The organism is Sporocytophaga sp. (assembly GCF_017745095.1).
In the GTDB taxonomy this organism is placed as follows: domain Bacteria; phylum Bacteroidota; class Bacteroidia; order Cytophagales; family Cytophagaceae; genus Sporocytophaga.
On record NZ_JAGHZZ010000060.1, the window covers coordinates 57,672 to 115,342 of the forward strand.

Annotated in this window: 53 protein-coding genes (2 of these 53 cut by a window edge); 23 read left to right on the top strand and 30 right to left on the bottom strand. The window is 35.4% G+C overall.

Features of this window, described 5'->3' with window-relative positions; translation table 11 throughout:
- Nucleotides 1-556, bottom strand: partial view of a sugar transferase gene (locus J7604_RS26370; protein WP_293903436.1) — the 5' end (the start) only. 668 nt of this gene lie to the left of the window's left edge; only the first 556 of its 1,224 coding nucleotides appear in the window; its start codon is at nt 554-556; the stop codon falls past the left edge of the window.
- A 9-nt stretch (nt 557-565) separates the two neighbouring features.
- Entirely contained in the window at nt 566-994 is a 429-nt protein-coding gene (locus J7604_RS26375; protein WP_293903438.1) for a response regulator, read from the bottom strand.
- Between the two features lie 283 nt (nt 995-1,277).
- On the opposite strand from J7604_RS26375, the gene J7604_RS26380 reads away from it, so the two are divergent.
- Entirely contained in the window at nt 1,278-2,567 is a 1,290-nt protein-coding gene (locus tag J7604_RS26380; RefSeq protein ID WP_293903441.1) for a hypothetical protein, read from the top strand.
- Between the two features lie 48 nt (nt 2,568-2,615).
- Here J7604_RS26380 and J7604_RS26385 read toward each other — a convergent pair whose 3' ends face one another.
- A complete protein-coding gene (locus J7604_RS26385) occupies nt 2,616-4,112 on the bottom strand; it encodes a T9SS type A sorting domain-containing protein (protein WP_293903444.1) in 1,497 nt (498 codons plus the stop codon).
- A 298-nt stretch (nt 4,113-4,410) separates the two neighbouring features.
- Nucleotides 4,411-5,922 (bottom strand): T9SS type A sorting domain-containing protein, encoded by a 1,512-nt coding sequence (locus J7604_RS26390; RefSeq protein WP_293903447.1) that lies wholly within the window; start codon nt 5,920-5,922, stop codon nt 4,411-4,413.
- Between the two features lie 285 nt (nt 5,923-6,207).
- Between J7604_RS26390 and J7604_RS26395 the strand changes: the two genes are divergently transcribed.
- Together J7604_RS26395 and J7604_RS26400 are read left to right on the top strand one after the other, a co-directional pair.
- A complete protein-coding gene (locus J7604_RS26395; protein WP_293903450.1) occupies nt 6,208-6,354 on the top strand; it encodes a 30S ribosomal protein THX in 147 nt (48 codons plus the stop codon).
- 175 nt (nt 6,355-6,529) lie between these two features.
- A complete protein-coding gene (locus J7604_RS26400; protein ID WP_293903452.1) occupies nt 6,530-8,071 on the top strand; it encodes a hypothetical protein in 1,542 nt (513 codons plus the stop codon).
- A gap of 161 nt (nt 8,072-8,232) precedes the next feature.
- On the opposite strand, the gene J7604_RS26405 is transcribed toward J7604_RS26400, so the two are convergent.
- A complete protein-coding gene (locus J7604_RS26405; RefSeq protein WP_293903454.1) occupies nt 8,233-8,769 on the bottom strand; it encodes a hypothetical protein in 537 nt (178 codons plus the stop codon).
- Nucleotides 8,770-9,172: 403 nt separating this feature from the next.
- Between J7604_RS26405 and J7604_RS26410 the strand changes: the two genes are divergently transcribed.
- On the top strand, nt 9,173-10,321 hold the full coding sequence (locus J7604_RS26410; protein ID WP_293903457.1) for a hypothetical protein: 1,149 nt from the start codon (nt 9,173-9,175) through the stop codon (nt 10,319-10,321).
- Between the two features lie 44 nt (nt 10,322-10,365).
- Here J7604_RS26410 and J7604_RS26415 read toward each other — a convergent pair whose 3' ends face one another.
- Complete coding sequence (locus tag J7604_RS26415; protein WP_293903460.1) at nt 10,366-10,776, bottom strand: hypothetical protein; 411 nt, start codon at nt 10,774-10,776, stop codon at nt 10,366-10,368.
- Nucleotides 10,777-10,872: 96 nt separating this feature from the next.
- Between J7604_RS26415 and J7604_RS26420 the strand changes: the two genes are divergently transcribed.
- Together J7604_RS26420 and J7604_RS26425 are read left to right on the top strand one after the other, a co-directional pair.
- Nucleotides 10,873-11,346: a DUF4112 domain-containing protein gene (locus tag J7604_RS26420; RefSeq protein WP_293903463.1), complete on the top strand. Its 474-nt coding sequence runs from the start codon at nt 10,873-10,875 to the stop codon at nt 11,344-11,346.
- Nucleotides 11,347-11,396: 50 nt separating this feature from the next.
- A complete protein-coding gene (locus J7604_RS26425; RefSeq protein ID WP_293903466.1) occupies nt 11,397-12,029 on the top strand; it encodes a hypothetical protein in 633 nt (210 codons plus the stop codon).
- 15 nt (nt 12,030-12,044) lie between these two features.
- On the opposite strand, the gene J7604_RS26430 is transcribed toward J7604_RS26425, so the two are convergent.
- The 3 genes from J7604_RS26430 to J7604_RS26440 form a co-directional block, all read right to left on the bottom strand.
- Nucleotides 12,045-12,764 (bottom strand): DsbA family protein, encoded by a 720-nt coding sequence (locus J7604_RS26430; protein ID WP_293903469.1) that lies wholly within the window; start codon nt 12,762-12,764, stop codon nt 12,045-12,047.
- 68 nt (nt 12,765-12,832) lie between these two features.
- Complete coding sequence (locus J7604_RS26435) at nt 12,833-13,057, bottom strand: hypothetical protein (protein WP_293903471.1); 225 nt, start codon at nt 13,055-13,057, stop codon at nt 12,833-12,835.
- A 124-nt stretch (nt 13,058-13,181) separates the two neighbouring features.
- Nucleotides 13,182-13,391 (bottom strand): hypothetical protein, encoded by a 210-nt coding sequence (locus tag J7604_RS26440; RefSeq protein WP_028979219.1) that lies wholly within the window; start codon nt 13,389-13,391, stop codon nt 13,182-13,184.
- An 11-nt stretch (nt 13,392-13,402) separates the two neighbouring features.
- Between J7604_RS26440 and J7604_RS26445 the strand changes: the two genes are divergently transcribed.
- Both J7604_RS26445 and J7604_RS26450 read left to right on the top strand, forming a co-directional pair.
- Nucleotides 13,403-13,900 (top strand): hypothetical protein, encoded by a 498-nt coding sequence (locus J7604_RS26445; protein ID WP_293903476.1) that lies wholly within the window; start codon nt 13,403-13,405, stop codon nt 13,898-13,900.
- A 201-nt stretch (nt 13,901-14,101) separates the two neighbouring features.
- Entirely contained in the window at nt 14,102-14,593 is a 492-nt protein-coding gene (locus J7604_RS26450; protein ID WP_293903479.1) for a hypothetical protein, read from the top strand.
- An 11-nt stretch (nt 14,594-14,604) separates the two neighbouring features.
- Here the strand turns inward: J7604_RS26450 and J7604_RS26455 are convergent, their stop codons facing one another.
- A complete protein-coding gene (locus J7604_RS26455; RefSeq protein WP_293903482.1) occupies nt 14,605-14,829 on the bottom strand; it encodes a DUF2892 domain-containing protein in 225 nt (74 codons plus the stop codon).
- 363 nt (nt 14,830-15,192) lie between these two features.
- Here J7604_RS26455 and J7604_RS26460 point away from each other — a divergent pair, with 363 nt between their 5' ends.
- Nucleotides 15,193-15,408: a hypothetical protein gene (locus J7604_RS26460; RefSeq protein WP_293903484.1), complete on the top strand. Its 216-nt coding sequence runs from the start codon at nt 15,193-15,195 to the stop codon at nt 15,406-15,408.
- Between the two features lie 64 nt (nt 15,409-15,472).
- Here the strand turns inward: J7604_RS26460 and J7604_RS26465 are convergent, their stop codons facing one another.
- Entirely contained in the window at nt 15,473-15,682 is a 210-nt protein-coding gene (locus J7604_RS26465) for a hypothetical protein (protein ID WP_293903487.1), read from the bottom strand.
- Nucleotides 15,683-16,005: 323 nt separating this feature from the next.
- Here J7604_RS26465 and egtB point away from each other — a divergent pair, with 323 nt between their 5' ends.
- The 5 genes from egtB (at nt 16,006) to J7604_RS26490 (ending at nt 20,889) form a co-directional block, all read left to right on the top strand.
- Nucleotides 16,006-17,319 (top strand): ergothioneine biosynthesis protein EgtB, encoded by a 1,314-nt coding sequence (gene egtB, locus J7604_RS26470; RefSeq protein WP_293903490.1) that lies wholly within the window; start codon nt 16,006-16,008, stop codon nt 17,317-17,319.
- A 6-nt stretch (nt 17,320-17,325) separates the two neighbouring features.
- The gene (locus J7604_RS26475; RefSeq protein ID WP_293903492.1) at nt 17,326-18,303 is read left to right on the top strand and encodes an L-histidine N(alpha)-methyltransferase; all 978 of its coding nucleotides are present in this window, start codon (nt 17,326-17,328) and stop codon (nt 18,301-18,303) included.
- A 147-nt stretch (nt 18,304-18,450) separates the two neighbouring features.
- Entirely contained in the window at nt 18,451-19,278 is an 828-nt protein-coding gene (locus J7604_RS26480) for a serine acetyltransferase (protein WP_293903495.1), read from the top strand.
- A gap of 42 nt (nt 19,279-19,320) precedes the next feature.
- Entirely contained in the window at nt 19,321-20,205 is an 885-nt protein-coding gene (cysM, locus tag J7604_RS26485) for a cysteine synthase CysM (protein WP_293903498.1), read from the top strand.
- Between the two features lie 60 nt (nt 20,206-20,265).
- The gene (locus J7604_RS26490) at nt 20,266-20,889 is read left to right on the top strand and encodes a hypothetical protein (RefSeq protein ID WP_293903501.1); all 624 of its coding nucleotides are present in this window, start codon (nt 20,266-20,268) and stop codon (nt 20,887-20,889) included.
- A 59-nt stretch (nt 20,890-20,948) separates the two neighbouring features.
- Here the strand turns inward: J7604_RS26490 and J7604_RS26495 are convergent, their stop codons facing one another.
- The 5 genes from J7604_RS26495 to lon form a co-directional block, all read right to left on the bottom strand.
- Nucleotides 20,949-21,674, bottom strand: coding sequence for an SDR family NAD(P)-dependent oxidoreductase (locus J7604_RS26495; protein ID WP_293903504.1), 726 nt, complete (start codon nt 21,672-21,674; stop codon nt 20,949-20,951).
- Nucleotides 21,671-23,323 (bottom strand): PAS domain-containing sensor histidine kinase, encoded by a 1,653-nt coding sequence (locus J7604_RS26500; protein ID WP_293903507.1) that lies wholly within the window; start codon nt 23,321-23,323, stop codon nt 21,671-21,673. The genes J7604_RS26495 and J7604_RS26500 overlap by 4 nt, the downstream gene beginning before the upstream one ends.
- Before the next feature lie 136 nt (nt 23,324-23,459).
- Nucleotides 23,460-24,860: an ATP-dependent protease ATPase subunit HslU gene (gene hslU, locus J7604_RS26505; RefSeq protein ID WP_293903509.1), complete on the bottom strand. Its 1,401-nt coding sequence runs from the start codon at nt 24,858-24,860 to the stop codon at nt 23,460-23,462.
- On the bottom strand, nt 24,860-25,906 hold the full coding sequence (porQ, locus tag J7604_RS26510; protein WP_293903512.1) for a type IX secretion system protein PorQ: 1,047 nt from the start codon (nt 25,904-25,906) through the stop codon (nt 24,860-24,862). Before porQ ends, hslU begins: the two co-directional genes overlap by 1 nt.
- 40 nt (nt 25,907-25,946) lie before the next feature.
- Entirely contained in the window at nt 25,947-28,457 is a 2,511-nt protein-coding gene (gene lon / locus J7604_RS26515; protein WP_293903515.1) for an endopeptidase La, read from the bottom strand.
- 192 nt (nt 28,458-28,649) lie between these two features.
- Between lon and J7604_RS26520 the strand changes: the two genes are divergently transcribed.
- Together J7604_RS26520 and J7604_RS26525 are read left to right on the top strand one after the other, a co-directional pair.
- Nucleotides 28,650-30,689, top strand: coding sequence for an OmpA family protein (locus J7604_RS26520; RefSeq protein ID WP_293903518.1), 2,040 nt, complete (start codon nt 28,650-28,652; stop codon nt 30,687-30,689).
- A 15-nt stretch (nt 30,690-30,704) separates the two neighbouring features.
- Nucleotides 30,705-31,013: a hypothetical protein gene (locus tag J7604_RS26525; RefSeq protein ID WP_293903521.1), complete on the top strand. Its 309-nt coding sequence runs from the start codon at nt 30,705-30,707 to the stop codon at nt 31,011-31,013.
- A gap of 43 nt (nt 31,014-31,056) precedes the next feature.
- Here the strand turns inward: J7604_RS26525 and J7604_RS26530 are convergent, their stop codons facing one another.
- Nucleotides 31,057-33,441 carry a tetratricopeptide repeat protein gene (locus J7604_RS26530; RefSeq protein WP_293903524.1) on the bottom strand — a complete coding sequence of 795 codons (2,385 nt, stop codon included), beginning with the start codon at nt 33,439-33,441 and terminating at the stop codon, nt 31,057-31,059.
- Nucleotides 33,442-33,507: 66 nt separating this feature from the next.
- On the opposite strand from J7604_RS26530, the gene J7604_RS26535 reads away from it, so the two are divergent.
- Nucleotides 33,508-33,753, top strand: a complete 246-nt coding sequence (locus J7604_RS26535) for a hypothetical protein (RefSeq protein WP_293903527.1) — start codon at nt 33,508-33,510, stop codon at nt 33,751-33,753.
- A gap of 64 nt (nt 33,754-33,817) precedes the next feature.
- Here J7604_RS26535 and J7604_RS26540 read toward each other — a convergent pair whose 3' ends face one another.
- The 4 genes from J7604_RS26540 to J7604_RS26555 form a co-directional block, all read right to left on the bottom strand.
- Nucleotides 33,818-34,444, bottom strand: coding sequence for a DUF4142 domain-containing protein (locus J7604_RS26540; RefSeq protein WP_293903530.1), 627 nt, complete (start codon nt 34,442-34,444; stop codon nt 33,818-33,820).
- A 208-nt stretch (nt 34,445-34,652) separates the two neighbouring features.
- Nucleotides 34,653-35,780 (bottom strand): glycosyltransferase, encoded by a 1,128-nt coding sequence (locus J7604_RS26545; protein WP_293903533.1) that lies wholly within the window; start codon nt 35,778-35,780, stop codon nt 34,653-34,655.
- Nucleotides 35,781-35,984: 204 nt separating this feature from the next.
- Nucleotides 35,985-36,530 carry an NUDIX hydrolase gene (locus J7604_RS26550; RefSeq protein ID WP_293903536.1) on the bottom strand — a complete coding sequence of 182 codons (546 nt, stop codon included), beginning with the start codon at nt 36,528-36,530 and terminating at the stop codon, nt 35,985-35,987.
- Nucleotides 36,531-36,684: 154 nt separating this feature from the next.
- Entirely contained in the window at nt 36,685-37,239 is a 555-nt protein-coding gene (locus J7604_RS26555) for a YceI family protein (protein WP_293903539.1), read from the bottom strand.
- 163 nt (nt 37,240-37,402) lie between these two features.
- On the opposite strand from J7604_RS26555, the gene J7604_RS26560 reads away from it, so the two are divergent.
- On the top strand, nt 37,403-39,652 hold the full coding sequence (locus J7604_RS26560) for a PAS domain-containing sensor histidine kinase (RefSeq protein ID WP_293903541.1): 2,250 nt from the start codon (nt 37,403-37,405) through the stop codon (nt 39,650-39,652).
- 17 nt (nt 39,653-39,669) lie between these two features.
- Here the strand turns inward: J7604_RS26560 and J7604_RS26565 are convergent, their stop codons facing one another.
- From J7604_RS26565 to J7604_RS26580, 4 genes are all read right to left on the bottom strand, one after another.
- A complete protein-coding gene (locus J7604_RS26565; RefSeq protein WP_293903544.1) occupies nt 39,670-40,155 on the bottom strand; it encodes a hypothetical protein in 486 nt (161 codons plus the stop codon).
- 29 nt (nt 40,156-40,184) lie between these two features.
- Nucleotides 40,185-41,249, bottom strand: a complete 1,065-nt coding sequence (locus J7604_RS26570) for a S41 family peptidase (RefSeq protein ID WP_293903547.1) — start codon at nt 41,247-41,249, stop codon at nt 40,185-40,187.
- A gap of 32 nt (nt 41,250-41,281) precedes the next feature.
- The gene (locus tag J7604_RS26575) at nt 41,282-42,088 is read right to left on the bottom strand and encodes a hypothetical protein (protein ID WP_293903550.1); all 807 of its coding nucleotides are present in this window, start codon (nt 42,086-42,088) and stop codon (nt 41,282-41,284) included.
- A 69-nt stretch (nt 42,089-42,157) separates the two neighbouring features.
- Nucleotides 42,158-42,619 carry an SRPBCC family protein gene (locus tag J7604_RS26580; protein ID WP_293903553.1) on the bottom strand — a complete coding sequence of 154 codons (462 nt, stop codon included), beginning with the start codon at nt 42,617-42,619 and terminating at the stop codon, nt 42,158-42,160.
- A 268-nt stretch (nt 42,620-42,887) separates the two neighbouring features.
- Between J7604_RS26580 and J7604_RS26585 the strand changes: the two genes are divergently transcribed.
- The 3 genes from J7604_RS26585 to J7604_RS26595 all read left to right on the top strand — a co-directional run bounded on the left by J7604_RS26585 (nt 42,888) and on the right by J7604_RS26595 (nt 49,162).
- Entirely contained in the window at nt 42,888-44,099 is a 1,212-nt protein-coding gene (locus tag J7604_RS26585) for a PLP-dependent transferase (protein ID WP_293903556.1), read from the top strand.
- Between the two features lie 881 nt (nt 44,100-44,980).
- Nucleotides 44,981-47,164: a T9SS type A sorting domain-containing protein gene (locus J7604_RS26590; RefSeq protein ID WP_293903559.1), complete on the top strand. Its 2,184-nt coding sequence runs from the start codon at nt 44,981-44,983 to the stop codon at nt 47,162-47,164.
- Nucleotides 47,165-47,296: 132 nt separating this feature from the next.
- On the top strand, nt 47,297-49,162 hold the full coding sequence (locus J7604_RS26595; RefSeq protein WP_293903562.1) for a gliding motility-associated C-terminal domain-containing protein: 1,866 nt from the start codon (nt 47,297-47,299) through the stop codon (nt 49,160-49,162).
- A 127-nt stretch (nt 49,163-49,289) separates the two neighbouring features.
- Here the strand turns inward: J7604_RS26595 and J7604_RS26600 are convergent, their stop codons facing one another.
- The 5 genes from J7604_RS26600 to J7604_RS26620 all read right to left on the bottom strand — a co-directional run bounded on the left by J7604_RS26600 (nt 49,290) and on the right by J7604_RS26620 (nt 56,363).
- Nucleotides 49,290-49,907 carry a helix-turn-helix domain-containing protein gene (locus J7604_RS26600; protein WP_293903565.1) on the bottom strand — a complete coding sequence of 206 codons (618 nt, stop codon included), beginning with the start codon at nt 49,905-49,907 and terminating at the stop codon, nt 49,290-49,292.
- A 230-nt stretch (nt 49,908-50,137) separates the two neighbouring features.
- Nucleotides 50,138-52,516 (bottom strand): TonB-dependent receptor, encoded by a 2,379-nt coding sequence (locus tag J7604_RS26605; protein ID WP_293903568.1) that lies wholly within the window; start codon nt 52,514-52,516, stop codon nt 50,138-50,140.
- A 53-nt stretch (nt 52,517-52,569) separates the two neighbouring features.
- Entirely contained in the window at nt 52,570-54,615 is a 2,046-nt protein-coding gene (locus J7604_RS26610; protein WP_293903570.1) for an STN domain-containing protein, read from the bottom strand.
- 81 nt (nt 54,616-54,696) lie between these two features.
- Nucleotides 54,697-55,707, bottom strand: coding sequence for a FecR family protein (locus tag J7604_RS26615; protein WP_293903572.1), 1,011 nt, complete (start codon nt 55,705-55,707; stop codon nt 54,697-54,699).
- A gap of 74 nt (nt 55,708-55,781) precedes the next feature.
- Nucleotides 55,782-56,363 (bottom strand): RNA polymerase sigma-70 factor, encoded by a 582-nt coding sequence (locus tag J7604_RS26620; RefSeq protein WP_293903574.1) that lies wholly within the window; start codon nt 56,361-56,363, stop codon nt 55,782-55,784.
- A gap of 361 nt (nt 56,364-56,724) precedes the next feature.
- Here J7604_RS26620 and J7604_RS26625 point away from each other — a divergent pair, with 361 nt between their 5' ends.
- Together J7604_RS26625 and fabF are read left to right on the top strand one after the other, a co-directional pair.
- The gene (locus J7604_RS26625) at nt 56,725-57,282 is read left to right on the top strand and encodes a TetR/AcrR family transcriptional regulator (protein ID WP_293903577.1); all 558 of its coding nucleotides are present in this window, start codon (nt 56,725-56,727) and stop codon (nt 57,280-57,282) included.
- Nucleotides 57,283-57,354: 72 nt separating this feature from the next.
- A protein-coding gene (gene fabF, locus J7604_RS26630) for a beta-ketoacyl-ACP synthase II (RefSeq protein WP_293903580.1) crosses the window boundary here: on the top strand, nt 57,355-57,671 show its start. 925 nt of this gene lie beyond the right edge of the window; the window shows 317 of its 1,242 coding nt (coding positions 1-317); the start codon lies at nt 57,355-57,357; its stop codon lies off the right edge, out of view.

Below are 57,671 nucleotides of genomic sequence, written 5' to 3' on the forward strand. Positions count from 1 at the left end.
CATAAAAAACAGGGCCTCTTGATTCCAGCCTTATTAATATAGCAAGCAAAAGAAAGAATGGACTTAGAAATATAAGTGCTAGTGTTGCAAATACAATATCAAATATCCTCTTAACTAAAGGAATCTTATACTCTGGATGCTTTACAAAGCCCTCTTTATACGCTCGTTTGTAATGAATTTTATTTTCTATTAGGTAATTTAACCTTAATGCAAATGGATCTTTCGAGACATTCTGTTCGAAAATTTCGGATACACTATGTTTAAGCATTTCGGAGCGGACCTGCCCTGTAATGCTGTCAACAAGAAAAACAAAAGGAACCGGCTCTACATCCGATTGTTTTAAATGCTGCAACAATAACAGCCCATTCGGGCTGTGTAATTGTCCAGCAGAAATTATTGCATCGATTTTATTACCCTTAGAATGCCATTCGAAAAACTTAAACCCGTTTTCAAAATGTATAACATCAAACCCATCTGCCATTCGAGTTGAAAATGATTCTAGCCGATCCGTCTGATTGTCTATATAAGCCAGCTTCTTCTGTGTAATAAGCTCCATACTGATTTTTTACTTATAAATTCTTTTGAAAATATTTTCTACTCTTATTTCAAGTTCTTCAGGATTGAATGGTTTCATCATAAAATCATCAGCGCCACACTTAAGACACTGAATCCTCACGCTGCTTGATTCATAACTTGATAGAATTAGGAGTGGTACCTCTCTGAAAAATCCACTGGACCGGATATGTTTAATAAATTCAAATCCATCCATCTCGGGCATACGCAAATCACATATAATCAAATCCGGTATATTCCCCTCATGCATCCACTCAAATGCTTCCTTACCATTTGCTTTTTTTACTACATTATATTTTTTGCACAATGTGCAATTAATTATATCTAAAGTTGACTCAACGTCATCAATTGCAAGAATAGTTTTCCCCTTCTCTGCCACAAGTTTTTCAACTGTTGGCAATGCCTTTTCCATTATTTCCATACTAAATTAAATTATCGCCTTCTGCCTCGTATCTAATTATAAATTCTCATTGGATTATTCAGCAACTTTGTGTGCTGCTTACATAATTTCAACTCAAGAGCATATTATTTGTTCAGTGCAAACAGAGGGTTTGGAAGCCTCTCTAGCATTTCACACTTCGCCCTATACTTGCCTCCTCAGGATCAATCGATTAAAAACAAGTGTTCAAATTTCTAAACTTACATTCAAATTTATCTTTCACTTTAAAGAACATTTCTATAGATTTATTGACAAATAAAATATTATGGTACAGGAGAGATTAGCTGAATTGCTTAAGAAAAAAGGTATAGGGCCTGAAGGCAGCAAAAGTCTTACAACAGAAGAGCTCAATGAGCTTGAACATTTACTTAAATCTCCTGATGTAAGCCTTACCACTGTCGCCACAATGGTAACAGCTTTGCTTACACTTGAACCCAATAATCAGGAAAAAGAATGGATAGAAAAGATTAAAGCTGCTCCTTCAAAATTTCTTCCGAATGAAATTGTACCATTTTTCACCGGTGATACAAGGGACAATTTCTATAAGCTAATCCTTAAAGTCATAAAACACGAAAACTTATCCAAAGAAGAAGCTGAAAGCGGAATAGAACAATTATTCCATATTCAAACACCAGAATACCTTAAAGGTGCTTTCCTAGAATCACAAAGGTTAAAGAGAGAGACATTCATTGAAAACAAAGCTTTCTTTTCAGGTTTGTGGAATAAAGTAGAGAGAGTAAAAACTGATCTTCCTGTAGTAGTTGATATTGCGGATAGCTATGATGGTTTTAACCGAACTTCTAATTTTTCACTATTTACTGCAGCATTGCTGGCATCACTAGACATTCCCTGTATTATTCACTCTATCGATAAAGTTGCACCTAAAGAGGGCTATACCTCCCACCAACTTTTGAAACTGGCAGGCAAAGATCCACTCAAGTCTGTTTTGCATGCTAAACAAGCATTGGAAAACAAGTCGATAGGATTAGCCTATCTGGATCAGCAGATATTTTTTAATAATCTATTTCTGCTTAAGAAGATGAGAAAGGAAATGGTTAAACGTCCTTTCCTTGCAACTTTTGAAAAACTTTTACAACCAATCCAAAGCACTCAGGGAAACTACCTTGTTTCCGGATATACACATCCACACTATAAGGAAGAAGTTGTAAAACAGCTGAAGGAACAGGGAGAATGTAAAATGGCCCTTATCTTTAAGGGACTAGAAGGGTCAACACAGTTAACACTAAGCAGAGGTTCTACCGCTATATTTTATGATGGCAATGAAATAAATGAGTCATTGGTTTCCCCTGAGGATTTTGAGCTTCCTCTTGTGGAAAGTAAACAAGATAAAAGCATCAAACCTGAAGATGTATTATCGGAAGGATTAGCGGCACTTGAGGGAAAGAAAAATTATGCGAGGGAAGCTATCATATATCAAGCCGCAGTTATAATCACTAAGTTTAACCTAATACAACAAAAAGATCTAATTTCTTTATTGCAGCAAAAGCTTGATTCGGGGGAAGCATTGAATCGATGGAACATGCTGAATATTTAAGTAAAAAATTAGCCTTCAAGGAATTTTTTGAAGGCTAATTTACAATAATCAATTCTTCACAAATCTTGAAATATAAAGTACCCCACCTTCTTTTAAGATCATCACCGAATAAATTCCCTCTCTTAAACTAGTGATATCTATCGACTCTTCATTTGTAGGGAAGCTACCATTGAGAACTTCTCTTCCTTCGTTGTTATAAATTTTATAATAAGTATTCAGAACACCTTCGATTGAAATTTTAATTCTGTCTTTTGCCGGATTCGGCGACAGGCTTACAGCCCTCCCTAACATATTTGGATAAAGGCCTAATACTAAGTCGAGAGGTTTACCCTTTTCGATTGTTCCTTTTTTATAATAAACTAATTGACGGCTATCTTTAGATAATATATCTCCAGATAAATTATAGTATGGTCCACCCAACCCCTGTGCGTACTCTCTATAGTAATCCATAGATGGAATTATATACATTTCTTGGTAGCAGGAATCACCTACTACCTTCCTAGAATAGCTACCGTCATTAACGCGTTTTATCATAACAGAAGGATCTCCCAAACGTAAAAACTGGGAATTATAAGATGCTTCAAAATCATCCTCATTTTTCTTTAAGGGTATTTGATTGATGCCATTTAGATCCGGGGTTAATGCAACTTTAATTAAAATTGTATCTAAATGTACAGTAAAGATTTCTTCCCCTCCATAAATACTTCCTTTAGTTTTATTCTCCAAAACCTCCATTTGATAAACTATTGAATCATTGCTGAAAGATTTCTCCAGGATAATCTGACGAATTTTATTCTCTACTATTTCCCCTGCATATATGGAATATTCTTCAATGTGAAACTCATCATCAACTTCAAAATCATAGATCTCTTTTTCAGTTATATTTTTAACACCTATGTTAAATTGATCCACTCCTGCAAGCAGCAAGGAATTGGTATCTTCAGGGAAATGGAGTATATCATATGTTTTAACGAATCCATATTTTTTACTGATCTTCCATTCCCTACCATTGAAGGGATGGCTTAATGGGCTGTTGTCTTCATTTTTATTCAAAGAAACAGTTATAGTCAAAACAGAGTCTGTTACCTGATCTTCATATATATTAAAAGTTTCCAATCCTTTACCGATCACGGTAGCTAAAAAATGATTCTGTTCGGTTTGGAAAAAGATCCAGGAGTCATTTACGTTTGCATATTTTTTGAATATAAGGGAATCATCATTGGAGTTAATAAAGATCTCTTGCTGATCTTTAGTCATAATTATGTTTTTCCCTGTCCATGCATAACCTCTGTTTGATATTATACATTCAGGTTCTCCTAAATCTGTACGCTTAAAAATCCTGAAATTATCATAAAGAGTATCTTCATTAACTAACCTAGTACTTTCTATACTAACAGGGATAAAGCTACCTGTAATCCCCCAGTCCATTTTCTGAAAGTTCTCCGGGGACTTAAAATACGTTGTGCCATCAGAGTGAATAGTCTTAAACTGAGCATATGAGTTTAAAGACAAAATTAAAAAAAACAATGGTAAAAATTTTCTCATAAAGTATTTATTAAAAATGAATGTGTAACTATTCAACTTGGGCGCCAAAAACATTAAAGATCCATAAACACTGCTCCTTCATGATATTAAATACATTTTGAGCCCACATAAATTAGACGTCATATTTACTAAATGTTCCCACTCTTAATACTTACTATTATAGTATATTACTTAAGCATTAAAAATTTTTACAAATTTTGCCCCCTCTATAGGGAAATAAAAGAATAGATAAAAAGTTTAAAACAAAATGGCCCTGAATAAAATCTACTCAGAGCCATTTAAAAAAGTTAATTAAAAACTAATTCTTCACAAATCTTGATGTATATATAACTCCTTCTTCTTTCATTATCATTAATGAATAGATCCCAGCTTTGAGGTTGTTCACATCAATGCTTTCTTCTGTACTCAAAAAGTTGCCGTTCAGCATTTCTCTTCCTTCAATGTTATAAATCTTATAACTTGTATTCAGAATCCCTTCGCTCGAAACTTTAATCCTGTCTGTAGTTGGGTTTGGAGAGAGGCTAATGGCCACGTTAAGCTTATTGGCATAAATTCCTAATACAAGGTTGTATGGAGTGCCCCATTCTTTAGATCCTTTTTTATAATATACCAATTGTAGTCCCTCTGTGGTAGGAAATAGGTAATTATCAATATAAGCTGAATAATAAGGGCCTCCTAAGCCTTCTATAAACAGAACATCCCTAGGGCTTCCATCAATCACTGCTTCATAACAAGTATCACTTGCTGGAGAATAAAAACTCAGATCATCCAATGACTTTGCCATAAGGGTGGTACTTTTATGTATATACTGATAGGTATACGCCGCAGCATTTCCCGGTAAAGGCTTACAAGGCAATTCATTTAAGTGTTCATAACTTGATTGAAAATAAAATTTCCACATAACAGTATCTACACTTGCAGAAAATGTTTCTCCTTGCTGAGTTCTTTGAGATACGTTATCGCTGATTTCAACATTATAAATAACGTTATCACTATTTAAACTTTTAGACAGAATCCGCTGAACCACCTTTCGTTCCTTATAATAATAGCCCTCTATATAATCACGGACATGCATTATATCTCCCTCTTCAAAATTAAAAACATCTGCTACGGTTAAATTCTTAACTCCTACATTTTCAAACCCAGCAAGTGTTAGAGTATTTGTATCAAGCGGAAAATTCAACAAATCATATGCTTTGATAAAGCCATAACTTTTACTGACTTTCCATTCCTTCCCATTAAAAGGATGCTCCAGCGAACTGTTATCAGAATTCTTTTTAAATGAAATTGAAATAGACATTACAGAATCGGTTACAGACGTCCCATAAATACTGAAGGTTTCTGGCTCCTTTTTGGTAACAGTAGCGACAAAATGGTTCTCATCTGAATTATAAAATATCCACGTATCATTCACATTTGCATATTTTCTAAATACTAAAGAATCATCATGTATATTGATATAAACTTCTTTCTGACCTTCGGTCATTAGAATTTTTTTTCCTGTCCATGCCCATCCTTTATTGGTCAGATAACAAGGATCGCCATATTCTGAATTGTTCTTGTTTCGCCTGAAGACATTGTAGTTATAATAAATTGTATCTGTTGCAACAACTTCTTTTCGTTCTATTGAGACAGGAATAAAATCTCCTGAAGGTCCGTACATTCCAAGCTTGCTTTGAGCTATGTCCTGGGACTTGTACTCATAAAAGCTTCTCTTATAAGGATAAAGGGTTTTAAACTGTGCCACTGAGCTTAAAGAACTGAATCCTAGAACAATGAGAAACAAAAATTTTGTAGTTATTTTATTCATATAAAAAGTTATGATTAAGATTAATAATTGAGGATTTCCTTTTTATCCAATCCTATAATTAGACTTTAAAAATTAATATTCGTTCCCTTAAATTCAATACAACAATAAAGAATCTTTTTCTCCGAAAAGCTACCAAAAGTACATACCATTGAAAATCAAAAATTTATATAAAACAAAATAATCCCATTATTTCCGGCAGAAAAAAAACTTTATTATTTCTTAAACAATTTTACTCCTATTTAACTTAAGGTTCTCAGTTTTCATAAACCATCTAAACTTATAACTATGGGAAAAGGAGATAAAAAATCTAAAAAAGGAAAGCTCTTTAAAGGAAGCTTTGGAAACTCAAGAAGACGCAAAACGGAGAACGTTATTACTTCACCACCCGCAGCTGCGCCAGCTAGTAGTTCGAAAAAAAAGTCAACTAAATAATTCCATTTTGAAAAAAGCATACTGCCTGTGTGCTTTTTCACCTTTTTTATTCCATTTTTTGATTTTAAAACTATAAATATTAATAATTAACTCATCTAACTACTTATTTTCCCCGTTAAAGCTTGGACCTGACATAGGTTTTTCCTTTATTTCCACAAACAAGTATTAAAATTCTATGAAAAGACTTTCATTCTTACTTTTTTTCATTATTTGTTTCAATACAACAAAACATGCTTATTGTCAAGGCACAAGCCTTAGTCAGCCGATCAATTCACCACTGGGAGAAGAATTAAACCCCAGCGTTAGCGCAGACGGCAAGACATTACTATTCCTATCTAACTATGGTGAGGAAAAATCATATCCAGTTGTAAGCTATCTTAAATCAGGGGTCTGGACAAGACCAGATGAGGTAACTGCTCTTAATACCCCTTCTACTAAGCTTAATAACAACCTTGGATATAATTTAAGCCCTATGGGGAATGAAATATTCTTTTCCAGCAACAGATATGGTGGCATAGGAAGCAATGATCTCTGGATGGTTGAAAAAACGCCAACTGGATGGTCTACTCCCAAGAACCCAGGAAAGCCTTTAAATTCAGCGCAAGGAGAAGCTGATCCCAGTTTATCTCCCGATGGGAAACAACTGTATTTTGTAAAATGGACAGACAAGAAATCATCTGCTGGACTGCCCTGTGGTAAGATAACTGTTTCTCAACGTACTAGCAAAGAAGGCTTCAGAGAACCTGTAGACCTTCCTGCTCCCGTTAACTCAGGCTGTGAATGCTCTCCAAGAATACTTTCAGATGGAAAAACATTAATCTTTTCTTCCGAAAGAGCAGGAGGAAAAGGAGGATTTGACTTTTACAGGACTCAACGTAAAGACGACGGGAGCTGGACAACACCCATTCCACTCACCTATATTAACACTAAAGCAGATGAGGTTTATGCAGCCATCCCTGCTAATGCCGAAATGATCTATTATACTGCTGTCAACGGCAAATCAAAAGATATCTATAGAAGCAAGCTTTCCCCAGAGTTTCAACCAGACAGAGTATTTCTTCTTGCAGGAAAGATAAAAGAAGAAACAGGAAAAACTGTTGCCGGCAAAATTATAGTAACAGAACTTCCTTCCAAAAAACTTATTTCAGTTATAAATCTGAAACAAGACGAGCCTTATCTGATCATACTGCCAAAAGGAAAAACATTTGATGTCACTGCTTATGGCAGCACCAAAGGCTGGTTCTACAATGGCAACCAAATTCCGCTTGATACGCTTACAAAATCTGTATACAAAGAACAGGATTTCAAACTACCGGCAGTAAAACTTAATACGGCTATTGATCTTTCCCATATCCAGTTTGAAGGAAGTTCTTTATCTCCATCCTCTTCTATGGATCTTGACAAACTTGTAAAATGGCTTCAGGAAAATCCAACTGCAGCAATTGAAATAGGGACTTCTATTCCAGAAGTAAAATCAGATACTATTCAAACTCCTGAACTCACAGAAGTCAAGGAAGAAACTGTAACTCTAGACACAACACAATATATTCGCAAAATTTATCACAATGATGTTACACAGAAACACGCTGATGCTATAGCATCTTATCTCACTCAAAAAGGCGCTGCAAGTACAAGGATAAAACCAGTAGGTTATGGAGACAAGAAAAAATCTAATGACAGTGGCAACAAGGTAGAAATTACGATATTGAAAGAATAAAAAATCAAGGATAATAATACCAATTAAAAAAACTCATTGATATCTACTTTATCAATGAGTTTTTCAATTATTTACATTACTGAATTAAGATAAGTATATTGGAGTACGCTAAGGAGTTTCAACTATATATATTTCATTACTGAATATTCATTCTTTTGGATTCAGTTATTTCTTAATGAAAATACGAATGAAGTACGCTTATCCGGCGCGACACCTAATTCAATAATATTTTTTTTGTTAAATGATCTTTCTTCCAGAATAGATTCTCCTAACATTTCGTAATAAAATTTCTCCTCAAAAACGTGAGGTAAGAAGCCAGCCATTCCTAAAAGAATCATCTTGTTTACCTCATTTCGCCCAACTACCAGCTTTTTTTCTTCAAGCAAACTAAACACCTCTATGATTACACGAGGATTTAAAGTAAGACAGACCTCGGTAAAATCAAGAAAAATTGTATGATCAAAATTTTTCATATAAGCTTTAAGGAAAGCATTATGTACCTTTTCAGGAAATGTATCTCCGAACTGCACATAGCTCCCGGAGCACAGACACTGAGCAGCAAGGCGTCCTTCCTCTGTTTTTGAAAATACAAATATTTCCGAAGCAACTGGCTTTAACAACCTGATAATTGATTCAAGCTGTTCAAAAGAGAGTTTTAGGTCATTCCAGAAAACCATTACTAATTCTTTTCTTTCCATAGAGCTTGAAATTTGAAAGTCTATAAACAAATTTTATTAAGGTTGAATAAATAAGCTGACCGAATGACCACTTAGTTTTCACTATGCTCATACCGATCTATCATCCAATCAACAGACATAGACATTTTATGTACATGTACATAGTTATAGCCCAGGTCTAGCCAATAAGGATTCCTCTAGCTTAAATGCAATTTATTCTTTGATGAAAATAATCTTAAACTTGGGCGGTAAATGTTTGATTTTAACATCATAAAAATAAAATTGTTTCTGAGCTAACCTAGGGATTTTATCCACAAAAATTCAACAATTACTGAACTATTTTCACCCTATCAATAAGCAAACTAATTGGAATGCACATGTTGTTTTGATGATGTAACATAGGGGAATGATGATGGATATGGATATGGATAGATTAACAAGGGAAGATTTCGAAAGACTTGCAGGTATTAAAAGCCAAAACTGTATTTCTATATTTATACCAACCCACAATAAAGGGATGGAAGTAAATGAAGGCCTTGACTGGCTGCAGTTTAAGAACCAATTGACAGAGGTTAGAGATAAGCTTCTGAAAAAGAATTATCAGGAAAAGTATGTTACAGAATTATTGGCTCCGGCTTTTAATCTTTTGAATGATACCGGTTTTTGGCATCTTCAAGATAAGGGGCTGGCAGTATTTATGAATGATGAAAATCTTAGCTACTACCGTTTGCCAGTTTCTTTTGAAGCTGAAAACTATGTGGGCAATGCATTTGTACTTGATCCTTTATTTATCTTTTTCAGAGAAGAAGGAAAATTTTACACATTGGCTTTAAGTCAGAAAAAAGTAAAATTATTCAGGAATAGCAGGTATCACTTCGAGGAAATCTCCCTCCCTTCTTCAGTTCCACAAAACACAGACGAAATATTATCCCAGTATGAATTCACCAAAAGAACCATACAGGGCAAAAACATGGGAGGCGGAACTATTTACCATTCTCATACAGATAGCTTTTACAACGATCAATATACTCTTGAATTTTTTAGACAGGTTAACACTGGTGTCAACGAAGCTTTAAGGGATGAAGAGAAATTACCATTAGTCCTATTTGCTGTTGATAATATGCATTCAGTTTATCAGAAGGCAAATTCTTATCCTAACCTTTTCAAAGAAGGTGTGAATGGGAACCCAGATCATCTTCTTGATGAAGAGATATTTGAAAAATCTTTGCAGGTGATGAGATCTGAAATGCTCAAACCACTTAAAAAGAAAATTGATACCTATAATGCTTTTGCAGGCACTGGCAAAACATCTTATGCAATTGATGAAATTGTTAGAGAAGCTCAGGCCGGAAGAATAGATACCTTGTTTATTGAAAAAAATAACCATTTATGGGGAACCTTTAATGAACAATCAAAGGAAACCAAAATGGGAAAAGCTTCTGACAAAGACAGTACTTCATTAACCACTAAAGCTGCCGCATTTACTATTGAGAATGGTGGCTTTGTATATGAAGTAAGTCCGGAAGAAATGCCGGAAGCCGGTCAACCTATGGTGGCTGTATTCAGATTTTGATTCTTTCCAAATGATAGCTGGTCTTTCCTACATGAAAGGACCAGCTATTTTTTTAATGCGTATGCAAGATATGTACCAGCCATCAACAGAGAATATTCTATAGACGAAAAATGCTCTTGCACGAATGAAAAATAAAAATCAGTGGTCTTGAATAAATTTGAAGGTAGTACAACTGAGCAATAGGTATACATGGCTACTAAATAGCTAACAATTGCCAATAAACAGGATAAAAAAGCAATAAAAATGATAGAACCACTTCCTTTGAAATGATAAACCATTACGAACGAAATAACTCCAAGCATCATTGTGCAGGGTTTAAGTGTATAAAAGATTAGCATTTCCCAGCAAAAAATAAAAGTAAGGAATAACACTACCCAGGAAAAAATGAACTTAATCCGGATATTTTTTTTTATGCTTCCTGAATGAGCATCTGATAAAGAAAGAGGAAGAGACATAGCGCGGATAGTTTAACCAATTGTTATTAATCCAAAACTAGTACCTCAAAATAATTCAGTGGTTATTTGCCTGTTAAAAAATTATTAATTCAATAAATGATTCAGAATCAAAATTTAACGGAAGCTCCCAATCTCGCCTGGGTAGAAAAAATATCCAATTTTCTTGATAGTAAATTCAGAATACCCGGAACTAAATTAAAATTTGGCTGGGATCCTTTGATTGGCCTCATTCCCGGAATTGGTGACTTTACAGGCTTTATCATATCTGCAATACTAATGTTGTACATGACAAGATATGGAGCCAGCAGAAAAGTAGTTATTGTCATGAGCCTTAATATACTTCTGGATGCCATGATTGGCACTGTCCCAATAGTAGGCTCTTTATTTGATTTCGGATTTAAGGCAAACAAAAGAAATATTGAATTGCTGAAAGAGCATTATTACGAAGGTAAACACCAGGGAAATGGAAATGGGATCATCCTGACAATTATGTTTGCTTTAATTTCTCTCTTTGCGTTGCTGATATTTTCGATATTTAAATTAATAACTTTCATCATTCATATTTTCTAAAACATAAAAAAATTCCGAACGATTTCATCTTAGATGTTTGTTTAAGAATCATGATAAATAAAATCCGTCTCTCCCTTTTAACACTGTCATTTTGCGTTGCAACAATCCTTTGTAGTTATGCTAAAACACCTGGAAATACTGATGAAAACACCAGTATAGAATCTATTTTTAAATCTGGTATAAAATCAGATAAAGACACCAGACTGGTCATTAAAGCTATACTTGGTGTAATAGGATTAAAAGCCAACTTTGAAATAAAACCTGCCAATGTACCTAATGCTACTGCTATTATTCAGAAAGACAAAAGGTACATATTATACAACCCTAGTTTTATTTCATCAATAAACAACTCGGTGCATACCAATTGGGCTGCTATCAGCATACTTGCTCATGAGATAGGACATCATCTTAACGGGCATACCCTAATAAAAGGAGGTAGTAATCATAGAGTCGAACTGGAGTGTGATGAGTTTTCAGGATTTATATTAAGAAAAATGGGTGCATCTCTGAAAGAAGCCCAGGCAGCTGTAAACGGACTTTGTAGAGACAAAGAATTCCCCACTCATCCGGGGAGAAAGTCAAGACTGAATGCTATTGAAAGAGGCTGGAATAAAGCCGACTGGCAGCAGAAAGGACTGAATGCAATTATCAAGGAAACAACAGCAGATGACGATACACTTTAAGGGAGCTTAACTCCCTTATTTTTTTTCCAAAGCTTTTTCAATGGCCCTTATCACTTCTCCTCTTTTAGAATAACCATTAGCGATCATGATATACTGACCATCTTTATTTAACAATACTGCGGGAAATCCACTCACACCAAGTGCTTCAGCATGTTTAAATTCTTCAGCAACTGCTTGCTTCATTTGTTCAGAGTTAAAAATTTCTTTAAAAGATTCCTTATTAATGTTAAACTGTGGCAGCAATTCCAAGTAAGTGTTAATATCTGAAGTATTTCTATTTTCTACATAAAAAGAATTTTGAACTTTTTTAAAGAATTCAAATTCCGAGCCTGGTTTTAACTTACGAACCGTTGCCACCGCCCTGGCCGCTGGCTCAGTATCATAAACAAACCTGCTGGAATCCGCTAAAATGTTATAACTAAAAGGCTGTCCGCTTGCTTTTTTAACCTCTTTCCAATGCTGCCTCAGAAACTTTTTCATTTCAGCATCCATGGGTTCCTTTGTATAAGGCCTTAAACCTCCGTTTAAAAGCTTAAAATCAACTTCATCTTTAAAACGTTCTTTTACAGCTGTAATCTCAGGGGAGAAGCCATAGCACCAGGAACACATGACATCCCCAACGTAAATCAATTGGGGCTTCAGAGCATTATTTTCCTGCCTTACCTTAAACGCCAAAGAAAAAACAACAGTAACAGCGATTACAATAGCTAATGTAATAAAAGATCTAAAGGACATATTTTTTTATAATGAATAAATAAAATTAAAAATTAAAAAGTGCTAGTAAAAGGCTATCTCTATAAATTTTATATGCCCCGCTGCTGCAATGAGTCCGCTCTATCTTCAGCATTGACGTTTTCAAAATTTTCTCTATTAATTTCTTCATAGAGGTCCACACCTGGCTGAGGATTAACCGCTGTACCAGGTTCATTTATAGTTCCTGTTCCAAAATGATCTGCACTTTCTGCAATAGTAAAATCTTTACAGGACATCAATCCTGTCAAGGACAAAATGATCACCAAATTTCTCATAACTCATCCTCCTTCCTTCCTTTCTTTATAAAACCCAGTAGGAGATTCGATTGTTTATCGAAGAGATTGATGTTTAAGTCTGCTTGAAAATACTTATAACAAGTATTTAATAAGCTGCTATATTCTAATATTTTTCAAGTTCATAAAAATCATAATCGTTACCTTTCCCATATCTAATAAGATCTGAAATCATATAATTCTCCAGGGTTTGAAGGTCTTTTACCCGAAAATCATTATCAGCAGTTTTCTCTAAAACCTGGAATAATGCCTTTTCACCATAATTTTTCAAAATATACTTCTTCCCTACTCTGATATTTTCAAATGACAATGCCATAATTGTTCCCTATGCGATTACATATACAAAACTATAATTTTTTTTATTCTGTTAAGGAAGTAATAGAACAGGAGGGCTATATTATGAGAGGTAAAGTGCTAAACCAGGGAAATTTTGAGTTGCTTAAAAGCGTAGAGGGAAGGCTTTTATTACTGATTAATTCAGACATTAAAAATGAAAAATACTTCTGGGATGTATCCGGAGATTATGAGTATCTAATACAGACAGAAGGAGTTAATGAAAAATCAGGCGATACTACTTTTGAAGTAATCAGAACAGGACATTTCTACTTAATAGACATTATTGACGACCCTGAATATCCGGATTTACCTCATCTCTATCTTCAGGATGAAAGAAATAATTATGAAGATTTTATTTTGCCAGACGGCCTCCCTGATCTTTTAGATACTGAACAAGAGATCATTACAACAGGCAATTTCGTTGATCAGGAAGAATTAGACACGTTCGTCTATAATTATGAAATAATAGAAAAGAACAAGTATCTTTAAAACATACTTCTTCTGAAACCCACAGCCGGACTGAGTGCCGGCTTTTTTATTAACAAGACATCAAAACCAGCTGTTACAATTGTATCAGAAGTGCAATATTCAATTGTTGGTATGAAAAGTTTGAGAAAGATTTTACTATTATTATGTTTAATTAGTGTGTGTTTATCTTGTGTTAGTAATCAGGGGTCTTCAGAAAACAGAATGATTGGTACTGTAGATGTTTATTATTTGGAAGATTCAAGATGGTTTCAGAAAGTTTATAATAGATATATTCCTCTTGAAAATGAAATTGCTTCACTTCAACAGTTACCTGCCGGAATAAAAGTAGTTTTTTTCGGAGGCATATGGCAGGACAAGACTCAGGAGGCTTTGGCAAAATTATATAAAACAGCAGATATGGCAGGGTTTACAGAAGACCAAATTCAAATTTATCTTGTAGATGGAAATTTAAAAAGCCCTGAAGAGTTGGAAAAAAATTATCAGATTGCCCAGATTCCTACTTATATTATAGAACAAGACGGAAAAGAAATAAGTAGAATTGAAGGCCTTCCTCAAAAACCTATAGAGCAGGTTTTACTTACCACTCTGGAATTTGAGATTCCTATAGCTCGCGCAACTTCAGCACCTCCACCGCGGGATGCAAAACTCGTTAAAAATACTTCAAGAGTAACTAAAAAAAGAAGTGGCGAATAACCACTTCTTTTTCATATATCAATATCCCTGTTTCCAGGAGTTCGGACCATGCAAGTATTTCTATGAAACATAGCATTTACAGGACAGTATGAGAACATTGCTGTTAATATCAATGCTACTCCTGCTATCCCCATGATCCATCCTGCTGTACCCGCAACAACGATTCCTGCAACAAATAATATAATTCCAACAATCCATCGTACCGACTTTTCTCTACCACATACATTTGCAGCCATAACTTTTTTATAATTTTCCTTTGTTACATTTTATTATTATTATTATTATTCATTTATACACATCCTAAGGCTTTCTAAGCATTACCGATTTTTGGGGAATTAAATGATTCCTTCAACCTCGCACCCTCATCAAGCCTAGGAACATAGCAGCTTTATCTTTTTTCTATAAAAACTTATATAAGTGGCATTAGCTCCCCTTATTAATTAAAGAAAAAGACAAGTTCTCAAACCAATCATATTTGCCGTAATTATCTGTTCTGTAGTGAACATTCTTTTAAAAGAACATTCCCTGACAAATATTAATTTCTCCACTTCTTAAGTATTCTAATTTGTATTAACAAAGAAGATTTTAAGCTGATTATTATGCGAGGGAAAAAAAATCCATTTGGGAAAAAATATCAAATCTCTCAGATTCATACTTACATACTTATATACTTATATCAAAATATACCAAGGGAAGCTTTAGATAGAATTGAAGGTCCTCCTCAAAAAACTATTGAGCAGGTTTTACTCCCTACTCTGGAATTTGAGATTACTATTGATCGTTCAACTTCCGCACCTCAGGATGCTAACTTATAAAGAGAATACTTCAAACATACTAAGAAAGAAAGAAGTGGAGAATAACCCACTTCTTTTCCATATGTTAATCTCCCTGTTTCCGAGGGCTCGAACTATACAACTGTTTCTGTGAAATAAGGCTTTTGCGAGACAGTACTAAAACATTATTCTTAACATCAATCCTACTCCCCATTATCCATCCTGCTGTTCCTGCAACAATGATTCCTGAAATAAATAAAATAATTTCAACAATCCCTCGCGCAGACTTTTCTCTACTACAAACATCTGCAGCCATAAATATAATTTAAATTTTAAACATCAATCTAAACCTTTTTATGATATCGATTATAGGAGAATTAGATAACTTCTTTTAATCTCCTCTCAAATTCTATAAGCTTAGTATTTTATGCCATATTAATTTCTACCTGCTAAACCAATTTTATCATTAAAAGGAGAAGCCAAGTTATTTACCAATACTATTAGCATTTTACCGGCAGTGATCTTCATTTATTCGTAGTCCCTATTAAAATGACACTTCCCTACTCAAAATTAAATTTCTCACCTTTACCCCTCTACCCCTCTTTAACAAAGAGGATTCCAAGCTGGTTTACTTAAAATATGAAGGGGAAAAATTCCATTTTGGAAAAAAAGATTGTATCACCGACTAAGGAGATACTTAAAGTGAAATATCTGGAAACCAGAAACTCAACTGTAGCACTTTGTAAATACCTTAAAACGGAAGATTATGTCGCACAACCAGCCATGGATATTAGTCCGCCCAAATGGCACCTTGGCCATACAACATGGTTCTTTGAATACTTTATCCTGATGGTTTATGCGGATAGATACAAAGAATATAATCCATCATTTGCATATTTTTTCAACAGCTATTATGAAAGCTTAGGGAACAGAGTATTTAGAGGTGACAGAGGCAACATGACAAGACCTTCGGTAGAAGAAATATATCAATATAGGATCGTGGTGGACGAAGCCATTATGACACTCTTAAATTCCATTCCTTTTCCTTCTGATGAGCTATCCAAACTGATAACTCTTGGAATCAATCACGAACAACAACATCAGGAGCTTCTAATTACAGATATAAAATACATATTAGGTCATAACCCTTTATATCCTTCTTTATTTCCCAGAATAGAAACATCCGTTAACGTCTCCAATCATGAACCAGTTGAGCAATACCTCGAAGTAGAAGAAGGGTTATACGAAATAGGAACTTCTGATATTGACAATTTCTCTTATGATAATGAAAGAGAGAAACATAAAGTCTACCTTCATCCCTTTCAGTTTCTAAACCGACTTGTAACCAATGGCGAATACATTGATTTCATTGAAGACAAGGGATATCAGAATTTTACGTTCTGGCTTTCTGCAGGATGGGAATGGGTAAATCAGAACCATATAGATGCCCCCCTATATTGGCATAAGTTAGAGAATGAATGGCATTACTATACACTGACGGAGGGTCTTACAAAAGTTGATAGAGACAAACCTGTTACACATGTCAGCTTTTATGAAGCTGATGCTTATGCTAAATGGAAGAATAAAAGATTGCTAACCGAACAGGAATGGGAAAGTGCGTGTCTGCTTTATACACCCAACCCTAGTGATAAAAATAACTTCATGGAAAGTATGGCTTTTGAGCCAAAGGTAAGAGAAAGCGAAAATAGCCTTCAGTTATTCGGAGACTGTTGGGAATGGACAAACAGTGCATATCTCCCCTATCCATATTATCAAAAAGAACCCGGAGCTCTTGGGGAATACAATGGTAAATTTATGATCAATCAAATGGTGCTTAGAGGAGGTTCCTGCGCAACACCATTATCGCATATCCGACCAACCTACAGAAATTTTTTTCAAACGGAAAAAAGATGGCAGTATACAGGAATAAGATTGGCAGACTATATATTTTAAAAAGTAATGGACATATCAGATATTGTGAAAACTATCAGTCAGGAGAACTTTGCAGAAGACCTTATCAAAGGGTTAAGTAGCATTCCTAAATATCTTCCATCAAGATATTTATATGATGATAAAGGCGATGTTTTATTCCAGAAGATAATGAACCTCGAAGAATATTATCTTACAAGAGCTGAATTTCAAATTCTGCAAAATAATAAGGAAGATCTTCTTGATTATTTTATTCATTATAACAAACCCTTTGATCTCATTGAGCTAGGCGCCGGCGATGGACTCAAGACCAGAATACTCCTAAAATTTTTAACCGATAAAAATGCCGCCTTCCAATATATACCGGTAGACATTTCAGGAAATATTCTCAAATTATTATCATCCGAACTACGCAAAGAATTTCCAGACCTGGTATTAAAACCCCATTGCAATGATTATTTCAGCGCCATGTCTGAACTTCGAAAATTTGAAGGAAAAAGGAAAGTAGTGCTGTTCATGGGAGGCAACATCGGTAATTTCAGCCTGCAAGAAAGCATTAACTTTTATAATGAGCTTAACAAGAGCCTTTTGGCTGGAGATCTAGTACTCACAGGTTTTGATCTAAAAAAAGATCCAAGATTGATTTTAAAAGCTTATGATGACTCAGAAGGCATCACTGCCAAGTTCAATCTCAACTTACTTGAAAGAATAAACAAGGAGTTTTCAGGTGATTTTAAAACCGAAAATTTCAGCCATTTTCCATATTACGATCCGACTACCGGAGAATGTAAAAGTTTTTTATTAAGCACAGTAAACCAGAGTGTGAGACTTAAAGCTCTTGATCTTAATATTAGTTTCAGAGCTTGGGAAAGTATTCAGACAGAAGTATCAAAAAAATATTCCGAAAATGAAATAGAAGCACTAGCAGATCTTACAGGTTTTGCCAAAATTCACAACTTTTACGATGATAACAAATATTTCACAGACTCTCTTTGGGTGAAAAAATAAAAGTTAACACATTTTGCTTATTTTGCACCGCGAACCACATTGAAGGATAAAATTGTTTTAATTTCATATACTATATGATTCTTTATATAAAGAATTAAGGGATAGAGTCCTGAGTAGGTAAGCAATTTGAAAAATTTGTTAAGCAAAATGAAAAGCGAATTTATTAACAAGGTATTTCTTTCTTACAAACTGGCGAAACCTAATCCCCAGCCTGAAAGCATATATGATATTTTGAATGAGTATTTAAAGCTAATGTTTCCGGAATTATCTGAAAAACAATACGGAAATATTGAAGAGGTTGAAGCGAGATATAAAGAGCTGCATCAACAACTTTTAACTTCTTTTCAGTCGATGCAAAGGTTCCTTCCTAAAAAGGCTGAAGTTATTACCAACGGTTTTCTGGATTACCTACCTGGCATATTTGATAAGTTAAAATCAGATGTTGAGGCAATTGTTATCGGCGACCCTGCAGCTACCAGTGCATATGAGGTAATAAGAGCTTATCCGGGTTTTTATGCCATCGCCATGTACAGAATGGCCAATGTACTTTTTAAGATGTCGATTCCTGTTCTAGCCAGAATTGTTACTGAGTTTGCTCATTCAAAGACAGGCATTGATATTCACCCTGGAGCTGAAATTGGTTCGCACTTTTGCATAGACCATGGCACAGGCATTGTTATCGGTGAAACTTCCATAATCGGCAGCCATGTTAAAATATATCAAGGCGTAACGCTTGGAGCACTAAGCGTAAACAAAAGTATGGCAAGCAAAAAAAGACATCCTACAATAGAAGATCATGTGGTTATCTATGCCGGAGCAACAATTCTTGGCGCCGATACTATCATTGGGCATCACAGTATTGTTGGAGGAAATGTCTGGCTGACCAAAACTGTCCCTCCTTTTTCAACGGTATATCATAAAGCTCAGATTGAAATTGGTAAATTGGAAGACATCAAAGGACTTCCAGGATATTGATAAATCAAATATTAATATTAAAAGATTATAAAATTTTACTCAATGGCATCACTTCTTGACTTTGTTGGAAATACTCCACTGGTCGAAATAAAAAATATTAACCCTAACAAAGCTGTAAAAATTTTTGCTAAGCTTGAGGGACACAATCCTGGTGGAAGTGTAAAAGACAGAGCAGCCTATGGAATGATCAAAGGCGCCCTCTCACGCGGGGAATTAAAACCAGGTATGAAGCTAGTGGAAGCAACAAGTGGAAATACCGGAATAGCCCTCGCCATGATAGCACGCTTATTCGGACTGGAAATTGAAATAATCATGCCTTCCAATGCAACCAGGGAAAGGGTACTCACCATGGAAGCCTTTGGAGCAAAGGTGATTCTTACCCCTTCAGAAAAGTCAATGGAAGGTGCTATCGACCTCGCACATGAGAAAGTTGCTGGAGGAGGTTATTTTATGCTTAACCAGTTTGCAAATCCGGACAATTATATGGCTCACTACCACGGCACAGGTCCGGAAATCTGGAAAGACACTGAACATAAGATAACTCATTTTGTCTCTTCGATGGGTACAACTGGTACAATAATGGGGACATCTAAATTTTTAAAGGAAAAAAACGAATCCATACAAATTGTAGGTGTTCAGCCTATGGACGGTTCACAGATACCGGGCATTAGAAGATGGCCAAAGGAATATCTTCCTAAAATATTTGATCCTTCAAGAATAGATAGAATTATTGATGTATCACAGGAAGATGCCATTAATACAGCCAGAAGACTTAGTAAAGAAGAAGCTATCTTTGGGGGAATGAGCAGTGGAGGAGCTATGGCGGCATCCATAAAACTTGCTACTGAATTGCAAAAAGGAGTTATCGTTTGCATCATTTGCGACCGTGGAGACAGGTATTTATCTACGGATCTTTTTGGCCAATAAACTCTAAAAACCTTTTAGATTGATATCAGTTTTCTATCTGAAATCAATTTAAAAGGTCAAATGTCTTTTTCAACTTATATTCGTCAAAGGACAGCGTTGCTGGTAGGAGTTTTTTACCTTTTCTCTTGTGAAAGTTCAAAAAAAACTAGTACTGGGTCAGAGTCAACAACAGGTTATAATGATAAGGGCACTATTGAAGTTCCGGATGAATACGTCATTTCTAAAGAGCGTGCAGGAAATTTAACCATAGACATGCCAATTAAAAATATTTACAATTATTATGATAAATCCCAAATTAGCAAATCTTCTTTTACATCTGAAGGACAAAAATTTGAAGCATATTTTATAAAAACAAGCAGAGATACATCAAGGTACCTTAGAGTAGACCCTATATGCACAGACTCCTGCAAAATCTGGAGAATTAAGGTATATGACAAAAGATATAAAACAAGATCAGGCATAGGCATAGGCTCTAAAGTAGGAGATATAAAAAGTTATCATTTTATTGATTGGGCGGGAAATACTGAAGATGGCCCTGCCTTTGGTCTTGAACGCCTCGGAATTACCTTTTTAATCGACACTACCTCTTTACCAGTAACCACCAGGCAAAACATAGATATTGAAACACTATCTGATTCTGCCAAAGTATCGGGTATATTGATTACTAAAGGTCACAGTCGTTGATCTAGCCACAAATTGTTTACAAGTCAGTATAAAAAATGAGGGTCCTGACTAGGGCTTACTTAAACTTCATTTACTGACATTACAACTCCTTTGTAATTATTTTCATTTTCAAGTAGTCGCCATATCTTCTCTGCAACCTTTTCAGGAGATACAAGCATATGCTCCTTTTTATAATTAATAAATTCCTCTACACGACTAAAATCTTCCGGAGAAACTTTTCTAATCTCAGTCTGCATAGGTGTGTCTAATATTCCAGGAGCAAGGGAGAAAAATCTGAAATTGCTATGCGAAAACTTGGCTTCGTTGGCAGCCACAGCGGTCTGCATATCAAGAGCTGCTTTCGAACTACAATAAACAGACCACCCGTCGACAGGTTTTTTACCTGCACCGGAGCTGATATTTAAAATCAATTTCGATGCATCATTATTTCTATATCTGCTAACAAATTCATTCATGAGTAAAGCAGGGGCTATAACATTACAATTATAACCATCAATGATCTTGCTATCATGTTGTTTTCCCAGGTAGGTAATTTCACCAATATTTCCTGCATTATTAATCAAGCAAATTTTTGAAGGATTTTTGAAGTTGGGAAAAATACTATCGTAAAATTTATGAAGTGAATCAACCTCTGAAAGGTTTATAAAGAGGTGCTCATAATTATCGTGATGAATAGAGACAGTGCGGGAAATTCCTATAACAAAATTGCCAGGGTCAGACAAAATTCGTTCTGCAATCGCTTTTCCCAATCCTTTGCTGGTTCCTGTTATTATATAATATTTCATAGTTCCTGGTCGGCTTCCTTTTTCATAGAATAACCAGGAATCTCAATTATAGTTGTAGTACCTTCAGAAATTTTGGAATGTAGCTGTATTCGGCCCTTTAATTTTTCTATTACACTCTTAACAATATAAAGTCCCAACCCCGAACCATCAGACAGCTCTGTTCCCCTGTAAAACATATCAAATATCCTGTCTTTGGCATCTTCGTGGATCCCAATACCATTATCAGTAAATACAGCTCTAATCAATTGAGAGCTACCACTGATATTTATGGAAAGAAATGAATTAGCGATATTGATACGCTGATATTTTATAGCATTCGAAATGATATTTTTAAAAATAATTTTTAACCTTATCAGGTCCGAGCAGAATTGACCATCGCATGAAATATCCCAGGTAATATTTATCCTATCAGCATTTTTCAGGAATCTCAATTCGTCTATCGCCTCTTGTATGAGTATTGAAAAATCAATTGGCCTTTGCTCCATTTCAAGACGGTCATTTCTTGATATGGAAAGAAGGTTAATGATATAGTTATCCAGTTTTTTAGCTGAATCCCCCACAAAAGACATGTATTGCTTAAGTTTTTGTGTGTCCTTTTCTTCCAGAGAAATTTCAACTAACCCCCGAATGGAAGTAAGGGGAGCTCTCAAATCATGTGAAGCTCTGTAGACAAAATGATCCAACTCAAAATTAATTTTCTTCAGTTCTTCTTCAGCCTGTTTTTCCTTTGAAATATCTCTGGCAATTGTAGATATATATTCCAGATGCCCTTGAGAATCCAAATGGGCAATAATAACCTGAGATACGGGAATAGTTTTTCCTTCAGAGGTGATAAACCTTGACTCTCCTTGCCACGTGCCATGCTTCAGAGCATATGGGATAGCCTCTGAGATCAAATATTTATAAACATCAGGAGGATGCATTTCAACTAAACTCCTTCTAATATTTCCAGCATTATTTTTTTCATCCAACAGTTTCACTCCGGCATAATTCATATAAACATTTTGCCCTTGAACATTAACCATCGCCACAAGATCTGAGGTAGCTTCAAGAATTTTATTCGTCCTGTTATTCTGCTGTTCTATTAATAATTTATCCGTAATATTCCTTACAAGATATATATAGTTTTCTCCTGAAGGGAAAACAGTAATTTCAAACTGATTGAGGACTCCTTTCATAAAAGCCTCATAAGAAAAAGTAAGAGATTTTCTTTTCTCCATCATCATTTGGCCTATCAGTTTATCTCTTTCAGGAGTGGATGCTGATTTGAAAAGTTCATCAAATCTTTTGCCTGCAATTTCTTCAAATGTATATCCAGAGATTTCCTGAGCAGCCTTATTCCAATAAATAAATCTGAAATCTTTATCGCAAATGCAACAAATGTCTGAGATGTTGTCAAGCAAAGTAACCATATTATCTGCATTGACTTTGTTGATTACATCTTTTCTACTTTGGGTAAACACCCTCAATGACAATAAATTAATAACTACAAGAGCTATTATAAGTGTTGTAAATATCAAATAGCTGTAAAGCGAGTCTTCATAGGTATTGGTAAAAATAAAAAAAGCAAAAGCAAGGCTGATTCCTGTTAAAAGAAATAACCTTAAAACTACCGTATTCCTATTAATATCGCCTTGAAAAATTGTCATAAAAATCTGCAACCCGTCTTATAAACTTGCACAAAAATCCTAATACTGTTTGAGTTACGAGTTTACTAACAATTTAGTCATAAAAAAAGGCATGATAATTCTTATCTGCCTTTTTTTTAAAAAAATATTTTTTTTGTTACAAAATATACTGGCTTAAATCCTGATTTTTAACTAGTCCGGACAATCTTTCAGATACAATTTCTTTAGTAATTAGAATTTTTGCATTGGGTCCAATTTTTTCTGGCACATCAAACATTATTTCATTCAGTAAATGACTCATTACTGTATGAAGTCTTCTTGCCCCTATATTTTCTACTTCAGTATTTACATGAAAGGCAATTTCTGCTATCTTCTCCAGGGCATCTTCCAAAAATGTAAGCTCAACTCCCTCTGCATTCAGCATAGCCTGATACTGTTTTGTCAAGGCATTTTTAGGTGCTTTAAGTATCTGAAAAAAGTCTTCTTTAGTAAGGCTGTTCAGCTCTACTCTTATCGGAAACCTTCCTTGCAATTCCGGAATTAAATCTGATGGTTTGGAAATGTGAAATGCTCCAGCAGCTACAAAAAGGATATGATCAGTCTGTATCACCCCATATTTGGTATTTACGGAACTTCCTTCTACTATAGGCAATAGATCTCTCTGTACTCCTTCTCTGCTCACATCAGGACCGCCACCTCCATTTTTTCTGGAACCTGAAGCTATTTTATCAATTTCATCAATAAAAATTATTCCTGTGTTTTCTGCTTTTCTGATGGCCTCTTCCTTCACCTCATCCATATCTATTAGTTTTGCCGCCTCTTCTTCCAGCAATAGTTGCCTTGCTTCACCAATAGCTACTTTCCTCTTCTTGGATTTTTTTGGCATCATACCACTAATCATTTCCTGAATATTCATCATGGAAACTTCATCCATTCCTCCTCCGATTACTCCTACTCCCGGATTGCTATTTGAAGAAACATTTATTTCAATTTTCCTTTCATCCAGTTCGCCCGATTTAATTTTCTCTCTGAATTTTTCTCTGGTTCTTTCATTCAACTCATGATCGTCGTCGGATGAAGAAGGAGATGGAACTTCTCCTGTAAAAATCCCTGAAGGACTATTCTTTTTTAATGGAGGAATGAGCGCATCAAGGATGATATCTTCAACTATCTGTGCCGCTTTAGCCTTAACATCTTCTTTTTTGCGGGCTTTGACCATGTTTACAGACTGCTCCACAAGGTCTCTTACCATGCTCTCAACATCTCTTCCCACGTACCCCACTTCTGTAAATTTAGAAGCCTCTACTTTAGTAAAGGGAGCGTCAGCAACTTTTGCCAGTCTTCTGGCTATTTCTGTTTTACCTACTCCAGTCGCACCAATCATCAGAATATTATTAGGAACGATCTCCTTTTGCATATCCTGCCCAGCGTTCATACGCCTCCATCTGTTTCTCAAGGCAATTGCAACATTTCTCTTTGCTTCATGCTGACCTATAATATATTTATCAAGCTCCTCCACAATTTGTCTGGGAGTTAAATAGCTGTTATTATCAATCATCAGATCTTCTTTTTAAATATCCTGTTAAAATCTGTAGTTAGAGTAAAATGGTTAGTACCTGTTCCGATATAATAAAATGATCTTGTATAGGCAAACTCAAAATATTTTATCCTGATCATACCACCTAATGAAAGTCCGGCTCCACCAGATTTACTTTCTTCTTTTAATTCTTTTCTTCGTAAAAAGTTATACCCCGCTCTTAATTGGAAATTTTTAGACATCAAAAACTCCGCTCCAATGGCAAAATGTGATAACATTTTACTTCCAAAGGAGACCTTCTCCTTAATAACATTCCCATTCAAATCCACTTTCCCTTTTTGATTTGGGTCATCATAAACTATATCCCATTTATGAAGGTGGTGAGCTGTCAATGACAATCTTACGGGCATGTGCTCAGGTTTAAAGCTGGTCCCCAACTGCACATCTGTAGGTAAATCGACGCTTTCTCCCTGAACGTATTTTTTCAAAGGCACACCCACATTTTTAATTACAAGCCCGATTGCCCAATCTTTTTTAGGATGTTTAAATATCCCTCCTAAATCGGTAAGCAGTGCTGCAGAATTGTATGTACCAATTTGGGAAAAAGCCAGATTCAATGATGCACCTAAAGTGAAATGATTAATTGTATGAGATTTAGCCACTGTGAAGGCATATTCCTTTGATTTAAAGTCACCAGTGCTATTTCCCGCAAGATCTGCCCCACTGAAGGTTCCATAATCAAAGTATCGCATACCTACTCCCCATGTTCCGGTCTTACCTGCATTAAATGCATAATTTACCATTGTAGCTCTTATGTCAGCCAGATATGGTAAATAGTTAATAGAAAGATAATTCCGTAGTGAATCTGAAAGTGTTGCAGGATTTTGAGTCATCAAATTAACATCAATTCCGGGTTGAGAGATATTGATACCTCCCAAACCGGCAATCCTGGTATTTACCGGGACATTAAGAAACTGATATGATGCTCTACCACCTAATTGCGCATTAGCAATAGTATAAGAAAATCCGAAAACTAATAAAAAGAGCGATGTAAACCTTATTGTCATTTACTTTAAAAAATTATTTTGTCCATAAACGAACAATAATTTAGTTTATTTCAATTTTTGACATTTTGCCAGCTCCCGGAACAGGGTGCTCAATTACTGAAAGATCTATTGGCTTTTTCACTTTAGTTTTAAGTAAAGCTATTTCAAGAACCTGATCTACATTATCTACATAATTAATTACCAGATCCTTAATATACTCGGGCTTAATTTCCAATATATCTTTTCTGTTCTTTGTCGAAAGTACTATTTCTTTAATCCCCGCTCTTTTAGCCGCCAGAATTTTTTCTTTAATTCCGCCAACCGGCAACACAATGCCCCTTAATGTTATTTCGCCAGTCATGGCTATATTTCTTTTTACCTTTCTCTGGGTAAATATAGATGCAAGCGAAGTAAATATTGTAATTCCGGCAGAAGGCCCGTCTTTTGGAACGGCTCCGGCAGGAACGTGGATATGCAGATCAAAGTGATCAAAAATTTTATGGTTGATGCCAAATTTTTCAGCATTGGCTTTCAGGTATGACAAAGCAGCAGTTGCCGACTCTTTCATCACTTCTCCCAACTGACCAGACAAAATCACTTTACCTCTTCCTTTATTCAGACTGGATTCAATAAATAAGATTTCTCCCCCGTGTGAAGTCCAAGCAAGTCCTGTTACAATACCAGCCAGTTCATTATCCTGATAAATTTCTCTTTCAAAATCTTCAGGTCCAAGTAATTTAACAACATCCTCAGGCTCCAGCAATTTATTATACTTTTCTTCCATCGCAACAGACTTAGCTATGCCTCTTACTGCCGCACCAATTTTTCTGTTAAGACTTCTGACACCTGATTCTCTGGTATAATCTTCAATAATTTTATTAATAGCTTTTTTACTGAACTGAACATCTTCTTCCTTCAGGCCATGCTCCTCTTTTTGCTTTGGAATTAAATAATCCTTTGCAATATGAGCTTTCTCCTCAAGAGTATATCCATTGATCTCAATAATTTCCATCCTGTCCAAAAGAGCAGGGTGAATGGTATCAAGAGAGTTTGCTGTAGCAATGAATAAGATTTTTGAGAGATCATATTCTACTTCAAGATAATTGTCCACAAAAGTAGAATTCTGCTCTGGATCAAGAACCTCTAACAAAGCTGAAGAAGGATCCCCTCTAAAGTCTGAACCGATTTTATCTATTTCATCAAGAATGAATACAGGGTTAGAACTCTGTACTTTTTTGATATTATAAATAATTCTACCTGGCATCGCTCCGACATAAGTTTTTCTATGCCCTCGAATTTCTGCCTCATCCTTAACCCCGCCCAATGACATTCTGACATACTTTCTATTCAGAGCCTTCGCAATTGATTTCCCCAAAGAAGTTTTTCCAACACCTGGAGGGCCATATAAGCAAAGGATTGGCGCTTTCATATTGTTTTTCAACTTCAGAACTGCCAGATATTCGATAATCCTTTCCTTTACTTTTTCGAGTCCAAAATGATCCTCGTCCAGTATTTTCTTGGCCCTTTTAAGATTAAAATTATCTTTACTGTATTCATTCCAAGGCAATTCTGCAAGAAATTCCACATAGTTCATGGATAGAGGATATTCGGACGCCATAGGATTCATGCGTTCGATTTTCTCAAGTTCTTTATGAAAATGCTTAGCTACTGCTTCAGGCCATTGTTTGTTTTCGACTTTCTTTTTCAGATTATCTATATCCTGATCTGAAGATTCATATCCAAGTTCATCCTGTAATACTTTAATCTGCTGGCGGAGATAATAATCTCTTTGTTGCTGATCAATATCCGAGTGAACCTTGCTTTGGATTTCCTGCTTCAATTCAAGCATTTGGATCTCCTTCATCATGTACTCCAGCAAGAGCGTTGCTCTTTTGAGGCCATCATTGATCTCCAGAAGATTTTGCTTCTCCTTTACCTCAGTATTGATGTTTGAAGAAAGAAAATGAGTCAGGAAAGATGGACTTTCAATATTATTCAGAGCAATCTGCGCATCCTGCGGTATCTCCGGATTAAGTTTTAAAATTTTATTTGCAGAATCTTTTAATGACTGAAGCAGTGCTTTAACCTCTTTCTTTTTGATATCCGGGAAATTTTCTTCCAGAATTTTTATCTTGGCAATTATGAATGGGTTTTCCTGAAAAACGTCCTCAATCTGAAACCGCTTCATCCCCTGTATGATAATGGTAGTATTACCATCCGGCATCACCAGCATTTTCAGGATTTTGGCAACAGTTCCGACTTTATAAAGATCTTGTATCTGAGGCTCTTCTGTAGTAGCATTTTCCTGTGCTACAACGCCAATGATTCTATTGCCCTTGTAAGCTTTTTTTACAAGTCTTATTGATTTTTGTCTTCCAACCGTAATGGGAATCACAACACCAGGAAACAATACTGTATTTCTGACAGGTAGTATAGGTAATTCGTCTGGTGTTCCTTCTTTATTAAGTTCCTCTTCTTCCTCGGGAGATAAAAGGGGGATCATTTCCCCGGTATCACCTTCTAAAAACTTAGGTAAAAAAATTGATATTCTCTCCTTCTTTTTATTATTCATTTTCTATCCCTTCCCTTTTTTACGATTTTGTTGCCAAGATGGCACAAGTTATTAGTTTTTCACAAAATAATATGCAGAATTAAATGTTTACAACCCTCGTGCCAATTATTTCGTTTTCAAACTTGATTTTTATATCATATATCATGTACTTTGTCGTTAGTGTCTGAGGCAGAATTTATTTTGAAGCGCTTAATGAGGTCTCATAGTTTATTAATCATTATCATAACCCAGTTTATTTTTTTTAGTTTTCAAACTGCTACTGCACAGAGAAATAAAAAAAATTATACTACCAGAGATGTTTCTTTGGGAAATCCTGATTCTTTGAAAGCCATTGATGAAAATTTCTCTATTGAATTTAAAAATCTCAACAAAGTCCCCTTCTATCAGGATCCTAAGCAATTGGCGTTGATCCGAAAACTAGAGGACCAGAAAAACTATGCGGCACTACTTCCTGTCCTGGAGAACTATGTAAGCAATTTCGGGATAGACAATTTCTCTCAGAACCCTGTATTATTGTGGAAACTTGCACAATTGTATGAATATTTCGGCAGGGCAAATAAAGCTAAATCCCTCTATCGTATAATCCTCAAACACCACAGAGGCAAAGAACTCAGAAAAATATTATTGCACTATGACACATTGAATACTGACAAAAAGGAATATTATGTTCCGCTTCAGTATTACTATGATCTTGTAGAATATAGAAAAGCCATTGATACACTGACTCCTCCCAAAAGTGTATTTCTTAATATGGGAGAGCTTGTAAACGACAATAAATTCCCTGATTACGGCCCTAGCTATCATGCAGAGCAAGATTTACTTGTATTCACTAAAAGGAAAAAAGAACTAAGTGCAACTAAATTGTCATTCAGAGAAAATGAAGAATTGTATGTAAGCAAAAATTATGACGGGTTCTGGGATGAATCATATCCTTTCTCCAATGTCATCAATTCTCACTGCAATGAAGGGTCTGCTTACCTCAGCAGAGATGGTAAAACGTTATTCTTCAGCAGATGCATAGTAGAAGAATATAAATACGACTGCAGAGACTGCATGGGAAGCTGTGATATTTATGTAAGCTACTTTAAAGACTCTACATGGACTGTACCGGAAAACCTCGGCCCTCAAGTGAATAGTGTTTCATGGGACTCTCACCCTACCCTTTCGCATTCTGAAGATACACTTTACTTTGCTTCCGATAGAATAGGTGGATTCGGACTTTCTGACATTTACTTTACTTATAAGACTCCAAAAGGCTGGGCTCCTGCACAGAATATGGGACCTGTATTCAATACCAGAGGTAATGAAGTAAGTCCTTTTTATCATGCAGCTCATGATGTATTTTACTTTAGTTCAAATGGTCAGTTACTGAACTTCGGAGATCTGGATTCTACTGACTACAGTTTCCATACAATGGATATTTATAAATCTGTGAAGTTAAATGGAAGATGGACTGAGCCTAAAAACATTGGTCCACTGGTAAATGGACAAGGAGAAGAATATTACTTCACAATTGATCCAAAGTCAAAAGACCTGTTTTATGCTAAAACAGAAGTAATTGATCCTAAGAATCTCGACCTTTATAGCTTCCCTCTTCCAATGGAAGCTCAACCAACTGCCAATATCAAATTTTCTGGCTCACTTACGGATACAACTACAGGAAATCCTTACAAAGGTATTGTTTCCATTATCGACTTAACGAATGGTATTGAGGTAGCTCCAAAGTTTATGAGGCCAGATGGCTCGTTTGAATTTGACCTTATCGACAACAATGATTACTTGCTTGTTATTCAAGGAGAGGATTTCTTTAGAGTGGAGCAAAAATTTCACCTGGACGGCGATACTACTTTAAACCTCCATACACCTGGGTTAAAATATAATAAATGGAAATTTGCCTCTATTGAGTTTGAAGGAGGAAGTTCCAAAATACTTACAGAGATGGAGCCTGATCTTGATAAGGTTGTAAATTTCCTTCTAGACAATCCTACTCTTAAGCTTAGAATTTCTGGGCATACAGACTCTGATGGAAACTCTGACCTGAATTTGAAATTATCTCAAAAAAGAGCTCAGGCTATCAAAGACTATATTATTGCCAAAGGGCAGATAGAGCCTGACCGAATCGAAGCGCTTGGATTCGGAAACCAAAAGCCTATTGTGGAAGAAAAGACTGAAGAAGATAAGAGAATCAATAGAAGGGTTGAATTTGAAATTATCAGACCCGAAAAGAAATAATATATCCCTCTCATTATGTCTTCATCTCTTGACGATATGCCTCCCTATGAATTCTTCCAGCAAGAACTGGAGGAGGCTATATTAAAATTTTTGGACTCAAAAGCTGACGCAGATGATATTCCAAAATCTACAGAGGTATTAAGACTAAATCTTTTTGTTGAATATATTTCTTTTCACAAAAATCTGGAAAGAAAAGATCAGCTTCTTAGAATAGACGAGCTGTTGACTGACTTCATCTCTCACCTTGCTACAAATTCCATTGAATTGCAGCCAGCAGCCAAAACCTTAATATTAGAATTCGTTACCTATTTCCTTAATTCATAAAAGAAAAGTCTACCTGACATTTTTTTAGGGCTTAGAGAGCTTTCTATTTGCAATATGCTTGTATGAATGCTCTACTACCTTCAAAATTTAGTTTGAGGGCTTCATGCCAATCTTCACATCCACCTTTTTTGTCACCGGACTGATATCGTAGCACTCCCCTGTTATTGTATGCAAGTCCAAAAGATTTATTTAATTCCAATGCTCTACTATAATCTTTCATAGCTCCCGATTTGTCCCCCAGATTGGCTTTAGCTAATCCTCTGTTACAATATGCATCCGCATAAGCAGGATCCAGGAGTATTGCTTTATCAAGATCTTCAATAACCCCCTTAAGATCATTAGATGAAAATCTAAGGATGGCCCGATTACCATAAACCAGAGGATTGTCAGGTATAAAAATAATTGCTTTCGCATAATCACTTAATGCCCCCTTTTCATTCCCTGTATTGGCCTTTAATATCCCCCTATTCAAAAAAGCCTCTCCATAAGAAGAATCCAGCTCTATAGCCTTGGTATAATCTTTAATGGCAAGGTCTAAAGATTGAATGTGATAATATGTTATACCTCTGTTAAGATATATCTCCTTATCAGAAGGGTTTATCGTAATTGCCTTATTAAAATCTTCCAGAGCTCCTTTAAAATCATTTAGCTTACATTTGGCAATTCCACTATTAAGATAAGCAGCCGTAACATTTGGGTTAATTGACATGGCCTTTTGATTATCTTCCACTGCTCCTTTAACATCATTTAATGCATATTTCACCATACTTCTGTTGCTATAAGCATCAGCATTGTCAGGATCAAAAAGGATTGCCTTATCAAAATCATTCAATGCCTCTTTTAGTTTGCCAAGACTTTTGAGAACAAGTCCTCTATTATTGTAAACAGATAAATATTTGGGATCAAGCATCAATACTTGATCATAATCATTTAAAGCCGTATTTGCTTGGTTGAGTTTTGCATAAGAATTTCCTCTGTTATATAGAGCATTAACATAGTTTGGATGAATTTTTAAAGCCTTATCATATGCTGATATTGCTTCTTTATTTTTGCCAAGATTAGCTAAAGCTACGCCAAGGTTATTATATGCTTCTTTATGAGTCGGATTTAGCTCTAAAGCTTTATTAAAATCCTCAATTGCCAGTTTGTATTCTCCGCTTTTATTGAATTCTACACCTCTGTTATTATAAGCCACGTCAGAAGGGATATGTCCAATGGCATAGTTCCATAAAGAAAGGCTGTCTTTCCAGACATGTACATGTGAGTAATTATAAATTCCAAGAACCAGAACATATAAGGATAATATTCCTCCTCCAATCACATTTCCCTTTTGAAAACTCAGAACCTTTTCGACAGCAAACACAAGTAAAAGAAAAAAACCAATAGAAGGAAGGTATGCATACCTATCAGCCATATGTGCCTTACCTACAGGAAGAATTTGAAGTACCAAAACAATATTCAGTATAAAGAAAATGACTCCAAAGATCACTGTTTTATTCTGTCTAAAGAAAATAACAAGCCATGTAAAACTGCATGTGATAGCTAGAAAAGCGGCATAATAGTAATATGGTATATCTCCCTTAGGATATGGATAAAAAGCAACCAGATCATACGGCCATAAAAGCTTTAATATATACTGCGAGCCTCCATATCCAGCAAATACCAAACGTTTAAACAAATTATAGTCAGGGATTCCTTCTGTATCAGGACCTAAACTTTGAGCATAAACAGCTAAGATTCCAAATGTCAAAGCCAGCAAGAAAAATGGGATTTTCTCTAAAATTACCTTTGCTGATTTTATATTTCTCCCATAAAAAAAATCAACGAGAACCAGAGTTGGGGCCAGTGAAACTGCCATACCCTTTGATAACAAACTGAAAATAAAGAAGACCAAAGAAAGACCATAATTGATGTAATTCTTTTCTTTAGCGAATCCAGCATAAAGCCATAGTGAGATAAGGAAGAAGAACGTGAACAGGACATCCTTTCTTTCTGCTATCCAAGCCACAGATTCTGCATGAATCGGATGGACTCCGAATAATAAAGCGGTGAAAAAAGCGGTATAACTATTTCCGAGTAATCTGTATATCAACAGAAATACCAGAAATGAATTTAAAATATGCAGAATAAGATTTGTTCTGTGATAAGGTAAAGGATTAAATTTATCTGATTGATAATCTAATGATAGAGAAATAAGAGCAAACGGATGGTAATTACCCATATGATTTTCTGTAAAATAGGATTTAAAATCTCCTTTCTCTATAAGGCTTATAAAAGGGCTTTCAGTAACGTAATTTGGATCGTCCCAATTTGTAAATTTATTCTTCAGAACTGGAGTATAACTTAAATAAGTTAGTATTCCAGTTAAGATAATTAAAAGAACAAGATTTAAATTCTGCTTTTTGTCTTTTTCGAAAACAACACTCATAAACTAAAATATTACCTAAAATAACCTTAGACAGGTAAATTTATTGCTAAATAATATTGAATCATAATGGTAAATTTTCCTTTATTCAAGAAGACCGAGAACAACAATACTTATTATAAAATAGCTTCATTTGGCTATTTTGAAGAGATTAAACGGATAGGTAAAAAATATCTTTTTTACACGATTGAAGCCACGCAACTTCCAGAAAGAAATTATATCAGAGACCTTACCGAAAATGAGCAAGGGCATTTCATTTCAATTACTGAAGAGGAATACGAAGAGGTTAAAAAGAAATGTGACCTCCATAAATAATAAAACCTGTATCTTTCCATACAGGTTTTAAGAAAAATTAAATCTAAAGTAATTTAACTACTCTTTAATGAGAGTTCATTTTGCTATTATCCATTTTGCTGTCATTCATCTTTGTGCTGCTTGTTGCATTAAGCTTTGCTTCCAGAGCAGTAGCCTTATCATAGTGCGTCTGAATGGTTTTAAGGTTAGTAGCAGCATAGTTTTTAAGCTCAGTATCTTTAAGCTCTGTAGATGCTTTTTGGAAAAGATCAAGCATCTTTTTATGGCCATCTACCATATGTTTGATATAAGCTTTATCAAACTCAGCACCTGTCTTCTTTTTCAGATCATTGATCATCATGGTTTTCTCCTCTCCGATAGAGGTTGGTACTGTGATGTTTTGTTTGGTAGCGATTTTCTTTAGCTCGGTATTCGCCTTGGTATGATCATCTACCATCAATTGAGCGAAGTTTTTAACTTCTTTATCTTTGGCATTTTTCACAGCTAATTTTCCCATTTCTACTTCAGCCATTCCACCTGTAGCGGCTTTCTCAACAAATTCTTTAGAGTCCATCACGGTCACTTCCACGACCTTTTTAGGTTCAATGGCAGCCTGCTTAACTTCGGCAGTTTGTTTTTCATTACTAGAATTACACGCCGTAGCATATAACAATACACTTAGGCAACCTGCAAGGATCTTTATTTTTTTCATGTTTTGTTTGGAGTTTTCTCTTTTCAAAAGAACTAAACCAGACATGATCCATGAATGTTTAAGGTTTTCAAATAAAAAATATTCTTATCCCTTATTCATCAATTAATTCCATCATAAAATAATATGAGACAGATTTAAAGATTATAAAAAAAGAGAGCCTTCTCTACAAAGGCTCTCCCCACAATTAAAACAATTAAAACAAGGTAATTTATTTAGCAACATATATCTCTTGTCTGCTAGAGGAAATCCTGGATCTATCAATTCCTATCTCTTCACAGATTTTTTCAAGTTCATTTACCCTGTGAAAACAAGTATGCTTTTTATTAATCGCTCTCAGGCCTGAAATAGAAAGTGCTTCATTTATACTTGTATTCAGAACGGCTGCGAGATGCAATACCATTTGTTTTCCTGTTCTTGCAACCAGATAATCTTTACCTGGAGAAAACAAGTTTTCACAATCACTCCATGGGGCACTAATCAGAGGGATACCACAAGCAAGCGCTTCAAAAGGTCTTATTGTAGGTATGCCTGGTAGTAGCTGTACATAAGGTCTCCTAGGTATGTGCACAGTAACACGATACTTGGCAAACACGTCCGGTACTTTAAAATTCGGTAACCATCCTCCATATTCAATGCCTGCTTCTTTAAAAGCTTTGATAACGCTTTCAGGAAACCTTACTCCATATACTTTAGCTTTCAATTTTAGTTCTTTCACTGGATTAATCAGAAACTCCTGCAGTTCAACACTTCTCTCTTCATCATAATTTCCGATCCAGACAAGATCTCCTTCATAAGATTTGCTTCTAGGATAAAACATTCTGGTATCAGCGGCTTCATGCCATGCCCAAGCCCTTTTGGCCCAGCCTTCTATGAGAAAAATATTTTTTATAACATCACCAAATGCCAATACTCCATCTACATTACCAAGATTATATTTTTCTATTGCTTCCTTGTCAGTTACAACCCTGTGATTGGTAACATGGAACAACACCTTGAATTTATGTTTACTTTTCACTTCGCCTATCCTGGCAATCATCTCCGGGTCATTAGCCTCGTGAGCTATAACAAGATCAGCTTCCTTTAAAATATTATCAAGATTTAATTTTAAAGGATTATAAAAATTTGTGCTTAAGTCAGGGTAAAAAGAATAAAACTCTTTAACAGCCTTCTGCCCATGCTCTAATACGAGGTTTTGGATACAGGTATTTCCATCCTGCTCATATAACTTAACATCATGTCCTCTGGATTTCAATTCCGAAATTATTCCTCTTAAAAAATGCGCATTCCCGTTATTCCAGTCAGATATGAGGGATTGATAAAACATTACGATTTTCATATAATGATATATGTTAAAATGTTTATTTGGACCAAAAGAGCAGCGTACTTCACCAGCTCTACCAATGCACTGTGTGATTTCAGAATGAAACATCAGAGTGTTTCACCTTATAAAGTTGTTCTTAGCTTTATGTTAATTTGATAAAGTAAACAGAAGTTTTAACCTTCAACTTGAAAAAATGTTAAAAGTAATAGTCTAAAAATTTTAATCAATATTTAGTTTACGAAGTGCAAGCATTATCCCTGCAACAGAACCGGACACTTTAATTTCTCCCTCTAAAAGCATTGTTTTAAGCTCTTCTATCGATACCAAAAGTACTTCTATAGCTTCCGTCTCATCTAGATTCTGATCTCCTGCTTTGACAGCATTTTTCACTCCATATAAATGAATCCTGTTTGTATCCTTAGTTGGATTATCAATCAGTTCTGCGATCTTTACAACCTTACCTGAATATCCTGTTTCTTCCTTTAGCTCCCTTAAAGCCGCTTCTTCAGGGCTTTCTGATTCAGGATCATATATACCACCTGGCAACTCAATTAATATTTCACCTGAGCCATGTTTGTACTGCTTAACAAGGACAACCTTTTTACTTTTAGTAACGGCAAAAATAATTACTACTTCTGGTCTTACGCTTACAAAATAATCATCAACAATTTTTCCATCCGGCAGCTGTACGAGATCCTTTCGTAATTTATACCATTTATGGTTGAATACTATTTCCGAAGCCAGTGTTTTCCATTTCTCAATCATAGTACAATTATATAAATAAGCTTGGACAAAGCTGTCATTAAAAATGCTTTCGATAAAAAATAATGTTAATAGAAATTTAAATCACAGGACACTCGTCCATTTAACGTACTGCTCCACTATTCTTTTTATGATCTATATCATATCTCATGATGAATTAATCCCTTTTCTCCATCTCCGCTTTAATCACTATGGTATGCTCATCCTGAACTTTATTTCCTAGCATTTTAGGAGGTGTAATTTTATAATCGGTAATGAGTACTTTCCAGTCTGCATCTGCAATAAGATTGCTACCTTTTCTTGTTAGAGTGCCTTCTACGGTTATTTCTTTTGAGACACCATGCATCTTAAAATGTCCCTTTACAGTTACTTTCTGACTTCCCTCCTTTTCGGTATCAAAATTTGAAATAATTTTTCCTTCAAATTCAGCATTAGGGTATTTATCAGTTTCAATCAATTCCTTCATGTGCTTATTTCGCTTCTCTATCCCAGTATCTATGCTTTCAAAAGGGATAGAAAAATAAACAGTCTTCTCATTAAGATTAATACTTCCCCTGAGTTGATTAGAGGTTCCTGTATAACTATTTAATGATGCCTTTGCTTTAAATTCGGCATGTCCTTTTTCCGTAGTGTATGTCTGAGCATAAACATTATTTAAAAATAAACATGATAAAAATAACTTGAGAAATAGAGTAATGCGTTCGGGAATCATAATTATAATTATTTATCTTAAGTAATTAACACTTATCTATTATAACTTGTTATCTATGCCAAACCTAAAAACCGGTAAATGAGTACAAGGAGTTAAATAATTATTTATTTTCAGTCAATATTGTCTGAAATAGATCTAAAATTTTTCATATTGTAATCCTGGTATGATAGAAGAAAAAAATCTGAATCTTAATCAAGAGATTTTTCAGATTCTGATAAAAAGCAGCTCCGAAGGAATATTAGCTTTTGATACAGGATTAAAATTTACCGTCTGGAATAAAACCATGGAGCAAAAGACGGGCAAAAAGGCCGAAGAATGTATAGGCAAATTTGTATTTGACGTATTTCCCCATCTTTTTCAGGAAGAAACAAGAACAAAATTCTTTGATACTCTTAAAGGTAATAGTCCGGTTTCCGAAAACAGCATATTTATCCCAAACGATTCTGGGCAGAAAATTTTTTTTGATGCTAAATATTTCCCTATCAAAAATGGTGAAGAAGTAGAAGGAGGTCTTGTAATCATTAATGACATTACAGAAAGTAATTCTGTAAAAAAACATCTGGATCTGCTAGAACAAACTATTAAAACTACTTTTGAAAGTACGCCATATGACTATTGGTTACTGGATGCTGAAGGGAAATTCCTATTACAGAATAATCATTCAATCCAAAATTTCGGAGACTTGAAAGGGAAAAACTTTACGGTCCTTGACGACTCTCCTGAATTTATAGCAAAATGGAAAATTGATTTTGAAAAATTAAAAAAAGGAGAGACTGTAACGAGGGAACAAAATTATTTCGCCAACCATGATGAAAAACATTTTTACTCTATCATTACGCCAGTAAAACAAAATAAGGAGGTAATGGCCATTGTAGGTCTTAGCATTGACGTTACTGAAAGAATTAAAAATGAAAATATCAGATTAAGAAATGAACTGGAGTTAAAAACCCTTCTGGAAAACTCTCCAGATATCATAGTAAGATTAGATCTTGATTTGAGAATTACTTTCATCAATAAAACTATTGGAAAGATAACTCCAACACCTCCTTCAGCTTTTGTGGGAAGAACTTATAAGGAACTTGGTATGGATCCAAAGGAGTATGCTGACTTCGAAAAACGAATCCTCTATGTAATTAAAGAAAAAACTCCTCTTGAGTTTGAAAACGATTACAAATCCAACCAAGGAATCATATCCTTTTCAATAAGACTCATACCTGAATTTTCCAGTAGCGGAGAAGTCAGTAGCGTGTTGATGATATCCAGGGAAACTACAGGTCTGGAAAAAGTTAGAAATCAACTCCTTGAAAATCAGAACAGGCTATCCGGAATTATGTCGAATATTCCAGGTGCAGTTTTTAAATGTAAAAACGACCCCAACTGGACTATGGAGTTTATTAGTGATGGCGTAAAACAACTCACAGGATACTCTGTAAGTGATCTCATCAACAACAATGTCATTTCCTTTCAGAAACTCATACACCCGGCTGATAGAGTAAAGGTTTGGGAAGAAGTTCAAACAACTATAGAAGAGGTGGGCAATTACCTTGTGGAGTATAGAATTATAACAAAAGAAGGCAAAATCAAATGGGTCTGGGAACAGGGAAGATTGGTTAACAATGGAGGTTTATCAAGTTCATTAGAAGGTGTGATTATCGATATTACAGAGCGTAAGGATTTTGAAGAAGCCTTGAAAAAAAGTGAATCCGAATTAAAGAAAACTAACGCTGAGCTTGAGGCTTATATTTACAAAGCCTCTCATGATCTACGAGGTCCTCTTGCTTCCATTATAGGCCTTGCGATGGTTGCAGAAATGGAGATCGAAGAAGGGCAGGCATTACAGTTTATTAAACTTATCAAAAATCGTACGGAACGCCTTAACGATACTTTAACCAACCTACTTGATCTTGTCAAAGTCAAGCAAAAAGTTCTGGAACCTGAACGAATTATCTCTGAAGATCTGGTAAATGAAATCATTGATAATCTCAAAAGTAAATCCGGAATATCAAACATTGAATTTCATAAAAATCTTCCCTTTAAGGAATTTTACTATGACCCGTTTATATTGACCAACATTCTTCATAACCTTATAGAGAACAGTATTGATTTCAAGCAACCACTTGATTCACCTAAGATATCCATAAGTATGAGCAATGAAGCAGATGGAATAAGAATTGATATTGAAGATAATGGAATAGGCATCCCGGAAGATATTATGGAAAAAATCTTCTATATGTTTTACAGAGGTCACGACAAATCTACCGGATCTGGCCTTGGACTTTATATAGTAAAATCGTCTGTAGATAAAGTTGGAGGTACTATCGACGTTAAAAGTGAGCTCAATAAAGGAAGTAAATTTTCAATATTTCTCCCTTGTATTGAAAGTGGTCAAAGTGAGACTATCTATTCTGAATAACCTCACTTTGATAAGTTTTAGGATTCTGCTTTTGAATGATAACTGATTTGAAGTTCTTTGAATACAAATGCAGATACACCACCAAATACCATGTGGGCAAAAGCATTTACAACATTTCTTCCTTCTGCAAACCAGGGAAATAGCATAGCAAATCCGTAGAAATGAATAAAATAAAGTACTAGCCCGAAAACCACTCCTATGAGCGTGCCAGTAGCCAGGGACTGGAGTCGGATGAGAAAGACCAAAATAAGTGAATATAGTATAGAGAAACCAAAGTGAATAATTCCAGCCAACAATACTATTCCTAAATTAAAATCCTGATGACTTAAAATTCCTTTTCCAAGTATCATTGCAGATATCATTCTTGGCGGCACCCATGGACTAGTCTTCAGATACAATGCCATTAACAGCATTTGAATTACAAGGAAAAACAAACCTGCAATCAAACCTGCGTAAACCCCTTCTTTCAAATCTTCCCTGTTCATAACGAATAATTCTTTCATTAAAAACAAAGGTTAATGCTTATTAGTGCTTACTGTTTTATTTTATTAATAGCTGCATCTACCAATGGATCTTTTCCTGCAAGAAAATCTAGATTGGTCAGTTCTTTATAAATTTCAGGAGCCAATCCAGTTTTTTCAAAAACATTATTTTGCTTGTCTGTAGTGATGCTGGAAACTACAGTATACTGAATTCCATTAGGTAAAGTCCGTTGGATAATAGGACTAAACGCCCCACCGGTAGTATCACCTATAGTTGTTACATTGGGTAGATCCCTGGTTGCCATAACAAAATGCTCTGTTGCACTGAAATCATAGCGATTAGTCAGAATGGCTACCGGCTTTGTTCCTAAGGAACCAAGCGCATCTCCCTGAGTATAGAGTCCGTAGCTTTCTGAAAAATTATTATCAAGAGGACCGGTTTTATTTTTAATATACCCATATAACTGGTTAGTACCGGTAAAATAAGATGCAAGCTTTTGAGCAGAAGAAAGGATACCTCCCCCGTTGCTACGCATGTCCATAATCACCCCTATCAATTGGGGATTTCTATTTACTATATTTCGCAGTGTATCTCTGATCGGTAGGTTGGTAAGAAATGTTCCAACATTAAAGTATAGAATATTACTGTTTATAAAACCATATCTTATGATAGTATCAGTTTTGGTTTTGTCTGAATAATCAGGAGCTGTTACAAAATTTACCTTATTATTAAGGTATTTGGTTCTGACCAGGCTAAAACTAAAATTAGAGTAATACTGATAATGTCTCTCATTTGCCCATGTTTCTCCATTAGGCTTCTTTAATGAGATGTGTCCATCAAGTAAAGGACGCAACATGTTTTTAAAAATTTCAAAAAGTTCATCGTCTGAAGTAGAGGCATTCACTAGAGATCTATTAGCATTATATGTAGTCTGCCAATCTACATGATCGTAACTGAAAAAGGGATAAGTGTTATTGATATCGTTCCAGAAAATTTCAAAGTTTTTTTCTGGAGAGGAACTATTATTTGGTTCTATCAAAGCCTTATCACAAGCCGAAAACAATATAACCAACAACAGGAATGTATAAATATATTTTATTCGAATGAGTTTCACAGAATAAGTTTTTCTTTTATAAACTTGAAGAGTTAAAACATTATAGCAAGTCCTAAGGTCAGATTTTGAATGACCATCTGCTCCTTCCTTGGTTTCTTGTATTGATAATAATAAAAGATATAATTAATGTCGATTCCTATATTTTGGGTAAAACTGTAGCTATAAGTAAGCCTGCTTTCCACACCAAAATATTTTTTGAAAAAAGATGCTCCGGAAACTTTGGTACCAGTACCTTCTTCAGGAGTTAATTTTCTTGAACCTATATTGAATACAGAAGCCGAAAGGGCATATTGAAATTCATGTTGACCGGAAATATAAACCGGCATAATCTGGGGACCAACAGAAAAGAAACGCTCATTCAAGTTATTTTCATAATCCAGAACTAGAAATTTTTTATTGATTATATCATATTGTCCAAAACCTCCAAGTCCTAGACTAAAGCGGTCATCAAAATGTATTCTGGCCAGATAATATGCCCTGGTTTGGAACATTAAAAAATTAACCTGACTTTGAGTAAAGCCATTTACTTTATCGGGAATAAAAGTCCCAAGGTCACCCGAGTAAGAGAAACCATTATTCTCATCTGTTTTAAGTTTACTTTTTAAGAAGTATAACCTCACTCCCAGGAAAGACTTATATCCCTTATAGGAATATTCACTTGTGACGGGAATACTTTTCTTTTTATAAATATAAGTTGAAATTACCCTGTCTTTCAATGTGCTTCCCGCTAAACCAGCACTTACAGATATTTTATTGAAGCTTTCCTGACCTTTTGAAGATAATACAAAAGCCATGAATAAGAGGAGAAAAGCAACAGGACGACCTTTTTTCAGATTCATTTGATTATAAGAAAAAGCCATAAACATTGTTTGGCGAGGCAATATTCGGTCTTTAAAATGGATTTTTGATCAGGAATCTCCGAAAATTTCTTTGAGAACCTTAGTTCTGAAATCGAAAATTTCATTCACCTTCTTCCTGACAATAAGAGCATGAATAAGGGATCCTATTGGACCAAGCGGAAGTGCATAATGCACTAGATCTTCCATTTCAACTCCTTCCTTTACTTCTTTAAACTTATGCAAATGGTGCCAGAAAGCATAAGGACCGAAACGTTGCTCATCTACAAATAATTGCAGATTCTCTACATGAGTTATTTCAGTGACCCAATTCAGAGGAATCCCTGATATCGGATTTACTTTATAACGAATTATCATCCCGGGATGTATCGGGCCTTCGTTTTTTGATAAGACTTTAAAATTTAAAGAGGAAGGAGTAATTTTTGAAAGATTATGAGGAGAAGTAAAGAAATTCCAGGCTTTCTCCATCGATACCGGTAATATCTGAACTCTATTTAATGTATATATTTTCATTTAGCAATTTCAATATATTTATCTGCTTCAAAATTAAATGTAAACCTTAATTTGCTGGGTATACTTTTCAGAATTCAACTTTTTTCAAAACAAATTTCGAATTCCTCACACCCTAAAAACAACTGAAAAACAACACATTAAAAACAAAATATTCCTTTTGATAAAAAAAAATCATTTGATGATTTGGATTTCACCTCGCCGTAACCTAATTTAGTCTATAGATTTAATAGAGTATAAAAATAAGTAATCACTTAATCCTGATATAGCCATGAAAAATCCATTTAAAAACCCATACATCCTATCTGAAAACAACTCTGATTTGTTTGAAGAATATTTAAATCCTTCAGAAAAAGCTGAAGACTATGGCCAGGATTATGCTACCACTAATCCTAAAGTTACATTCTTCGAACAGCGTATTGCTGCATTAGAAGGAGGAACAAATGCTTTGGTGGTAAAATCACTTCATGCTGCTAAATTTCTTTTATTTAAAACATTACTAATTGCCGGACAGAATATAGTAACTGTTAATCCATCCACATTTCAGGGAAAAGAAAAATCGAAGCTTCAGATTCTGGGCATTACAGTTAAATCACTATCAACATATAGTCTTCCTGAATTTAAAAGTTTAATAGACGATAAAACGGGAATAATATATCTAGAAACAATAGGTGAAAATGATCTAAGCATTCCTGACTTTGCCAGAATAATTGCTGTGGCGAAAGAAAAGAACATACCAGTAATAGTGGACAATAGCCATGGTGTTGCCGGATATTTTATAAAACCTCTAAGCAAAGGTGCTGCAATAGTTATTGAAAGCACAAGCGAATATTTTGAAAATGCCCCCAATACCCCTCAGGCCGTTATTATTGAAGGGAATACAGATTGGTCTAAATTCAATGTAAAAACTTCACCTGAGGAAATCACTTATTTTACCTTGGAAAATGGAGTTATCAGACCGGAAAATATAAGTGCTTCTTCCAAACTAACCTTAATAGATCTTCTAAGAAAATCTGTATCCAATCATAATAAATATGAAATTCCCAATGATCCATTAAGTCTGATACATAAACTGGAAACTATTTATGCAAAAGCTTCCAAAAGGTCTGAGAATGCTTTACAGATTGCAAAATACCTAAGCACCAATGAACATATAGCAAAAGTTGTTTATGCTGGATTACCTACTTCTGAGAGTTATTTACCAGCATTTATCAATATGAGAAATGGATTTGGAAATAGAATCGGATTCTATCTTAAAGACAGAACTCAAACAGGAGCATTTATAAAATCAATTAACGAGAAAAATCCAGGAATAGAACTAAAAATAGTATTGAATGGAAGCGCTCCACTTATAATATTCACTGCACCAGAGGATGCTATAAGTATCGTTGTTGCACTTGAATTTGCTTTAAACAACCTAAAAAAAAATTTAGCAGAAGCACACTATCTTCAATTGTCCGGCAATTTGAATGAAATTATCTAAAATAAATCAAATACTCCTTCCAACCAGAAGTGGAAGAATAATTCCCCCAAAAAGCAATCATGAAAGGGAGATTGACCATCGGCATGAAAATAGTATATTCTTACTGGTGAATTAAAAACCTTCTATTTTAAGACATGCACTACTTAACATCAGATGGCATCAATTACAGGTACTTCAAGAGAAGAAATTCATGATTTTTTTAGACTTTCAGTAAAAAAGAGGTTCTAACAAACTTCTTTTTTACTTTCAATACTTTTCCGAGAAAATTCTCCGTATAAAACACTTTCCTAAACAGAATCTTAGTCGGCAATATCAAATTTACTGACCTTATCAATATATACTTTCTCAACCTCCCGGGTTTGCAATAATAAAGAAGTTGACAGGTTGTAAGGATCTTTTAAGCTAAGTAGAACAGGAAATTTGCTTCTTGGATTTCGTCTGTGCATTGATAAAATTGCCAGAGCTTAATTAATTTGCCTTTCCGATATTATTACAGCAATATATAGATGAAATACTTAAAAGATTAAGCATCTAAAATTAAATCTCATACCTAGTATTGCCTTATTTTTCCTCACCTCTTTTTAGACAGAGGGCTCGATCATAGTTTTTTTGATTTCCCAAGAAAAAACAGTTTTCAACTTAATTAAAATTACATCCTCCACCCTCAAATTACACAGTTTTATAATTACCATGCTTTTAATAGATGAATGGCACACTATAATTCGATTAACGAAATTAAAACATCGATTTTACTTGTATTTTTGTCGTCAAAGAACTAAAATTGTCATGGTTAAATTACCGAATATGTTGCAACAGGTAAATATCCTTTTTTCTAATCAGGAGAAAATCTCGTGATAATTTTAAACCAAAAACCTATCAACATGATAAAGAAGATTACTTTACTAATAGTGTTATGTTGTATCTTATTGAGTAACCTCATAGCACAAACGCAACAAAATTATTGGGTTGTTCCTCCAAACAAAATAGACTTTACCGGGACGCCAACTTCATCTTCCCTACCAGGAAGCCCTTCCGCTTCAACATATTTAAACAGTAATGGTGTATTTGATGAAAATGGAAACATACTGTTCTATTTACAGGATAACTCTGTTTATAATAGCTCAGGATCAACTATAGGAAGTCTTGCAAATTATGGATCCTATGTTGATTTGCAGGATGAGATTGCAATCGTTCCTGTACCGGGAAGTTGTACAGAATGGTATGTAATCTATTCTAAACACACTGGTACTGTAGGTGTAGCACTATTATATTCTAAAGTCAATGTATCAAGTTCTGGAGTGGTAACATTTGTAAGTAACGGGAACTTAATTGAAACCAATACATCCAATTTAGTTGGTATTGCAGTATCCAGAATAAAAGCGGGCAATATAAGAAACCTGTATTGTGTGGCTTATCCTTCAGTACGTAGCTTCCAGATTAGCTCTTCAGGAATAGGATCTGGTTCTACAGTTGTTACATATTCCTTGTCTACTTTTCCGGACGGACTTAATAGCCTCAATACCCGTGAAGCTGAAATTTATGAAACTGTTAGCGGAGATTATATCTTATGGGGATCCAGTAATCTGAATAAGGTTTTTGTATATGATCCAAATACAGCATTAGTTAATATAATAACCATACCGAGCACAACTCACGTAAATGGAGTTGAATTTTCACCAAATGGAACAAAAATTTACGCCTCAGTATATGGCTCTTCCGGAGGTATATACAGGATTACGGATTATACTTCTACTGCAACAGTAACGAGACTAACATCTGGAAGAGATTATGAATTATCGCATCTTGAACTTGCAAGAGATGGTTATATATACGGAGTTAACCATCTAAGCACACCTACTGCTGGTAGACTTGGTAGAATTAACCCTTCAACTGATGTAATAAGCGCTTCAGCCTTATCAATTGAAATATATAGCACAGCCGTTTCTGGTCCTTCAGGAGCCGGTTATTACAGGTTACCTGATCAGGTAGACGGAGAAAACTATACTTACAATAGAGGTATTGGTGTTCCCATAATTACAAGCAGCACCATCAACGGGCAAAGCAATGCATCCCCAGGATGGAACACTTTTTATAATTGTGTCGCAATTAATCAAGTTGTGTCTGCTTCAGGTTCTCAAGGGAGGATCATACTTACAAAAGTAGATGCGAGTAAAAATGTAATTGTGGGCGGCAGCGCATTCTCAGCCACCACCAGCTGGAATACAATTGCATCTTTGAATGCGGATCTACGTACTTTTTCGGGAACCAGCAATCATCTTAATAGTAACAATGGGTATTACAAACTGGAAATACAGGTGAAGAATTCCTGTGATAAAATCGAATCTGTTGTATGGTGGCTACAGGTTAATGCTACGCCTACTCCAGCTTCGGTATCATTTACTTTAAACGATTATGCTACTGCGGGTATTCCAGATGCTCCGGTGAAGACAATGACTGGACTTGCTTTGGGAATTTATTCTGGTTCTTATAATTTAAATAACAGTTCCGGAACAGTAACTTACCATACTGTACAAATTGATCAGGTAGATGCCAGTGGAGCATACATTAGAACAATTCTTCCTACGACTACCATAAATGTTGCAGGTGTATCAGGATTAACTTCCCTGGCCTTAAATGGAATCAATATTCCTGCAATTCCTGCCCTTAGTTGGGGAGGAGGTACGGGATTCTTTGCAACAAAAGGTTATGGGAATTATTACAAACTGACTGTGGGTGTAGGAAATGATTGCGGAAGTTCGACAGACTGGTCTTATGTAAATATGAATTGCTATTGCAGATTAGCTAATCTGGCCGAAGAGAGCAATGGGAGTTTGGCATATCCTGTCCCTTTCGATTCTTATTTAATAATGAATGTTCCGAAAAATGAATCTGTCAAAATCTCAATTATTAATTCGCTCGGGGAAAAATTGTACGATAAAGAATTTGATGCTTCTGAAACAAGTGGAGGAATGGTGGAGATTGAAACGATAAATATGGATAAAGGTCTCTACATTTACAGAATGGAATCTAACGGTGAGTCTATTTCCGGAAAGATTATAAAATAACTGTTTTGATAAAAAAAGCAAAAATCCTGGCAATCAACCAGGATTTTTACTTTTCAGAAAAGTGAGAAAATAAATAATATATTTAAAATACTTATGCAAACTTTACGTTTTGTCAGGGTATTTTTATGCGTTATGAATAAGAAGTTACTTCAAATCTTATTTTTCATATTGGCCCTCCCGCTTTGGACAAATGCTCAACAAAATTTAGTACGTAATCCAAGTTTTGAAGAGTACTTCCCTTGCTCCAATAATGCTGGTGATGGTTATTGTTATCCAAGTTGTTCAAATAGAGGACTACCGAGTCCTGGATATTATAAAAATTCTAATACTAAGTACTGGAAATCTGTATCAACGAATGGAGTGCGTTATTTTACGGCCTGCAATATTAATGATATCATATTTACCCAGTTTGATATGGGTTGGTATAAACCCAGATCAGGAACATCTTTTATAGCTATAAGCACCTATAAAAGTAGACAATATGCGACTACTCGTCTTTCCGAACCATTGGAGGCAGGCTGTAAGTACGAAGTGTCTCTTTATGCAAAGCTGATCACAAATATTGACAGTCGACATATTGTATTTTCATACGAATGCGCGACTATAGCTACAGATGGTCTAGGGATTCATTTATCAAAAGATAGCATATATGACCTTTCTTTTCCAAGTAGTGGTACTTTTTATCACCTTACCCCTCAAGTAGAAAATCCTGCTGGAAGTTTGCTTCAGGATTCCGTCAGTTATGTCAAAATCTCAGGAGTATTTATAGCAAACGGAGATGAGGAATATCTTACCATTGGAAATTTCAGAGATGACCAGCATACGCTAACCTTTCGACCTATTGGAAATGTTTCGAACGGAGGTTGTGGTACTTACTTAATTGATGATATTTCTGTAATAAAAATTACTCCGGAGATTGACCTTGGAAATGATATTACAATATGTAGAGATTCAATCATAAACATCGATGCACCACCTATTTTTGATAACTATTTATGGTCAACTGGAGAAACTTCATCAGGTATTGAAGCAACTTCTTCCGGTGAATATTGGGTGAAAGCGGATTATGGCTGCATCAGCAGTACCGATACTATAAATGTTAGTGTTCGGGATCCGTTTCCTGATCTCTTTCAAATAACTGCAGATACCTTTCTTTGCCCTGATCAGATTCCTTATAGTATTTTTGCCTCCTCTGGTTATGACACATACCGTTGGTCTACAGGGGGCATTTATGATTCAATTGTAGTTTCCTCTAAAGGTAAGTATTCCATAGAGGCTAAATATGCATGCGGTATTGTAAAGGATACAATCGATATTGATATTTATGAACCACCAGCCTCTTTAATTATTCCGGCAAAAGATACAACCATCTGCAAAGGAACATCTATTACTTTAAGCACTATTCCCGGCTTCAAACATCATCTCTGGAGTAGCGGAACTAATAATTCAACAATTACTGTAGACAGTGCAGGACGATATCTGCTAGCTGCCTATTCTCCTGAAGGATGCCCGGTTGAGGATTCTATTAAAATCAGCATTAAAGATCTTCCAAAGCTCAATATTGGAAATGATACAATTATTTGCGAAGGACAATCCCTGGGTATATTGGCGACAGCAAACGGAGTGGATAATTTTGTTTGGGATGACGGAAGCATTGAATATGAACGAAGATTCACTAAGTCTGGCAGATATTGGGCAAAAGCCCAAAACCTATGTGCTACGGTCTCAGATACTATAATAATTGATTTTAAAGATTGCACTCCATTTATTCCCAATCTCATTACCCCTAATAATGATAACAAGAATGACGGGTTAAAAGTTGTTACATCTGTCCATCGCGATTTCAAAATAGAGCTATATAACAGATGGGGGCAGAAAATAGCAGAAACTATCGGAGATGAATTCAAAGAACCAATTAACAATGGGATTTATTATTATTGCGTTCATGATCCACTACTCAATAAGATCTATAAAGGATGGATTGAAGTAATTCAGTAAATGAAAAAGAGAAGAAACTGTTCGAAAGACTTAAAAAAAACTTTGAAAGCTATAATAAAGAAGTCAAAAGATCCGCAAATTTAAAAAATCCGGAGGAAACGTTTGTGGATGGAAAATGCTATACTTTCTATAAAGAATAATAGTCTTCCTTCTCATGAGAAAGTACTTTGATCAGTTTCATTCTAACAAGATTTACCAGGATTTTCCCAGCTCTCCAGCGGGATATATTGGCTATTTTACAAAATGTTTTTAATGTGACTCTGTCATTCTGTTCCAGATATTCTAAAAGAATTTTCTCTGCTTTACCAATTGTAATCTGAGCGTCAAAACCTCTGGTATCACTTTTCATAACATCCAGCATGACTTTACTCGCAAGCAGGCATTGGTCTTTCACCCGAATATAAGCCCACCATTTTCCATCTTCCCCCTTAGAGTAATGAGGTTTTTCATCACTTTCCGGAACTTCCGCAATCAAAATACTTTTACCGTCAATTATATCTTCCGTAAAATTCATTTTTATTTCTGGTTTGCAGAAAAATGAAGCAGCTCCTTCGAGCATGTGTCTCTCCTCCTCTGCCTTAGCGCCGGCAATACTTCCATTATCCCTCACTCCTACTAATATCCTTCCCCCCTTTGTATTTGCAAATGCTACTATAGTCTTGGCAATCTTTTGAACACTGCCTATTGTTTGTTTAAAGTCAAGCACTTCATTTTCTCCAAGCCTTATCTGTTGCCTGATACTCATTTTTTAAGTTCTAAGTTTTAAGTTCTAAGTTATAAGAAAAAAGCCATAAACTGAAAGTTGAAAGTAGATATTGAAAAACATATTTTTTCAATATCTGCATACTTATACAACTGAGTTTTAAAGTAAAAACCCAATGTTTAAGTTCCCAGAGGCATGAACTTAAACATTGGGTATATTTTTTTAATAAATTTGTTGAACTTAAAACTTAATAATTATCACTTATAACTTTATTAAAACTGCACCTTATACCCCATGTATGGAAACAATCCAAGCTGATAATAAGTCTTTACCTCTTTCTTCTTATTATCCCACTCCTGTGTTAATACATTTTGAGTATTTAACAAATTGTCCGCAGCTATAAAGAAATTATGATTTGATTTTGGCTTGTTAAGTCTGTATGAAATCTTCAAATCAGTTCTGAAATAATCTTTTAGCTGTGTTTCATAAGCTTTGCTATAATCATATACTGCTTCACCCTTTTGAAGAGATGCTTGTACATTTACTGGTATTATTCTTCTTCCTCCTGATGATGTCACCTTAAAATCTACTGATATCAGTTTTTTATTATTTGCATCAAGGTGGAACTCTTTTCCTGCAAGGCCATTGACAACATATCCGATGTTAAAGGCTGAGTTTCTCCATATCCCATCTGAACCCTGATATTCAGATTTCAGAAGTGACAAATTCGTTAAGAAATAATAATCCTTATTGAAATATCTTTCCAATGTCAACTCAAGTCCATAATTTCTGCCTTTACCAGTATTTACAGTGCTGTCAAGAACATAGAAACCATATTCAGCTCCTGTATTTAAGATGGAATATACTCCCGCTCCATCCTCATGTGAAATGCTGACAGGGACATTATACATATGCTGATAATAGGCTTCCGTTTTAAATTTCAGATTTTTTGTTAAAGACCTTTGATACCCACCAACTAAATGAAGACTTTTGGTAAAACCCACATTTTTGTTTGGCTGATTATAGTTACCTGTTTTATCATCATAGAATCTAAACTGATAAATAAACAGATCCTGAGCCTGACTATGAAGACCGGTGGCTAAACTTATTCTATCCCTTTCAGTAACCATATATGTCGCGGATAATCTTGGCTCCAGAGACTGGCTACCGTTGAGTGCCAGGCGTTGATAATATAATCCGGAATTTAAGGTCAGCTTTTCAGTAACTCTGAACTGCCAGTGAACAAAAGACTGTAATAGTCCAGTGTTACCTTTTTGCTGTAATCCCTTTTTGAACAAACTATCGGAGTCATCAAAAATATTTGAATTATTATTGTAGAAGATATTCCTGTAAATGATTCCTCCTTTTACAAGATTTCTTCTGTTTAATTTGTGTGTAATGGTATAGTTTGCAATGTGCTGGCCTTCGGTATTAGATATATCAAAATCAAAAAACTCAGGTTTGCTATCGTATATTTTTGAGCTTACCACTTTAATACGACTTCCGGAGGTACTAAGTATTAACCTACCCGTTGTTTTGGAAGTAATGTTGTGAGTGTTAGAAATACCAGCAGCATACATATTAGATGAAAAATTATCTGTTGTAAATTTGTACGGATCATTCGGATCTATTTCTACTTCAGGATCTTTAATGTATATCTTGCTTTTACCACCAATTCCCCAAAGCGTAAAAGTACCGGCCTTTTTCGTTGGGACATTTATCTTTATTGATCCATCTTGAAACTGAGGAACACCGTTGGTTCCAAAGCTTACTCCTATTTTATTCAAAGCTTCAAATGAGAGAAATCTATAACTGGCGATATATGAACTTCCTGATTTTTTTGATATAGGACCTTCAGTTGCAATCTCTAGGCCATTCAGCCCTGCCTGAATAGTATGTTCTCTCTTTTCATTATTTCCGTTTCTTAACTTCACATCAAATACAGCAGCAGTTTTATTACCATATTCTGCAGGAAATGCACCTGTGAGAAAATCTGAATTCGCAAGCAGGTTGTTATTCAGGATACTGAAGGCTCCACCACTATTTCCTGTGAAAGTAAAATGGTTTGGATTCGGAATATCAACACCTTCAAGTCTCCACAAAACACCTATTGGCGAATTACCTCTAACAATGATATCATTCCTCTGATCTCCTCCACCGGCAACACCGGCATAGTTAGATGCCATTCTACTTGGGTCCTGTCTTGATCCGGCAAATCTGTTTATTTCTTCTGTGCGAAGATTTGTTGCGCTGACAACAGCTAGCTGGTTATTGGCCTGTGATTTATCTTTCTGCCCAACTACAACTACTTCTTTTACGTTCTCTATCTCTTCTTCCATGTCCAAATTCAGGATTACTTCTTTTCCTGACGTCACCAACACGTTTGCCGAACCTCCCTCCTTGTATCCGGCATACATTATCTTTATTTCGTGTCTACCAAGAGGTACATTATCAAATCTAAACCTACCATTCTCATCTGTAGCTGTTCCCATTGGAGGATCAGTACTTGTGATCACCACGTTTACTCCTGGCAGTGGTGATTGAAGATTTTTATCTATAACAGTTCCTCTGATAGTCTGAGTCACTTGTTGTGCTATTGCCGAAAAATTTAGGCACAGCAATGCCATTATAAGGCTAAAAATTAGTCTCATCGTCTTAGTTTTTTTAAATGTGTTTTACTTGAGTTTTCTGGTTGTACTAAAAATCAGAATCTGATACCGGCGTTAAATCCGGGCCACATTTTCACATTTGTATTATCTTTGCGTCCTTTATCGACACGGCCTGCATAAGTCTCATTAAAGACTGTCCATGGAGCTATATTGGAGCCGTATTCGTTCTTATCAGCATCGTAAATCTGTGATACCATTACGTTAAAAGTAGGACCAAAGAATAATGTCGTTCTCTCTCCTAATGTTATTCCAACATTTACTTTTAGCTGGTTAAGTAAATTCATTTTGTTTGTCCAAACTCCATCTTCATTGATGTGGTAAGCAATAGCATCTATATTTACAGAAACCTTTTGACTTGCCTTTAATTCAGAACCGAATCCTACTCCATATCCTGTTCTGAACTTGCCTCCATTGTTGAGTTGAGCACCGACAGCAAAGATGTTATAAAAACTTCTGGAACCTCCCATTTTGAAAGCAATGTTTCCATACAAGGTCTCTGAACCCCAGATTTCAAATCTGCGATATCCTTTTTTTGCTAAATTAAGAATACCAATCTGAGCACCATCAACAGTATCAGCAATATTAATCACACCTATCTGAACACCTTTTACCCTTTTGGCAACATTGATGAAACCTGAAGCCTGTGCACCTCTTAAATCACCTGTAGTATTCATAAAACCAGCTAACTGACAACCTTCAGAGTTATGTTTAGCAACACTCATGAATCCTGCAGCCTGAATCCCTTTGTGGCTTCCATTAGCAACGTTTATGAATCCTGCCAACTGAGGGCCGGTTACCATACCGTTGGCAACATTTGCCAACCCTGCACATTGCGGACCATACATGTATCCGTTACTAAAATTTACCAATCCAGAAAACTGACCACCAAGGCTATTTCCTCCTGAGCTGTTTACCAATCCTGCAGCCTGAAAGCAATACATGCTATCTTTGGCAGTATTCACAAGACCACTAACTTGAACACCTTCGACATATCCCGAAGATATATTGGTAAGACCAGCAATTTGTGCACCTTTAACATTCTTTCCCACTATGTTTGACAAGCCTGCAACCTGCACACCATTTACAAATTCCTTTTCAACATTTACTAGTCCACCAAATTCCGCGCCGTCCAAACCTCTTGAAGTACCTGCAAGGATATTTAATGAAGCTTTGTTTACAACTTCCGATGCATAAGCTCCATTGGTACTCATCGGAGGAACGAAGCTTACGGAAAGCGGTACGGTTTTATAAGAAGCAGAGTCTGCGCGTTGCTCTTCTTTGCCAGAAAGCGAATCTGCAGGACTATCAGATTTTAATCTTTTCCAAACGCCTACCGGAGCCCTGTTTTCAATACTATCAGCAATCTCATTTAACTCCTCTCTAAGTTTGTGAGAAATCGTTTTAAAGCTGCTTTTAAAATCTTCCTTAGTTTTCTTGTTTCCCCCGGAATTCAGGCTATCCATTTTGGTAAGATATTCATCCCTCAACCTCCTTTTCTCCAATAAATATTGTTTACGCAGACTCACTACATCATCTCCTTTTGGCTTCTTAGCCTTTAACATGGGAGCTTTTACAGTTGTATCTGAAGATACAATGAGCGTTTCCTCAAGTTTATCACTGGTTTCTGGTTGTACTTCGTCTGCATGTTCGTCTTCTTCAACATCTTCAGCTTTATCAGTGCTCACACTGTTTATCGTAATTGAATTCGCATTTTCTACGATCACAAATGAAGTAGCTCCTTTTCTTGAATCAGCAGTGGCATCAGCCGTTTTCTTAACTGCTTTCTTTTTCAGTACGACCTGATTTCCTACTACAGAGTAATTCACGTTATGTTCTGTAAAGACTAGGTCCAGGACTTCTCTCAATGATTTACCCTGAACATTCAGAGATACATTTTTGTCAAGCGAAACCATATTATTCGAATAGGAAAATCTTATTCCATATTTTTCAGTAATGGTTTTAAGTATTTCGCTTTGCTTAGCCTTCATCTTAAGTGTTACCTTTGTATCCAGCGATGGCTGAGCCTGCAAGGAAAAGTTAAGACAAAGTAATAGTATGATAAGGATTTGAATAAGCCTCATTAGTGAAATGAATTAATAAATTAAATGATTTTTACCTGCGTAAACTCAACCTAAATAGGTGTTACACGCTCTGTTGATTAATTATTGACAGCCCGAACCCTCTAGTAAATATCCATTGCCGTCTTTTTTAGAGCTTAAGCTCATAGATTCCGAAACTACATCTAATACTTCCTGTAATTTAGGTTTTTCAAAAGTTCCGGTAAACCTGCAGTTAACCAATTCTGAGTTAGCCAGTTCTACTTTTGTTCCGAAATAAGCCTCTACAGCAGATGCTACTTCTCCAAGCGTACTGTTTTCAAAGACCAGTTTCTCCTGTTTCCATGCCAAGAAATTCGGATTATCGATTTTCTCCGAAACAACATTACTGTTGTTGTCAACTCTTCCTTTCATGCCAGGAGTCAGGATGACTTTCTTTGTCTCGTTTTTCTTTAATGCGAAAGATACTTTACCAGTAACGACCTCTACTTCATCGGCCTGACCTGCTATTGTTTTTACATTAAATGAAGTACCCAACACCTGAGTAATAGATGACAAACCTTCCACCCTGAATGGTTTCTCAACATTTCGCTTTACTTCAAAGAAGGCTTCTCCTTCTAATTTTACCTTTCTTGTATCGCCTTTAAAATCGTCGGCATAAGAAATTTTACTGTGTGCATTCAGCCAGACTTTGCTGCTGTCAGGAAGTTGTATTTCCCTTTTTTCATTTCCAGCTGCAAAAGAAATTTCTTGAATCTCTTTTTGACTAAACAGCTTCATTGATAAATAGCTAATGCCGGCAAATACCAATAAAACTGCTGCAGCTTTCAAAATAATGTTATAATCGAAGAGCTTGACAACTTTGGTTTCCTTCTGTGGTGCTATCTGCTGAGGCTCAAAACCGGCCTTTGCTTTAAACTTCATCCAGGCAGCGTCTACATCGGGCTCAAAGTCAACCTTGGCTCTTCCGGAAAAATCCCAAGTCCGGACATACTCTTCAAACTCCTTTCTGTTAGAAGGATTTTCCTGCAGCCATTCGGAAAGTAATTGTTCTTCGAAACCTGAAGATTCTTTCCTTAAGTGCTTAAGAATAAGTTCCTGATGTTCTCTTTCCATCGTTAATTAATTGGCCAATCTGATACTATGACAATTGAATTTTAATTTACCCCTACGCTACCTTTAAATTTTTTTTAGAAATTATTTAGCAAAAAAATCAAAGCCAGAATGGCATCTTTCAGGAATGGAGCTAATTTTTCCCTGAGAACTTTCAAAGCTTTTACCATTTGGTTTTCAACCGTTTTAACTGATATCTGTAATGTTTCGGCTATTTCCTTGTAGCTAAGTTCTTCATACCTGCTTAATATAAAAACAGAACGACACGCAGGAGGCAAACTATCAATTGCCTGATTTATATGCCCGTCCAGTTCCCCTGCATGTAGTGACTGGTCTGCTCTATCGCTTCCCGGAATATTAATCCAGGTATCCTCTTCTGTTTCCGAAAATTTTTTCTGCTGTTTTAAATAATTAAATGAGCTGTTGTAGGCTGCAGCAAAAAGATAGGATTTGACAGTGAGATGAATGGAGAGTTCATCCTTTTTAGTCCAGATCTTCATAAAAACTTCCTGCACAATATCTTCACTGGCGTCTTTATCCTGAACTATCCGATATACGGAACGGCAAAGCTGAGCGTAGTATGTTCTGAAAATCCTTTCAAAAGATTCAGGATCAGAAAAACTTTCTTTTGTACCTTCCTTATTTATACTTTCAGACATGCTATACTAAACTCGGTCTTAAAGGTCGGAAATATTAATTTGATTTTCCAATTATGGATGTATGATTCTTTTAATCAATATCTCAGTAAGTTGTTTCAATAACCCTATATAGTAAAATTTTTTCTCTGTGTATCTCTATGTCCTCTCTATATCTGTAAAATAATTTTATTACACGAAGAAGACACAGATGACGACAGCAGTACTTTTGCTATTTGTCAAAACAGTAAAGAAATTTCTTTATGAGGGAATCAATCTTGAGAAAAAGACCTTTCCAATCTCCCAAACTTTCTTAAAAAAATAAACCACAAAGATCTACTTACTTACTAGTAAGTATTATATTTGTAATATAAAAATACACCCAATGACTTCTACAAAAGAGTCCATTATAAATATTGCAGATGACCTAATAAGAAGAAGAGGATACAATGCATTCAGTTACAATGATATATCTAAAATGTTATTTGTAAAAAATGCCGCTATCCATTATCACTTTCCTTCCAAATCAGACCTTGGGGTTGCTGTTATAGAGTTCCATATTCAGAAAGTTGAGCATTTTATAAAGAGGGTTGCTCCCCTTTCCGAACCTGAAAAAGTAGAAGAATTTCTGAATATCTATGACCAGATTCAGACCAATAAAAAAGTATGTCTTGTAGGCACTTTGGCTACTGATTGGGACACAATTGATGAAAAAATACAGCAAAAACTTACCGTTTTTGTGACCATTGTGGGCGATTGGCTAACCAGCGTTATGGAAGAAGGACTTAAAAAAGGCACTCTGACGTTTAAAGGAGATCCCCGAACCAGAGCTATGCTTATTATCACTTCCATTATGGCAGCAGCTCAAATGGCTAAAATAATGGGATCAGAAAGTTTTAAAAGCGTTAAAAATGCGATTTTAAACGAACTAAATCGAAGGTAAAAAAATTTGGAAAAATTACTTACTTACTAATAAGTATAATCAAATCTATAATTACAAATAAAAACCACTCATATGAAACGAGTTGTAATAACAGGTATGGGATCAATTACTCCGATCGGAAATTCTATTTATGATTTTTGGAGTTCGGTAAAGCAAGGAAAAAGTGGAGCAAACCTCATTTCAAGATTTGACACGACACACTTCAAGACAAAATTTGCCTGTGAGGTAAAGAATTTTAATCCCCTGGATTTCCTGGACAAAAAAGAATCACGAAAAATGGATCTGTTTTGCCAATACGGAATTGCAAGTACAGAGGAAGCTATCAAAGATGCAGGAATCAACTTTGATATAATCAATAAAGATAAAGTTGGTGTGATATGGTCCTCAGG

What these genes read in the sequence shown, in the direction of transcription:
- J7604_RS26375 (WP_293903438.1), bottom strand. Translation starts at nt 994, where the DNA reads ATGGAAATAATGGAAAAGGCATTGCCAACAGTTGAAAAACTTGTGGCA.
- J7604_RS26380 (WP_293903441.1), top strand. Translation starts at nt 1,278, where the DNA reads ATGGTACAGGAGAGATTAGCTGAATTGCTTAAGAAAAAAGGTATAGGG.
- J7604_RS26385 (WP_293903444.1), bottom strand. Translation starts at nt 4,112, where the DNA reads ATGAGAAAATTTTTACCATTGTTTTTTTTAATTTTGTCTTTAAACTCA.
- J7604_RS26390 (WP_293903447.1), bottom strand. Translation starts at nt 5,922, where the DNA reads ATGAATAAAATAACTACAAAATTTTTGTTTCTCATTGTTCTAGGATTC.
- J7604_RS26395 (WP_293903450.1), top strand. Translation starts at nt 6,208, where the DNA reads ATGGGAAAAGGAGATAAAAAATCTAAAAAAGGAAAGCTCTTTAAAGGA.
- J7604_RS26400 (WP_293903452.1), top strand. Translation starts at nt 6,530, where the DNA reads ATGAAAAGACTTTCATTCTTACTTTTTTTCATTATTTGTTTCAATACA.
- J7604_RS26405 (WP_293903454.1), bottom strand. Translation starts at nt 8,769, where the DNA reads ATGGAAAGAAAAGAATTAGTAATGGTTTTCTGGAATGACCTAAAACTC.
- J7604_RS26410 (WP_293903457.1), top strand. Translation starts at nt 9,173, where the DNA reads ATGGATAGATTAACAAGGGAAGATTTCGAAAGACTTGCAGGTATTAAA.
- J7604_RS26415 (WP_293903460.1), bottom strand. Translation starts at nt 10,776, where the DNA reads ATGTCTCTTCCTCTTTCTTTATCAGATGCTCATTCAGGAAGCATAAAA.
- J7604_RS26420 (WP_293903463.1), top strand. Translation starts at nt 10,873, where the DNA reads ATGATTCAGAATCAAAATTTAACGGAAGCTCCCAATCTCGCCTGGGTA.
- J7604_RS26425 (WP_293903466.1), top strand. Translation starts at nt 11,397, where the DNA reads ATGATAAATAAAATCCGTCTCTCCCTTTTAACACTGTCATTTTGCGTT.
- J7604_RS26430 (WP_293903469.1), bottom strand. Translation starts at nt 12,764, where the DNA reads ATGTCCTTTAGATCTTTTATTACATTAGCTATTGTAATCGCTGTTACT.
- J7604_RS26435 (WP_293903471.1), bottom strand. Translation starts at nt 13,057, where the DNA reads ATGAGAAATTTGGTGATCATTTTGTCCTTGACAGGATTGATGTCCTGT.
- J7604_RS26440 (WP_028979219.1), bottom strand. Translation starts at nt 13,391, where the DNA reads ATGGCATTGTCATTTGAAAATATCAGAGTAGGGAAGAAGTATATTTTG.
- J7604_RS26445 (WP_293903476.1), top strand. Translation starts at nt 13,403, where the DNA reads ATGCGATTACATATACAAAACTATAATTTTTTTTATTCTGTTAAGGAA.
- J7604_RS26450 (WP_293903479.1), top strand. Translation starts at nt 14,102, where the DNA reads ATGATTGGTACTGTAGATGTTTATTATTTGGAAGATTCAAGATGGTTT.
- J7604_RS26455 (WP_293903482.1), bottom strand. Translation starts at nt 14,829, where the DNA reads ATGGCTGCAAATGTATGTGGTAGAGAAAAGTCGGTACGATGGATTGTT.
- J7604_RS26460 (WP_293903484.1), top strand. Translation starts at nt 15,193, where the DNA reads ATGCGAGGGAAAAAAAATCCATTTGGGAAAAAATATCAAATCTCTCAG.
- J7604_RS26465 (WP_293903487.1), bottom strand. Translation starts at nt 15,682, where the DNA reads ATGGCTGCAGATGTTTGTAGTAGAGAAAAGTCTGCGCGAGGGATTGTT.
- egtB (WP_293903490.1), top strand. Translation starts at nt 16,006, where the DNA reads ATGAAGGGGAAAAATTCCATTTTGGAAAAAAAGATTGTATCACCGACT.
- J7604_RS26475 (WP_293903492.1), top strand. Translation starts at nt 17,326, where the DNA reads ATGGACATATCAGATATTGTGAAAACTATCAGTCAGGAGAACTTTGCA.
- J7604_RS26480 (WP_293903495.1), top strand. Translation starts at nt 18,451, where the DNA reads ATGAAAAGCGAATTTATTAACAAGGTATTTCTTTCTTACAAACTGGCG.
- cysM (WP_293903498.1), top strand. Translation starts at nt 19,321, where the DNA reads ATGGCATCACTTCTTGACTTTGTTGGAAATACTCCACTGGTCGAAATA.
- J7604_RS26490 (WP_293903501.1), top strand. Translation starts at nt 20,266, where the DNA reads ATGTCTTTTTCAACTTATATTCGTCAAAGGACAGCGTTGCTGGTAGGA.
- J7604_RS26495 (WP_293903504.1), bottom strand. Translation starts at nt 21,674, where the DNA reads ATGAAATATTATATAATAACAGGAACCAGCAAAGGATTGGGAAAAGCG.
- J7604_RS26500 (WP_293903507.1), bottom strand. Translation starts at nt 23,323, where the DNA reads ATGACAATTTTTCAAGGCGATATTAATAGGAATACGGTAGTTTTAAGG.
- hslU (WP_293903509.1), bottom strand. Translation starts at nt 24,860, where the DNA reads ATGATTGATAATAACAGCTATTTAACTCCCAGACAAATTGTGGAGGAG.
- porQ (WP_293903512.1), bottom strand. Translation starts at nt 25,906, where the DNA reads ATGACAATAAGGTTTACATCGCTCTTTTTATTAGTTTTCGGATTTTCT.
- lon (WP_293903515.1), bottom strand. Translation starts at nt 28,457, where the DNA reads ATGAATAATAAAAAGAAGGAGAGAATATCAATTTTTTTACCTAAGTTT.
- J7604_RS26520 (WP_293903518.1), top strand. Translation starts at nt 28,650, where the DNA reads ATGAGGTCTCATAGTTTATTAATCATTATCATAACCCAGTTTATTTTT.
- J7604_RS26525 (WP_293903521.1), top strand. Translation starts at nt 30,705, where the DNA reads ATGTCTTCATCTCTTGACGATATGCCTCCCTATGAATTCTTCCAGCAA.
- J7604_RS26530 (WP_293903524.1), bottom strand. Translation starts at nt 33,441, where the DNA reads ATGAGTGTTGTTTTCGAAAAAGACAAAAAGCAGAATTTAAATCTTGTT.
- J7604_RS26535 (WP_293903527.1), top strand. Translation starts at nt 33,508, where the DNA reads ATGGTAAATTTTCCTTTATTCAAGAAGACCGAGAACAACAATACTTAT.
- J7604_RS26540 (WP_293903530.1), bottom strand. Translation starts at nt 34,444, where the DNA reads ATGAAAAAAATAAAGATCCTTGCAGGTTGCCTAAGTGTATTGTTATAT.
- J7604_RS26545 (WP_293903533.1), bottom strand. Translation starts at nt 35,780, where the DNA reads ATGAAAATCGTAATGTTTTATCAATCCCTCATATCTGACTGGAATAAC.
- J7604_RS26550 (WP_293903536.1), bottom strand. Translation starts at nt 36,530, where the DNA reads ATGATTGAGAAATGGAAAACACTGGCTTCGGAAATAGTATTCAACCAT.
- J7604_RS26555 (WP_293903539.1), bottom strand. Translation starts at nt 37,239, where the DNA reads ATGATTCCCGAACGCATTACTCTATTTCTCAAGTTATTTTTATCATGT.
- J7604_RS26560 (WP_293903541.1), top strand. Translation starts at nt 37,403, where the DNA reads ATGATAGAAGAAAAAAATCTGAATCTTAATCAAGAGATTTTTCAGATT.
- J7604_RS26565 (WP_293903544.1), bottom strand. Translation starts at nt 40,155, where the DNA reads ATGAAAGAATTATTCGTTATGAACAGGGAAGATTTGAAAGAAGGGGTT.
- J7604_RS26575 (WP_293903550.1), bottom strand. Translation starts at nt 42,088, where the DNA reads ATGAATCTGAAAAAAGGTCGTCCTGTTGCTTTTCTCCTCTTATTCATG.
- J7604_RS26580 (WP_293903553.1), bottom strand. Translation starts at nt 42,619, where the DNA reads ATGAAAATATATACATTAAATAGAGTTCAGATATTACCGGTATCGATG.
- J7604_RS26585 (WP_293903556.1), top strand. Translation starts at nt 42,888, where the DNA reads ATGAAAAATCCATTTAAAAACCCATACATCCTATCTGAAAACAACTCT.
- J7604_RS26590 (WP_293903559.1), top strand. Translation starts at nt 44,981, where the DNA reads ATGATAAAGAAGATTACTTTACTAATAGTGTTATGTTGTATCTTATTG.
- J7604_RS26595 (WP_293903562.1), top strand. Translation starts at nt 47,297, where the DNA reads ATGAATAAGAAGTTACTTCAAATCTTATTTTTCATATTGGCCCTCCCG.
- J7604_RS26600 (WP_293903565.1), bottom strand. Translation starts at nt 49,907, where the DNA reads ATGAGTATCAGGCAACAGATAAGGCTTGGAGAAAATGAAGTGCTTGAC.
- J7604_RS26605 (WP_293903568.1), bottom strand. Translation starts at nt 52,516, where the DNA reads ATGAGACTAATTTTTAGCCTTATAATGGCATTGCTGTGCCTAAATTTT.
- J7604_RS26610 (WP_293903570.1), bottom strand. Translation starts at nt 54,615, where the DNA reads ATGAGGCTTATTCAAATCCTTATCATACTATTACTTTGTCTTAACTTT.
- J7604_RS26615 (WP_293903572.1), bottom strand. Translation starts at nt 55,707, where the DNA reads ATGGAAAGAGAACATCAGGAACTTATTCTTAAGCACTTAAGGAAAGAA.
- J7604_RS26620 (WP_293903574.1), bottom strand. Translation starts at nt 56,363, where the DNA reads ATGTCTGAAAGTATAAATAAGGAAGGTACAAAAGAAAGTTTTTCTGAT.
- J7604_RS26625 (WP_293903577.1), top strand. Translation starts at nt 56,725, where the DNA reads ATGACTTCTACAAAAGAGTCCATTATAAATATTGCAGATGACCTAATA.